The 57,671-nt window shown below is 71.6% G+C and carries 48 protein-coding genes and 1 tRNA gene (1 of these 49 running past the window's edge); 35 read left to right on the top strand and 14 right to left on the bottom strand.

Annotated elements, in window-relative coordinates:
• The 3 genes from ACFV8H_RS12510 to ACFV8H_RS12500 form a co-directional block, all read left to right on the top strand.
• Positions 1-115, top strand: the 3' end of a protein-coding gene (locus ACFV8H_RS12510; protein WP_380398963.1) for a TetR/AcrR family transcriptional regulator. Its footprint begins 449 nt before the window's first position; 115 of the gene's 564 nt are visible here — the last part of the coding sequence; its start codon lies beyond the left edge, outside the window; its stop codon occupies positions 113-115.
• Between the two features lie 90 nt (positions 116-205).
• On the top strand, positions 206-1,852 hold the full coding sequence (locus tag ACFV8H_RS12505; protein WP_380398962.1) for an MFS transporter: 1,647 nt from the start codon (positions 206-208) through the stop codon (positions 1,850-1,852).
• Positions 1,853-1,915: 63 nt separating this feature from the next.
• Positions 1,916-2,959, top strand: a complete 1,044-nt coding sequence (locus ACFV8H_RS12500) for a UDP-N-acetylmuramate dehydrogenase (RefSeq protein ID WP_380398960.1) — start codon at positions 1,916-1,918, stop codon at positions 2,957-2,959.
• Between the two features lie 179 nt (positions 2,960-3,138).
• Here the strand turns inward: ACFV8H_RS12500 and ACFV8H_RS12495 are convergent, their stop codons facing one another.
• Positions 3,139-4,182 (bottom strand): adenosine deaminase, encoded by a 1,044-nt coding sequence (locus ACFV8H_RS12495; RefSeq protein WP_380398958.1) that lies wholly within the window; start codon positions 4,180-4,182, stop codon positions 3,139-3,141.
• Positions 4,183-4,298: 116 nt separating this feature from the next.
• The gene (locus tag ACFV8H_RS12490) at positions 4,299-5,546 is read right to left on the bottom strand and encodes a pyridoxal phosphate-dependent aminotransferase (RefSeq protein ID WP_375881979.1); all 1,248 of its coding nucleotides are present in this window, start codon (positions 5,544-5,546) and stop codon (positions 4,299-4,301) included.
• A gap of 286 nt (positions 5,547-5,832) precedes the next feature.
• Here ACFV8H_RS12490 and ACFV8H_RS12485 point away from each other — a divergent pair.
• From ACFV8H_RS12485 to ACFV8H_RS12425, 13 genes are all read left to right on the top strand, one after another.
• Positions 5,833-5,905: transfer RNA gene (locus ACFV8H_RS12485), tRNA-Trp, on the top strand.
• Between the two features lie 150 nt (positions 5,906-6,055).
• A complete protein-coding gene (gene secE, locus ACFV8H_RS12480) occupies positions 6,056-6,382 on the top strand; it encodes a preprotein translocase subunit SecE (RefSeq protein ID WP_360226154.1) in 327 nt (108 codons plus the stop codon).
• A gap of 207 nt (positions 6,383-6,589) precedes the next feature.
• The gene (gene nusG / locus ACFV8H_RS12475) at positions 6,590-7,507 is read left to right on the top strand and encodes a transcription termination/antitermination protein NusG (RefSeq protein WP_380398955.1); all 918 of its coding nucleotides are present in this window, start codon (positions 6,590-6,592) and stop codon (positions 7,505-7,507) included.
• A 167-nt stretch (positions 7,508-7,674) separates the two neighbouring features.
• On the top strand, positions 7,675-8,109 hold the full coding sequence (gene rplK / locus ACFV8H_RS12470; protein ID WP_375881984.1) for a 50S ribosomal protein L11: 435 nt from the start codon (positions 7,675-7,677) through the stop codon (positions 8,107-8,109).
• Between the two features lie 106 nt (positions 8,110-8,215).
• Positions 8,216-8,938: a 50S ribosomal protein L1 gene (gene rplA / locus ACFV8H_RS12465; RefSeq protein WP_375881987.1), complete on the top strand. Its 723-nt coding sequence runs from the start codon at positions 8,216-8,218 to the stop codon at positions 8,936-8,938.
• 205 nt (positions 8,939-9,143) lie between these two features.
• Entirely contained in the window at positions 9,144-9,926 is a 783-nt protein-coding gene (locus ACFV8H_RS12460) for a hypothetical protein (RefSeq protein WP_380398953.1), read from the top strand.
• Between the two features lie 104 nt (positions 9,927-10,030).
• Positions 10,031-10,885 (top strand): hypothetical protein, encoded by an 855-nt coding sequence (locus ACFV8H_RS12455; RefSeq protein ID WP_380398951.1) that lies wholly within the window; start codon positions 10,031-10,033, stop codon positions 10,883-10,885.
• Positions 10,886-10,977: 92 nt separating this feature from the next.
• Positions 10,978-11,895, top strand: a complete 918-nt coding sequence (locus ACFV8H_RS12450) for a hypothetical protein (RefSeq protein WP_380398949.1) — start codon at positions 10,978-10,980, stop codon at positions 11,893-11,895.
• Between the two features lie 102 nt (positions 11,896-11,997).
• Positions 11,998-12,873, top strand: a complete 876-nt coding sequence (locus ACFV8H_RS12445; RefSeq protein ID WP_380398948.1) for a hypothetical protein — start codon at positions 11,998-12,000, stop codon at positions 12,871-12,873.
• Between the two features lie 359 nt (positions 12,874-13,232).
• The gene (rplJ, locus tag ACFV8H_RS12440) at positions 13,233-13,796 is read left to right on the top strand and encodes a 50S ribosomal protein L10 (RefSeq protein ID WP_350503606.1); all 564 of its coding nucleotides are present in this window, start codon (positions 13,233-13,235) and stop codon (positions 13,794-13,796) included.
• 87 nt (positions 13,797-13,883) lie between these two features.
• The gene (gene rplL, locus ACFV8H_RS12435; RefSeq protein WP_375881995.1) at positions 13,884-14,267 is read left to right on the top strand and encodes a 50S ribosomal protein L7/L12; all 384 of its coding nucleotides are present in this window, start codon (positions 13,884-13,886) and stop codon (positions 14,265-14,267) included.
• Between the two features lie 685 nt (positions 14,268-14,952).
• Positions 14,953-18,429 carry a DNA-directed RNA polymerase subunit beta gene (gene rpoB / locus ACFV8H_RS12430; RefSeq protein ID WP_375881997.1) on the top strand — a complete coding sequence of 1,159 codons (3,477 nt, stop codon included), beginning with the start codon at positions 14,953-14,955 and terminating at the stop codon, positions 18,427-18,429.
• 116 nt (positions 18,430-18,545) lie between these two features.
• Entirely contained in the window at positions 18,546-22,439 is a 3,894-nt protein-coding gene (locus ACFV8H_RS12425) for a DNA-directed RNA polymerase subunit beta' (RefSeq protein WP_375882000.1), read from the top strand.
• A gap of 118 nt (positions 22,440-22,557) precedes the next feature.
• Here ACFV8H_RS12425 and ACFV8H_RS12420 read toward each other — a convergent pair whose 3' ends face one another.
• The 6 genes from ACFV8H_RS12420 to ACFV8H_RS12395 form a co-directional block, all read right to left on the bottom strand.
• Positions 22,558-23,835 carry a M48 family metalloprotease gene (locus ACFV8H_RS12420; RefSeq protein WP_380398944.1) on the bottom strand — a complete coding sequence of 426 codons (1,278 nt, stop codon included), beginning with the start codon at positions 23,833-23,835 and terminating at the stop codon, positions 22,558-22,560.
• Between the two features lie 127 nt (positions 23,836-23,962).
• Entirely contained in the window at positions 23,963-24,478 is a 516-nt protein-coding gene (locus ACFV8H_RS12415) for a Pycsar system effector family protein (RefSeq protein ID WP_380398942.1), read from the bottom strand.
• 17 nt (positions 24,479-24,495) lie between these two features.
• Positions 24,496-25,446 (bottom strand): hypothetical protein, encoded by a 951-nt coding sequence (locus tag ACFV8H_RS12410; RefSeq protein WP_380398940.1) that lies wholly within the window; start codon positions 25,444-25,446, stop codon positions 24,496-24,498.
• 49 nt (positions 25,447-25,495) lie between these two features.
• A complete protein-coding gene (locus tag ACFV8H_RS12405; protein ID WP_380398938.1) occupies positions 25,496-27,778 on the bottom strand; it encodes a hypothetical protein in 2,283 nt (760 codons plus the stop codon).
• The gene (locus ACFV8H_RS12400) at positions 27,775-28,590 is read right to left on the bottom strand and encodes a hypothetical protein (protein WP_380398936.1); all 816 of its coding nucleotides are present in this window, start codon (positions 28,588-28,590) and stop codon (positions 27,775-27,777) included. The genes ACFV8H_RS12405 and ACFV8H_RS12400 overlap by 4 nt, the downstream gene beginning before the upstream one ends.
• Before the next feature lie 110 nt (positions 28,591-28,700).
• Complete coding sequence (locus ACFV8H_RS12395) at positions 28,701-29,420, bottom strand: Crp/Fnr family transcriptional regulator (RefSeq protein ID WP_380398934.1); 720 nt, start codon at positions 29,418-29,420, stop codon at positions 28,701-28,703.
• Between the two features lie 233 nt (positions 29,421-29,653).
• On the opposite strand from ACFV8H_RS12395, the gene ACFV8H_RS12390 reads away from it, so the two are divergent.
• The 4 genes from ACFV8H_RS12390 to ACFV8H_RS12375 all read left to right on the top strand — a co-directional run bounded on the left by ACFV8H_RS12390 (position 29,654) and on the right by ACFV8H_RS12375 (position 33,086).
• On the top strand, positions 29,654-30,328 hold the full coding sequence (locus ACFV8H_RS12390; protein WP_380398932.1) for a DUF4097 family beta strand repeat-containing protein: 675 nt from the start codon (positions 29,654-29,656) through the stop codon (positions 30,326-30,328).
• A 160-nt stretch (positions 30,329-30,488) separates the two neighbouring features.
• A complete protein-coding gene (locus ACFV8H_RS12385; protein WP_380398930.1) occupies positions 30,489-31,676 on the top strand; it encodes a sensor histidine kinase in 1,188 nt (395 codons plus the stop codon).
• On the top strand, positions 31,673-32,353 hold the full coding sequence (locus ACFV8H_RS12380) for a response regulator (RefSeq protein ID WP_380398928.1): 681 nt from the start codon (positions 31,673-31,675) through the stop codon (positions 32,351-32,353). Before ACFV8H_RS12385 ends, ACFV8H_RS12380 begins: the two co-directional genes overlap by 4 nt.
• A 121-nt stretch (positions 32,354-32,474) precedes the next feature.
• Positions 32,475-33,086 carry a hypothetical protein gene (locus ACFV8H_RS12375; protein ID WP_380398926.1) on the top strand — a complete coding sequence of 204 codons (612 nt, stop codon included), beginning with the start codon at positions 32,475-32,477 and terminating at the stop codon, positions 33,084-33,086.
• A 31-nt stretch (positions 33,087-33,117) separates the two neighbouring features.
• On the opposite strand, the gene ACFV8H_RS12370 is transcribed toward ACFV8H_RS12375, so the two are convergent.
• Both ACFV8H_RS12370 and ACFV8H_RS12365 read right to left on the bottom strand, forming a co-directional pair.
• The gene (locus tag ACFV8H_RS12370) at positions 33,118-34,914 is read right to left on the bottom strand and encodes a hypothetical protein (protein ID WP_380398924.1); all 1,797 of its coding nucleotides are present in this window, start codon (positions 34,912-34,914) and stop codon (positions 33,118-33,120) included.
• Positions 34,911-35,975, bottom strand: a complete 1,065-nt coding sequence (locus ACFV8H_RS12365) for an ATP-binding protein (RefSeq protein ID WP_375882031.1) — start codon at positions 35,973-35,975, stop codon at positions 34,911-34,913. Before ACFV8H_RS12365 ends, ACFV8H_RS12370 begins: the two co-directional genes overlap by 4 nt.
• Positions 35,976-36,087: 112 nt before the next feature.
• Between ACFV8H_RS12365 and ACFV8H_RS12360 the strand changes: the two genes are divergently transcribed.
• The 4 genes from ACFV8H_RS12360 (at position 36,088) to ACFV8H_RS12345 (ending at position 40,506) form a co-directional block, all read left to right on the top strand.
• Entirely contained in the window at positions 36,088-36,828 is a 741-nt protein-coding gene (locus ACFV8H_RS12360; RefSeq protein ID WP_380398922.1) for an NAD-dependent deacetylase, read from the top strand.
• A 74-nt stretch (positions 36,829-36,902) separates the two neighbouring features.
• Positions 36,903-38,117, top strand: a complete 1,215-nt coding sequence (locus tag ACFV8H_RS12355) for a cytochrome P450 (RefSeq protein ID WP_380398920.1) — start codon at positions 36,903-36,905, stop codon at positions 38,115-38,117.
• Between the two features lie 21 nt (positions 38,118-38,138).
• Complete coding sequence (locus ACFV8H_RS12350) at positions 38,139-39,137, top strand: ADP-ribosylglycohydrolase family protein (RefSeq protein ID WP_380398918.1); 999 nt, start codon at positions 38,139-38,141, stop codon at positions 39,135-39,137.
• Positions 39,138-39,174: 37 nt separating this feature from the next.
• Positions 39,175-40,506, top strand: coding sequence for a serpin family protein (locus tag ACFV8H_RS12345; RefSeq protein ID WP_380398916.1), 1,332 nt, complete (start codon positions 39,175-39,177; stop codon positions 40,504-40,506).
• An 11-nt stretch (positions 40,507-40,517) separates the two neighbouring features.
• Here the strand turns inward: ACFV8H_RS12345 and ACFV8H_RS12340 are convergent, their stop codons facing one another.
• From ACFV8H_RS12340 to ACFV8H_RS12325, 4 genes are all read right to left on the bottom strand, one after another.
• Positions 40,518-41,633: an ADP-ribosylglycohydrolase family protein gene (locus tag ACFV8H_RS12340; protein WP_380398914.1), complete on the bottom strand. Its 1,116-nt coding sequence runs from the start codon at positions 41,631-41,633 to the stop codon at positions 40,518-40,520.
• 36 nt (positions 41,634-41,669) lie between these two features.
• On the bottom strand, positions 41,670-42,971 hold the full coding sequence (locus tag ACFV8H_RS12335) for a DUF2786 domain-containing protein (RefSeq protein ID WP_380398912.1): 1,302 nt from the start codon (positions 42,969-42,971) through the stop codon (positions 41,670-41,672).
• A 71-nt stretch (positions 42,972-43,042) separates the two neighbouring features.
• Positions 43,043-44,674 (bottom strand): transporter, encoded by a 1,632-nt coding sequence (locus tag ACFV8H_RS12330; protein WP_380398910.1) that lies wholly within the window; start codon positions 44,672-44,674, stop codon positions 43,043-43,045.
• Positions 44,671-45,507, bottom strand: a complete 837-nt coding sequence (locus ACFV8H_RS12325) for an ABC transporter ATP-binding protein (protein ID WP_380398908.1) — start codon at positions 45,505-45,507, stop codon at positions 44,671-44,673. The genes ACFV8H_RS12330 and ACFV8H_RS12325 overlap by 4 nt, the downstream gene beginning before the upstream one ends.
• 256 nt (positions 45,508-45,763) lie before the next feature.
• Between ACFV8H_RS12325 and ACFV8H_RS12320 the strand changes: the two genes are divergently transcribed.
• From ACFV8H_RS12320 to ACFV8H_RS12270, 11 genes are all read left to right on the top strand, one after another.
• Positions 45,764-46,315, top strand: coding sequence for a DUF1707 and DUF4190 domain-containing protein (locus ACFV8H_RS12320; RefSeq protein ID WP_380398907.1), 552 nt, complete (start codon positions 45,764-45,766; stop codon positions 46,313-46,315).
• 428 nt (positions 46,316-46,743) lie between these two features.
• Positions 46,744-47,115: a 30S ribosomal protein S12 gene (gene rpsL / locus ACFV8H_RS12315; RefSeq protein ID WP_014144289.1), complete on the top strand. Its 372-nt coding sequence runs from the start codon at positions 46,744-46,746 to the stop codon at positions 47,113-47,115.
• A 2-nt stretch (positions 47,116-47,117) separates the two neighbouring features.
• Positions 47,118-47,588, top strand: coding sequence for a 30S ribosomal protein S7 (gene rpsG, locus ACFV8H_RS12310; protein WP_148644378.1), 471 nt, complete (start codon positions 47,118-47,120; stop codon positions 47,586-47,588).
• A gap of 39 nt (positions 47,589-47,627) precedes the next feature.
• Positions 47,628-49,733, top strand: a complete 2,106-nt coding sequence (gene fusA, locus ACFV8H_RS12305) for an elongation factor G (protein ID WP_375882056.1) — start codon at positions 47,628-47,630, stop codon at positions 49,731-49,733.
• Between the two features lie 195 nt (positions 49,734-49,928).
• Positions 49,929-51,122, top strand: a complete 1,194-nt coding sequence (gene tuf / locus ACFV8H_RS12300; RefSeq protein ID WP_380398905.1) for an elongation factor Tu — start codon at positions 49,929-49,931, stop codon at positions 51,120-51,122.
• Positions 51,123-51,311: 189 nt separating this feature from the next.
• Positions 51,312-52,274, top strand: coding sequence for a glycosyltransferase family 2 protein (locus ACFV8H_RS12295; RefSeq protein WP_375882061.1), 963 nt, complete (start codon positions 51,312-51,314; stop codon positions 52,272-52,274).
• Positions 52,271-52,726 carry a GtrA family protein gene (locus ACFV8H_RS12290; RefSeq protein ID WP_380398903.1) on the top strand — a complete coding sequence of 152 codons (456 nt, stop codon included), beginning with the start codon at positions 52,271-52,273 and terminating at the stop codon, positions 52,724-52,726. The genes ACFV8H_RS12295 and ACFV8H_RS12290 overlap by 4 nt, the downstream gene beginning before the upstream one ends.
• A 291-nt stretch (positions 52,727-53,017) precedes the next feature.
• Positions 53,018-54,982 (top strand): hypothetical protein, encoded by a 1,965-nt coding sequence (locus ACFV8H_RS12285; RefSeq protein WP_380398901.1) that lies wholly within the window; start codon positions 53,018-53,020, stop codon positions 54,980-54,982.
• A 135-nt stretch (positions 54,983-55,117) separates the two neighbouring features.
• Entirely contained in the window at positions 55,118-56,440 is a 1,323-nt protein-coding gene (locus ACFV8H_RS12280; RefSeq protein ID WP_380398899.1) for a hypothetical protein, read from the top strand.
• An 84-nt stretch (positions 56,441-56,524) separates the two neighbouring features.
• Positions 56,525-57,214: a glycosyltransferase family 2 protein gene (locus tag ACFV8H_RS12275; RefSeq protein WP_380398897.1), complete on the top strand. Its 690-nt coding sequence runs from the start codon at positions 56,525-56,527 to the stop codon at positions 57,212-57,214.
• Positions 57,211-57,588, top strand: coding sequence for a DUF2304 domain-containing protein (locus ACFV8H_RS12270; RefSeq protein ID WP_380398895.1), 378 nt, complete (start codon positions 57,211-57,213; stop codon positions 57,586-57,588). The genes ACFV8H_RS12275 and ACFV8H_RS12270 overlap by 4 nt, the downstream gene beginning before the upstream one ends.
• Positions 57,589-57,671 lie beyond the last annotated feature (83 nt).

The following is a 57,671-nucleotide window of genomic DNA, read 5'->3' as shown; positions in this document are numbered from 1 at the left end:
GGGCACCACCGAGTTCTTCGCGTACGGGATGCTGATCAACGCCCTGGTGGCGCTGGGCTTCCCCCGGGAGCACCGGATCTGGGACGGCTTCGGCGAGCGCGAGGAGGCCGGGTAGCGGGTCGCGCGGCGCAGTCCGGGCGGCCCTCTTTTCGGCCCTCGAAAGTTAGTGATCAATAACTATCCGGGAAATCCTGGGGGGACGTTCATGACGGAGCACGCAGCAGGAAGCGCGACCGGGGCCGAGGTGGCGGAGGCGGCCGAGGCGGCCGAGGTGGCGAAGGCGGCCGGGGCCGAGGTGGCGGCCACGGAGCGGCCGGGCCTCGGCCGCACCGGCGTCTGGACCTTGGTGATCACCGCCCTCGCGGGCTTCATGGCCGCGCTGGACAACCTGGTCGTCACCACCGCGCTGCCCTCCATCCGGGAGGAGCTCGGCGGCGGGCTGTCCGACCTGGAGTGGACGGTCAGCGCCTACACCCTCTCCTTCGCCGTGCTGCTGATGTTCGGCGCGGCGCTCGGCGACCGCTTCGGCCGCCGCCGGATGTTCGTGATCGGGCTCACGCTCTTCACCGTCGGCTCGGCCGCGGCCGCGCTCTCGCCCGGCATCGGCGAGCTGATCGCCGCCCGTGCCCTCCAGGGCGTCGGGGCCGCGGTGGCGATGCCGCTCACCCTCACCCTGCTGACCGCCGCCGTCCCGGCGGCCAAGCGCGGGATGGCCTTCGGCATCTGGGCCGGCGTCAACGGCCTCGCCATCGCCACCGGACCGCTGGTCGGCGGCACCCTGACGGAGAACTTCTCCTGGCAGTGGATCTTCTGGGTGAACGTCCCGGTCGGCGTGGTCCTGGTGCCGCTGGCCGCCCTCAAGCTGCGCGAGAGCCGGGGCGCCAACCCGGCCCTGGACGCGGTCGGCACGGTGCTGGTGAGCCTCGGCCTGTTCGGCGTCGTGCTCGGTCTGATCCGCGGCAACCCGGACGGCTGGACCAGCCCGCTGGTGCTGGGCGCACTGGCCGGCGGGGTGCTGCTGCTGATCGCCTTCGTCCGGTACGAGCAGCGCGGCGCGAAGCACCCGATGCTCCCGATGCGGCTGTTCCGCAACCGGACCTTCACCGCCGTCAACGCCTCCGGCCTGCTGATGTCGCTCGGGATGTTCGGCTCGATCTTCCTGATCAGCCAGCACCTGCAGACCGTCGGCGGCTACACCCCGGAGGAGGCCGGCGTCCGGATGCTCCCGTGGACCGGGGTGGGGCTGATCGTCGCCCCGCTCGCCGGGATCCTGGCCGACCGGCTCGGCGGCCGCCCGATCGTGGTGCTCGGGCTGGTGCTGCAGGGCGTCGGCCTGGCGCTGTACGCGGCGATCAGCGCCGGACTCGGGCACTACGCGTACGGCCCGGTGGTGCCCGCCGTGGTGATGTGCGGGGTCGGCATGTCGATGTACTTCGCGCCGACCGCCGCCATGGTGATGGACAGCGTCCGGCCCGAGGAGCAGGGCATCGCCTCCGGCGCCAACAATGCGCTGCGCGAGGTCGGCGGCGCGCTCGGGGTGGCCGTGCTGGCGGCGGTCTTCTCGGAGCAGGGCGGGGACGGCTCGGCCGGGACCTTCGTCCACGCGATGGGGCCCGCGCTGTACGTCGGTGCCGCGGTGGTGCTGGCGGCCGGGGCCTGTGCGCTGCTGCTGCCGGGCCGGGCGGCGCAGGCCGGGGCGGTGGCCGCCGAGCAGTCCGCCGCGATCGAGCGGGCGGCGGACGCCGAGGGCATCCAGGGCGTCGAGGGCGTCGAGGGCATCCAGGACGCCGAGGGCGTCCAGGGCATCCAGGGCGTCGAGGAGGCCGTTCCGGCCGAGGCCTCGAAGGCCTGAACGGTGGGGTGCGGGTCACGGGGGCGGCCGAGCGGCCGCCCCCGTCCCCGTACGCTGGTGGGCGTGCTGGTAGAAAACGACGCCCCCCTCGCCCCGCTCACCACGCTCCGGCTCGGCGGCCCGGCCCGTCGGCTGGTCACCGCCCACACCGACGACGAGGTGATCGCCGCCGTCCGCGAGGCCGACGCGGCCGGTGAGCCGCTGCTGGTCCTCGGCGGCGGTTCCAACCTGGTGATCGGCGACGCCGGCTTCCCCGGGACGGTGCTGCGGATCGCCACCACCGGGTTCGCCCTGGACGGCACCGTGCTGGAGCTGGCGGCCGGCGAGGTGTGGTCGGAGGCGGTCACCCGCGCGGTGCGCGAGCACGGCCTGGCCGGCATCGAGTTCCTGGCCGGCATCCCCGGCTCGGCCGGCGCCACCCCGGTGCAGAACGTCGGCGCGTACGGCCAGGAGGTGGCCCAGACCGTCACCGAGGTGGTCGCGTACGACCGCACGGCGGGCGAGGTGGTCACCCTCTCGAACGACGAGTGCGGGTTCTCCTACCGGCACAGCCGCTTCAAGGCCCGGCCGGACCGCTACGTGGTGCTGCGGGTGCGGTTCGCCCTGGCGGACCACGCGGGGCTCTCCACCCCGGTCAAGTACGCCGAGGTGGCCCGGCACTTCGGTGTCGAGCAGGGCGAGCGGGTGCCGCTGGGCGAGGCGTACGACGCGGTGCTGGGGCTGCGCGCCGGCAAGGGCATGGTGCTGGACCCGGCGGACCACGACACCTGGTCGGCCGGCTCCTTCTTCACCAACCCGGTGCTCACGGCGGCGCAGTACGAGTCCTTCCGCACCCGCCCGGGTGCCGAGAACGCCCCCGCCTACCCGGCCCCGGAGGGCTGCACCAAGACCTCGGCGGCCTGGCTGATCGACCGGGCGGGCTTCGCCAAGGGCTACGGCGACGGCCCGGCCACGCTCTCCACCAAGCACACCCTGGCGCTGACCAACCGCGGCGCGGCCACCGCCGAGGACCTGCTGGCCCTGGCCCGGGAGATCCGGGACGGGGTCCGCGAGGCCTTCGGGGTGGAGCTGGTGAACGAGCCCGTGATGGTGGGCGTCAAGCTCTGAGGCGTGTCCAGGGGCTCTAGGGCGTGTCTGACAATTCCCGCCGGGCGCGCGACGCCGGGGCACGCACCTCGCCGCGTTGTCGTCGGTCACCAATGCGCTGCATTGGGCTCCCTCCTCCGCCTTGCGATGCACGCACCCCAACGCCGCGCGCTGATCCGACGCGAATTGTCAGACACGCCCTAGCGGGCGGGGTGCCCGTCGACCAGCCAGGCGTCGATGTCCGCCAGCAGCTCCTTGCGGACGGCCTCCGGGGCGCACGAGCCGCGGACCGACTGCCGTGCCAGCTCGGCGAGTTCGGCGTCGGTGAAGCCCAGGGCGTCGCGGGCCAGGTCGTACTGGGCGGCCAGCCGGCTGCCGAACAGCAGCGGGTCGTCCGCGCCGAGCGCCAGCGGCACCCCGGCGTCGAACAGCCGGCGCAGCGGTACCTCTTCCGGGTGTTCGTAGACGCCGAGCGAGACGTTGGAGGACGGGCAGACCTCGCAGGTGATCTGGCGGTCCGCCAGCCGGGCCATCAGCCGCGGGTCCTCGGCGGCCCGCACGCCGTGGCCGATCCGGCCGGCGCCCAGGTCGTCCAGGCAGTCCCGGACGGACTCCGGCCCGGCCAGCTCGCCGCCGTGCGGGGCCGCCAGCAGCCCGCCCTTGCGGGCGATCTCGAAGGCCCGGTCGAAGTCCCGGGCCAGGCCGCGGCGCTCGTCGTTGGAGAGGCCGAAGCCGACCACGCCGTGGTCGGTGTAGCGGACGGCGAGCCGGGCCAGCGTCCGGGCGTCCATCGGGGACTTCATCCGGTTCGCCGCGACCAGCACCCGGATGCCCACCCCGGTGGCCGCGGCGGCCTGCTCGACCGCGTCCAGGATCAGCTCCAGGGCGGGGATCAGCCCGCCCAGCCGGGGCGCGTAGGAGGTGGGGTCGACCTGGATCTCCAGCCAGCGGGAGCCCTCCCGCCGTTCGTCCTCGGCGGTCTCCAGGACCAGCCGGCGGATGTCCGACTCGTCCCGGAGCACCGAGCGGGCGGTGTCGTAGAGGCGCTGGAAGCGGAACCAGCCGCGCTCGTCGGTGGCGCGGAGCTTGGGCGGCTCGCCGGAGCTGAGCGCCTCCGGCAGGCGGACGCCGTGCTTGTCGGCCAGCTCCAGCAGGGTGGCGGGCCGCATCGAGCCGGTGAAGTGCAGGTGCAGGTGGGCCTTCGGGAGGCCCCTGACGTCTCGCGGGTTCAACAGGCGTTCCATTTTCCGATACTGCCGTATGAGGCCCCCAAACGGGAACCGCCCTCTTTCCGTCCCCCGAAGGGGTGAAAGAGGGCGGTGCGGCGGGTGAATCCGCCGTGTCCGGTTGACGTCGGACGTCAGTCGCGGGCCTCGCCGAGCAGCTTCTGGAGCCGGCTGATGCCCTCGACCAGGTCCTCGTCGCCGAGCGCGTAGGAGAACCGCAGGTAGCCGGGGGTGCCGAAGGCCTCGCCCGGGACGGCGGCGACCTCGACCTCGTCCAGGATCAGGCTCGCGAGCTCGGCGGAGGTCTGCGGGCGCTGACCGCGGATCTCCTTGCCCAGCAGGCCCTTGACCGAGGGGTAGGCGTAGAAGGCGCCCTCGGGCTCGGGGCAGAGGACGCCGTCGATCTCGTTGAGCATCCGCACGATGGTCCGGCGGCGGCGGTCGAAGGCGGTGCGCATCTCGTGCACGGCGGACAGGTCGCCCGCGACGGCGGCGATCGCGGCGCGCTGGGCGACGTTGGAGACGTTGGAGGTGGCGTGCGACTGCAGGTTGGTCGCGGCCTTGATCACGTCCTTGGGGCCGATCACCCAGCCCACCCGCCAGCCGGTCATCGCGTAGGTCTTGGCCACGCCGTTGACCACGATGCACTTGTCGGCCAGCTCGGGCAGCAGGGCCGGCAGCGAGGTGAAGGTCGCGTCGCCGTAGACCAGGTGCTCGTAGATCTCGTCGGTGAGCACCCACAGGCCGTGCTCCAGCGCCCAGCGGCCGATCGCCTCGGCCTCGTCGCGGGTGTACACCGCGCCGGTCGGGTTGGAGGGCGAGACGAACAGCACCACCTTGGTGTTCTCGGTGCGGGCGGCCTCCAGCTGCTCGACCGAGACCTTGTAGCCGGTGGTCTCGTCGGCGACGACCTCCACCGGGACACCGCCGGCCAGCTGGATCGACTCCGGGTAGGTGGTCCAGTACGGGGCCGGGACGATGACCTCGTCGCCCGGGTCCAGGATCGCGGCGAAGGCCTCGTAGATGGCCTGCTTGCCGCCGTTGGTGACCAGCACCTGGGAGGCGTCCACCTGGTAGCCGGAGTCGCGCAGCGTCTTGGCGGCGATCGCGGCCTTGAGCTCGGGCAGTCCACCCGCCGGGGTGTAGCGGTGGTTCTTCGGGTCGCGGCAGGCCTCGACGGCCGCCTCGACGATGTAGTCCGGCGTCGGGAAGTCGGGCTCACCGGCACCGAAGCCGATCACCGGGCGGCCGGCGGCCTTGAGGGCCTTGGCCTTGGCGTCCACGGCGAGGGTCGCGGACTCGGCGATCGCACCGATCCGGGCGGAGACCCGGCGGTCGGCGGGGCGGAGGGACTGGTCGGGCTGCGGGGTGGAAGCGCTCATGCCTGCATCGTCGCAGAACCGGGACGGACCGGGCGGGGCGGTTCCAGTATCCGTACGGCCCCGTCCGCATCGCGGCCCCCGGCGATCCGCCGGTGTCCGCCCCGCCGGGCCGGACATCCGCCGGGCGGACGGTGGCCCCGGAAGAAGAGGTTCGACCAAACACCCCTCGACCACGTACACTCGCTGCTCGACGGCCCGCCGAAAAAGACCGGAGCTTTCACCGCCTGTACAGACAGCGGGGGGAGATGCGGTAGGTTGGTCGCCACCAGGGGCCGCGAGGTTCCGTAGGGCAATAGCTCAATTGGTAGAGCACCGGTCTCCAAAACCGGCGGTTGGGGGTTCGAGTCCCTCTTGCCCTGCTGCTTGATCCGCATTCAGCCCGTTCGCTCCACAGAGCGAGCGGGCTTGATGCGGAGAGGGCTCCGATCAGCACCGCTTAAGCCGACCGCTCGTGCCTGAAACGGGTACGCAGGTGATGTTCGGCCGGACCCGGATTCAGGTGAGGACGAGTGACGGAGACCACGGGCTCCACCGCAACGCCTGAGAGCGGCAACCCCGAGGGGACCGACGGCGCTGCCGAGACCGCTGCTGTCGAGGGCGACAAGACCTCCGGCAAGCAGAAGAAGTCCGGCAAGCGGGCCAAGAAGGGCCTGTTCGCGCGGATGGGCCTGTTCTACCGCCAGATCATCGCGGAGCTCCGCAAGGTCGTCTGGCCCACCCGGAGCGAGCTCACCAACTACACGGCGGTCGTGGTGACCTTCGTCGTGGTCGTGATGGGCTTCGTCTACGGCCTCGACTACGGCTTCGCCAAGCTGAGCCTCTTGGTCTTCGGCTGATCGAGCCCCCACCTCCGAACCACCTCCCGACCCGGGCCGAATCATCGGTCCGGGTCGAGCTGTCGGCGGCGGACGTACGCGCGCGTACCGTGGACTCGGTACTGTTGAAGTCTCCGAGACCTCTCCTGGCGCCCGCGCGAGCGGCTGCGCGCCGGGCCGGTTCCGGAGCGCGCCACCTTCACCATCTCCAGGAAAGAAGCAGCCACCGTGTCTGAGTCCCCCCTGTACGACGCCGACGAGACCGTCCGCGAGGCGGATGTCGCCGCCGAGCTGGACGCGGCCGAGCTGGCTGTCGACGCAGAGTCCGCCGAGCAGGTCGTCGACGCCGTGGACAGCGACGAGGACGAGGTCGAGGCGTACGACGAGGCCGAGGCCGGCGAGCCCGCCGAGGAGGCCGCGCTGCACGTGGAGGTCGACGAGGAGCTCGCCGCCGAGGAGTCGGTGGACGAGGAGCCGGCCGAGGACGAGGACGCCGAGGCCGTCGAGGCGGAGGACGCCGAGGAGGAGGCCGAGGTCGAGGTCGACCCGGTCGCCAAGTTCCGCGAGGACCTGCGCTTCATGCCGGGCGAGTGGTACGTGATCCACACCTACGCGGGCTACGAGAACCGGGTCAAGCAGAACCTGGAGCAGCGCGCCGTCTCGCTGAACGTCGAGGAGTACATCTTCCAGGCCGAGGTGCCGCAGGAGGAGGTCGTCCAGATCAAGAACGGCGACCGCAAGACCATCCGGCAGAACAAGCTCCCCGGCTACGTCCTGGTCCGCATGGACCTCACCCCGGAGTCCTGGGGCGTCGTGCGCAACACCCCCGGTGTCACCGGCTTCGTGGGCAACGCCTACGACCCGTACCCGCTGACCCTGGACGAGGTCGTCAAGATGCTCGCCCCGGACGTCGAGCGCCAGGCGGCCAAGGAGGCCGGCAAGCCCTCCCCGGTCAAGCCGAGCGAGATCCAGGTCCTGGACTTCGAGGTCGGCGACTCGGTCACCGTCACCGACGGTCCGTTCGCGACCCTCCAGGCGACCATCAACGAGATCAACCCCGACTCGAAGAAGGTCAAGGGCCTGGTCGAGATCTTCGGCCGGGAGACCCCGGTCGAGCTCTCCTTCGACCAGATCCAGAAGAACTAGTCACACGGTCTTCGGATTCGGGGCGGGGGCCGACGGCCTCCGCCCCGAATCCGTTTTGGTCCAGCGGCGCGGACGCGTTAGCCTGGCCTGATGTGTGTGCTGGCGACCGGGTGTCGCCCCGCGTCCGCACGCACCAGCAATCACCTCTCGGAAGGACCCGGAGAGACATGCCTCCCAAGAAGAAGAAGATCACGGGGCTTATCAAGCTCCAGATCAACGCCGGTGCGGCCAACCCGGCGCCGCCGGTCGGCCCCGCGCTGGGCCAGCACGGCGTCAACATCATGGAGTTCTGCAAGGCCTACAACGCTGCGACCGAGTCGCAGCGCGGCATGATCGTGCCGGTGGAGATCACGGTCTACGACGACCGTTCCTTCACCTTCATCACGAAGACGCCGCCGGCCGCGCGCCTCATCCTGAAGGCCGCCGGTATCGACAAGGGCTCCAGCGAGCCGCACAAGACCAAGGTCGCCAAGCTCACCAGCGCCCAGGTCCGCGACATCGCCACCACCAAGATGCCCGACCTGAACGCCAACGACCTGGACGCGGCGGAGAAGATCATCGCCGGCACCGCCCGGTCGATGGGCATCACCGTCGAGGGCTGATCAAGCCCCCCGTCCCGTCAGGGGCAAACCGGCTCAGCCGTCCCTGTGGTAGGGCCTGCGCAGGCCCGTCGAATACCACAACTCCAATCACCATTCAGGAGCAGCAGTGAAGCGCAGCAAGGCTCTGAAGGCCGCGGACGCCCAGGTCGACCGCGACCGCCTCTACGCCCCCCTCGAGGCCGTCCGCCTCGCCAAGGCGACCAGCACCACCAAGTTCGACGGCACCGTCGAGGTCGCCATGCGTCTGGGCGTCGACCCGCGCAAGGCCGACCAGATGGTCCGCAGCACCGTGATCCTCCCGCACGGCACCGGTAAGACCGCTCGGGTCCTGGTCTTCGCGACCGGCGAGCGTGCCGAGGCCGCGCGTGCTGCGGGTGCCGACATCGTCGGCTCCGACGAGCTCATCGACGAGGTTGCCAAGGGCCGCCTCGACTTCGACGCCGTCGTCGCCACCCCGGACCTCATGGGCAAGGTCGGCCGCCTGGGCCGCGTGCTCGGTCCCCGTGGCCTGATGCCGAACCCGAAGACCGGCACCGTGACCCCGGACACCGCCAAGGCAGTGAACGAGATCAAGGGCGGCAAGATCGAGTTCCGCGTCGACAAGCACTCGAACCTGCACTTCATCATCGGTAAGGCCTCCTTCACCGACGAGCAGCTGGTCGAGAACTACGCCGCCGCGCTGGACGAGGTGCTCCGCGCCAAGCCGTCCGCCGCCAAGGGCCGCTACATCAAGAAGACCGCGTTCTCGACCACCATGGGCCCCGGCATCCTGGTGGACCCGAACCGCACCCGTAACCTCCTCGTCGAGGAGGACCCGGCCGCGGTCTGAGCCCCAGTGCTCTAGAGCTGTCCGTACGACGGGCCCGCACCCCCTTCACCGGGGGTGCGGGCCCGTCGTCGTTCCTGCGGCGTGGCCGGGCGGTGGCGGAAACGGTTGCGGGATCGGGACACGGGTGAATGGGAACGGTTGATCGAGTCGTCGTACGCTCTGCCGGTCAGATCATGTGGAGAACCTGTGACCGCCGGAGTGTGCCGTGCCGCCCGCCCTTCGCCCCGCCGTGCTCGCGGCGGCCCTGCTGCTGCTCGGCACCACCACCGCCTGCAGCGTGCTGGCCGCCCCGGGCACCCGCGTCCCCGGTGAGCCGGCGCCGATCCCGCCCAAGCAGGTGGTGCTCGCGGCCGCCCAGGCCCTGGACGACGCCGGCGGCGCCCGGGTCGACCTGCTGCGGGAGGGCCCGGACGGCCGGCGCAGCGCGAGCGGCAGCCTGGTCTGGGGCGACCGGGACGAGGTCGCGCTGGCCGTCACCGACGAGCTGGGCACCGGGCAGCTGTCCCTCCGGGACGGCGTGCTCGACGTCACGTACCAGGGCGGCGCGGCCAGGCACGCCGAGCGCGCCACCGCGGAGTCGATCGACCCGGCGGCCGGCAACGGCTCCGCCGGCTACGCGGGCGGCTGGATGACCGCGCTGGTCACCAACCCGGGCAGCCGGGCGTACGCGATCGCCCAGACCGACCGGCTCGGCTCGCTCGGCGCCGAGCAGCTCGCCGGGACGACCGTCGTGCACTACCGGGGCTCCGCCCCGGTGGCCGACTACTTCGGCGCGGACCGGGAGTTGGACCCGCAGCAGCTCGCCGCGGTGGTCGGCTGGTACCGCCAGCGCGGGGTCGGCGAGATCGGGTACGACGTCTGGGTCGGGCCCGGCCCGCGGTTGGTGAAGCTCCGTGAGACGGCCCGGGGGAACGCCGGGACCACCGTGACCACGACGGACGTCACCGCGCCCGGGGCGGGGGAGACGACCCCGGCCGCGGCCGGCTGACGGGAGGGGATATCCGGTGCGGGCCGGTGCCGGCGATCCGTTAGAGTCCGGCTGAGAAGAAGCCGATGATCGGCTCTTCCGAGGAACTTACGGGGGGTACTTCCATGCGCGCTGTCCGTCTCGCGGCCACCGTCGCGACCGCCGCCGTCCTGCTGGCCGGCGCCACCGCCTGCGGCAGCAAGGGCGGCGACACCAAGAGCGCCGCCGACAGCAAGGGCGCCACCGGCGGCAAGGACGCCGCCGCGGCCGCGGCCGGACTCGCCGCCGACCCGAAGGCCGCGCTCGCCGCCTCCGCCCTGGTGATGCAGAAGGCCGGCAACGGCAAGGTCGCCATGACCTCCCCGGACGCCTCCAGCCCGGGCGGCAGCGGCAGCGCCGACTGGAAGGACCCGGGCAAGGTCTCCGTGGACGTGTCCAGCGACATGGACGGCAAGAAGCTCAGGATCCGGGCGATCGGGGCCGACACCTACATCGGCGGCGACGACACCACGGCCACCGCCCTCCAGGGGAAGCACTGGGTCAAGGTGCCCGCCACCGAGGAGATGGGCAGCGCCTTCGTGGTGATGGGCCAGATGGTCAACCCGGTCTCCCAGCTCACCATCGCGGCCGCGAGCGGCAAGCTCAGCAAGGTCGGCCAGGAGGCCGTGGACGGCGTCCAGACCACCCACCTGCGGGCCGTCGAGGACACCGCCACCCTGGTGGCCGGGATGACCTCGCTCACCGCGGAGCAGCGCCAGTCCGTCCAGAAGACGCTGGAGCAGGACGGCAAGACCCTCACCATCGACTTCTGGCTGAACGACAAGCAGGAGCTGGTGAAGTACCAGGAGTACGGCGACACCAACGGCGAGTCCAAGGCCGTCACCGTCAAGTACTCCGACCTCGGCAAGGGCGACAAGATCGAGGCGCCCGCCGCCGGCGACCTCGGCTCCCAGGCCGACCTGCTCAAGCTGTTCGGCTGATCCGGCCGGACACCCGAGCCGGACACCGCACCAACCACCGGCTACCACCCCGGGCGCGTCGCGCGCCCGGGGGTTCTCGAGGGGGGAACACCATGGCTGGAACCCGGAAGGCCGCCGTCGCCGTCGTCCTCGCCGCTCTGGCGCTGACCGCGACCGCCTGCAACGACAACGGCTCCGACGGCGGGAACGCCGCCCCGGCCGCCCCGACCACGGCCGCCGCCGCGACGACCGCCGCCACCCAGGCCGCCCCGCCGGTCAAGGTGAGCCCGGCGGTCTTCCTGGAGCAGGTCACCAAGAAGACCGGCGCGGCCAAGTCGGCCAAGGTCACCGAGGAGATCTCGGTCGGCCAGGTCACCATGAAGGGGCAGGGGGCGCTGGGCTGGTCCGACGGCCTGGAGGCCGACCTGACCATGGACCTCACCGGCTCCCCGATGGCCAAGGCCCTGGAGCCGATCACCGGCGGGCCGAAGGTGCACTACCTGTACACCGCGGACGCGATGTACATGGGCCTGGGCGGCCAGATGGTCCAGAGCGGCGGCCCGCGCTGGCTGCGCTACAGCAAGGAGGAGATGTCCAAGCTCTCCGGGGGCTCGACCGACCAGCTCCAGAGCGCGGACCCGGTCCAGGGCGTCCGGACGCTGATCGCCACCGGCAAGGTCACCGAGGTCGGCCAGGAGACGGTGAACGGCAAGGCCGCCACCCACTACTCCGGGGAGCTCGCCGCCGCCGACCTGATCAAGGCGACCGGCCGGGGCGTGACCCAGGAGCAGGCCGACCGGCTCAAGCAGAACCTGGACAAGGCCGGTGTCGCCAGTGAGCAGGTCGACGTCTGGGTCGACGCCGACCAGCTGGTGGTCAAGCGGACCGAGCGGGCCGACACCAAGAACGGACCGGTGAACATCGCCGTGACCTACTCGGACTACGGCACGCCGGTCATCGCCGCCACCCCGGGGGACTTCATCACCCTCGCCGACCTGGCGAAGGCCGGCGGCACTCCCGCCGGCAGCTGACGCCGGCCCCCGACCCGGCCGATCAGGTGGACCGGGCGGGGGCTGCCACCGGCCGGACCCGGTCCGGGTGGCAAGGTGGGCCCGGTGAGAGAGGAACGGACGATGGCGCGACGGCAGCGACTGGCGGCGGTGGCCGTCGTCGCCGTGCTCGCGGGCGGCCTGACCGGCTGCGGCGGCGGGGACGCGCCCGCCCCGCCCTCGGCCGGCGCCAGCGCGAGCACCGCCTCCGCGACCGCCGCCACCCCGACCGGGCCGGCCAAGCCGACCGACCGCTCCCCGCACGGCGTGCTGCTCTCCGCCCAGCTGGCCATGCAGACCGCCCGCCGGGCCAAGGTCAGTTACCGGCTGGGCGCGGACGCGGGCTCCGGCTCGCTGTTCTGGGCGCCCAAGACGGCGGCCCAGCTCAAGCGCTCCACCCCGGGTGACGCCGAGCAGCTGATCGTCGTGGACACCGTCGGCTACCAGGGCGGCGACGCCGCCACCGCGGCCAGGAACGGCGGCAGGCACTGGGAGCGCTTCTCCGTCCCGCCCGACCCGGACGGGCACAAGGCGGTCCCGTACGCGGGGCTGCTGGACCTGCTGAACCCGGTCGAGGCGCTGGCCGCGGCCAACGCCGACGGGGTGGAGCCGGCCTTCGTCGGCGAGGAGAAGTTCGAGGACTCCACCGTCGAGCACTACCGGGTGACCACCACCGCCGAGAAGTACGCGGCGGCCCAGACCCAGCTGCCGCAGGCCCGCCGGGACGGCCTGCGGGCCGCACTGGCCCCCGGCGGCTCGCTCGAGCTCACCCTGGACCTCTGGCTGAACGACAAGGACCAGTTGGTCCGGCTGCAGCGCACCGGGAACGGGGACAGCGGCCGGGCGGACGACTCGGTGATCTACTCCGACCCGGCCGGCGCGCTGCTCTCGGCCCAGGCCCCGGCCGAGACGGACACCGTGGACACCGGCGTCCGGACGGTCTCCCCGCTGGCCCGCTGAGCCCGCCGGGGCCCGTTCCGGTTCACCCGTCCGAGGGCGATTTGCTTCGTCCGGACGAGTCCGGTTACTGTTGCCGAAGCCAAAGACCGCTGGTTGTCGCCGCCCCCGTCAGGGAGTCGGTGGCCGAAGGATCTGCGCTTCGTCGCAGGCAGCCCGCGCAGGTGTGTCTGGAGCTTCGACTTCCGGGTCCCGCGTTCGCGCTGGTGCCCGTCGAGGTCGCTACGAGCCCCGTGCGCCTGCGCACCGGGGCTCATTGCATTTTCTGCAAGGGCTTTCCTTCCGTCCGGCCGGTTCGAGGTGTGAATGGTCGACTTTCGCGGTCGGCCGGACTTCGACATCACGGAAGGAGGCGTAAGCCTATGGCCAGGCCCGACAAGGCTGCCGCCGTCGCCGAGATCACGGACAAGTTCCGTGGCTCCTCCGCGGCGCTGCTGACCGAGTACCGCGGTCTCTCGGTGAAGCAGGTCAAGACCCTGCGTCGCTCGCTCGGCGACAACGCCGAGTACGCCGTGGTGAAGAACACGCTGACCAAGATCGCGGCCAATGAGGCCGGGATCTCCGAGCTCGACGACCTGTTCAACGGTCCGACGGCTGTTGCCTTCGTCACCGGTGACCCGGTGGAGTCGGCGAAGGCTCTGCGTGACTTCGCCAAGGAGAACCCCGCTCTCATCATCAAGGGCGGTGTCCTTGACGGTAAGGCGCTGTCCGCCGATGAGATCAAGAAGCTCGCGGACCTCGAGTCCCGCGAGGTGCTGCTCGCCAAGCTGGCGGGTGCCCTGAAGGCCAAGCAGTCCCAGGCTGCCGCGCTCTTCCAGGCCCTGCCGTCGAAGCTCGTCCGCACTGTGGACGCGCTGCGCGACAAGGTCGAGCAGGGCGGTGCCGGTACGCCGGCTCCCGCCGCCGAGGACGCCGCCGCCGAGTAATCGGCAGGCTCACGCCTCGCTGCGGGCCCGTGCCCGCCCAACCCGTACATCCGGCACCACCTGCCGATTTAGTGGAAGGACGCCATCATGGCGAAGCTGTCCCAGGACGAGCTGCTCGCGCAGTTCGAGGAGCTCACCCTCATCGAGCTCGCCGCCTTCGTGAAGGCCTTCGAGGACAAGTTCGACGTCACCGCCGCCGCTCCGGTCGCCGTTGCCGGCATCGCCGGCCCGGGTGCCGTGGCCGAGGCCGTTGAGGAGCAGGACGAGTTCGACGTCATCCTCGACGGCGCCGGTGACAAGAAGATCCAGGTCATCAAGGAGGTGCGCACCCTGACCTCCCTCGGCCTGAAGGAGGCCAAGGACCTCGTTGACACCGCTGGTGCCAAGGTCCTGGAGAAGGTTGCCAAGGACGTTGCCGAGAAGGCCAAGGCCGCCCTCGAGGGTGCCGGCGCCAAGGTCACCGTCAAGTGACTTCTCGCCCCCTCTGAGGGGGCCTGAGGCCGGGCCGATCACCCTTGCGGGTGGTCGGCCCGGCCTTTTGTGTTTCCGGGCCCGCCCGCCCTCCCCGCCGCCCGCGGCCGGCCGACCACCGGTGTGGCCGATCGCGCACTCGGTACTGTCGGCGACGAGGAGTATGGTGATCACCGTCATCGACGGTGGCCCCGACCACGGCTTCTGTAACGCCGGAGGGGTTCGGACCGATGAACGGGTCGAGGCCCGCCCCGCCGGCGGGCCCTTGACGAACCTGGCGAGGCGCGCGATTCTCAAGGCGCGAGTCCGCCCGGTTGGTTCGCCGCTGGATGCATAACCAGCGGCTCGGGCGGGAAATGACTCCACGTGAGTTAGAGCAGTACCCGGTGGGCGCCCGCGCCCCCGGCTACCGGGAGGAGTCTCCGATTCGGTTTCCGAATCAGAGCTGGACAGCAGTGTGGCCTTTGGCTACACTGTCCCTTTGCGCTGCCTGTTAGCTGCTCCGTGACTCGTCGCCCGGAGTTTGCGTTGCCCTGAAGGGGTCTGGCACCGCCTCCGCAAAGCGGCTCTGACCTGGGGTTTCGACCCCGGCGGAGGCCAGCTGCGAGGGAGACGGAATCCAGGCTCAAGCAGGCCCGGCTGGTACGCGCGTAGTGAGCTCCGAGCCCTCGGAAGGACCCCCCTCTTGGCCGCGCCGCGCAACGCCTCGAACAATTCCGCCGCATCCACCGCCCCGCTCCGCGTCTCGTTCGCGAAGATCAAGGAGCCCCTCGAGGTCCCGAACCTCCTGGCCCTGCAGACCGAGAGCTTTGACTGGCTGCTCGGCAACGCGGCCTGGAAGTCCCGGGTCGAGCAGGCGTTGGAGTCTGGTCAGGACGTCCCCACCAAGTCCGGTCTGGAGGAGATCTTCGAGGAGATCTCGCCGATCGAGGACTTCAGCGGGTCGATGTCCCTGACCTTCCGCGACCACCGTTTCGAGCCGCCGAAGAACTCCATTGACGAGTGCAAGGACCGCGACTTCACGTACGCGGCCCCGCTCTTCGTCACGGCCGAGTTCACCAACAACGAGACCGGTGAGATCAAGTCTCAGACGGTCTTCATGGGCGATTTCCCGCTCATGACCCACAAGGGCACGTTCGTGATCAACGGCACCGAGCGTGTCGTCGTGTCGCAGCTCGTCCGCTCCCCGGGCGTGTACTTCGACTCCACCCTGGACAAGGTGTCCGACAAGGACATCTACTCCTGCAAGGTCATCCCCTCGCGTGGTGCCTGGCTCGAGATGGAGATCGACAAGCGCGACATGGTCGGCGTCCGCATCGACCGCAAGCGCAAGCAGTCCGTCACCGTGCTGCTCAAGGCTCTCGGCTGGACCAACGAGATGATTCTCGAGGAGTTCGGCGAGTACGAGTCGATGCGCAACACCCTGGAGAAGGACCACACCCAGGGCCAGGACGACGCGCTGCTGGACATCTACCGCAAGCTGCGTCCGGGCGAGCCGCCGACGCGCGAGGCCGCGCAGACGCTTCTGGAGAACCTGTACTTCAACCCGAAGCGCTACGACCTGGCCAAGGTCGGCCGGTACAAGCTGAACCGGAAGCTGGGCAACGCCGAGTCGCTGGACTCCGGTGTGCTCACCGAGCCCGACATCATCGGTGCGATCAAGTACCTGGTGAAGCTGCACGCGGGCGAGACCGAGTGGCGTGACGAGACCGGCCGCGACATCGTGGTCGAGGTCGACGACATCGACCACTTCGGCAACCGCCGCCTGCGCAACGTCGGCGAGCTCATCCAGAACCAGGTCCGTACGGGTCTCGCCCGTATGGAGCGCGTCGTGCGCGAGCGCATGACCACCCAGGACGTCGAGGCGATCACGCCGCAGACCCTGATCAACATCCGGCCGGTCGTCGCCTCCATCAAGGAGTTCTTCGGCACCAGCCAGCTGTCGCAGTTCATGGACCAGACGAACCCGCTGTCGGGCCTGACCCACAAGCGTCGTCTGTCCGCCCTCGGTCCCGGTGGTCTCTCCCGTGAGCGCGCCGGCTTCGAGGTCCGTGACGTGCACCCCTCGCACTACGGCCGCATGTGTCCGATCGAGACCCCGGAAGGCCCGAACATCGGTCTGATCGGGTCGCTGGCCTCGTACGGCCGGGTCAACGCCTTCGGCTTCATCGAGACCCCGTACCGCAAGGTCGTCGACGGTGTCGTCACCGAGAAGGTGGACTACCTCACCGCCGACGAGGAGGACCGCTACGTCATCGCCCAGGCGAACGCCCCGCTGACCGCGGACCTGCACTTCGCCGAGCCCCGTGTCCTGGTCCGTCGCCGCGGCGGCGAGATCGACTACATCCCGGGCTCCGAGATCGACTACATGGACGTCTCGCCGCGCCAGATGGTGTCGGTCGCGACCGCCATGATCCCGTTCCTCGAGCACGACGACGCCAACCGCGCGCTCATGGGCTCGAACATGATGCGCCAGGCGGTGCCGCTGCTGAAGAGCGAGGCCCCGCTGGTCGGCACCGGCATGGAGTACCGCTGCGCCGTCGACGCCGCCGACGTCATCACCGCCGAGAAGTCCGGCGTGGTGCAGGAGGTCTCGGCCGACTACGTCACCGTGGCGAACGACGACGGCACGTACACCACGTACCGCGCCGCCAAGTTCACCCGCTCCAACCAGGGCACCGCCTTCAACCAGAAGGTGCTCGTGGACGAGGGCGCCCGGGTCGAGGTCAACCAGGTGCTGGCCGACGGCCCGTGCACCGACGAGGGCGAGATGGCCCTCGGCAAGAACCTGCTCGTGGCGTTCATGTCGTGGGAGGGTCACAACTACGAGGACGCGATCATCCTGTCGCAGCGCCTCGTGCAGGACGACGTCCTCTCCTCGATCCACATCGAGGAGCACGAGGTCGACGCCCGTGACACCAAGCTCGGCCCCGAGGAGATCACCCGGGACATCCCGAACGTCTCCGAGGAGGTCCTCGCGGACCTGGACGAGCGCGGGATCATCCGGATCGGCGCCGACGTCGTCACCGGTGACATCCTCGTCGGCAAGGTCACCCCGAAGGGTGAGACCGAGCTGACCCCCGAGGAGCGCCTGCTCCGCGCGATCTTCGGCGAGAAGGCCCGTGAGGTCCGCGACACCTCGCTCAAGGTCCCGCACGGTGAGTCCGGCAAGGTCATCGGCGTCCGCGTCTTCGACCGCGAAGAGGGCGACGAGCTGCCCCCGGGCGTCAACCAGCTGGTCCGCGTCTACGTGGCCCAGAAGCGCAAGATCACCAACGGTGACAAGCTCGCCGGCCGTCACGGCAACAAGGGTGTCATCTCCAAGATCCTTCCGGTCGAGGACATGCCCTTCCTCGAGGACGGCACCCCGGTCGACATCATCCTCAACCCGCTGGGTGTCCCGTCCCGAATGAACCCGGGACAGGTCCTGGAGATCCACCTCGGGTGGCTCGCCAAGCAGGGCTGGGACGTCTCCGGCCTCGCCGACGAGTGGGCCCAGCGCCTCCAGGCGATCGGCGCCGACCAGGTCAGCGGTGGCACCAACCTCGCCACCCCGGTCTTCGACGGTGCCCGCGAGGACGAGATCACCGGCCTGCTGGACAACACCACCCTCACCCGTGACGGTGAGCGCCTGGTGAACTCCACCGGCAAGGCCCGCCTGTTCGACGGCCGCTCCGGCGAGCCGTTCCCGATGCCGGTCTCGGTCGGCTACATGTACATCCTCAAGCTGCACCACCTGGTCGACGACAAGCTGCACGCCCGTTCGACCGGTCCGTACTCGATGATCACCCAGCAGCCGCTCGGTGGTAAGGCGCAGTTCGGTGGTCAGCGCTTCGGTGAGATGGAGGTGTGGGCCCTCGAGGCGTACGGCGCCGCGTACGCCCTGCAGGAGCTGCTCACCATCAAGTCCGACGACGTGCTCGGCCGCGTGAAGGTCTACGAGGCCATCGTCAAGGGCGAGAACATCCCCGAGCCCGGCATTCCCGAGTCCTTCAAGGTTCTCATCAAGGAAATGCAGTCGCTCTGCCTCAACGTGGAGGTGCTGTCCTCGGACGGCCAGTCCATCGAGATGCGGGACTCCGACGAGGACGTCTTCCGCGCCGCCGAAGAGCTCGGCATCGACCTGTCCCGGCGCGAGCCGAGCAGCGTCGAAGAGGTCTGACGGAGGTCGGGCCGGCTCGCGCTTCTGAATCAAGCAGAGCGCGCAGCCGGCCCGCCCCCAGGCCCCCCTCAGACCACAGACAAACTCTCGAATCACGAAAGAGGGCTTGACGACCAGTGCTTGACGTCAACTTCTTCGACGAGCTCCGCATCGGCCTGGCCACCGCCGACGACATCCGCCAGTGGTCGCACGGCGAGGTCAAGAAGCCGGAGACCATCAACTACCGCACCCTGAAGCCCGAAAAGGACGGCCTCTTCTGCGAGAAGATCTTCGGCCCGACCCGGGACTGGGAGTGCTACTGCGGTAAGTACAAGCGCGTCCGCTTCAAGGGCATCATCTGTGAGCGCTGCGGCGTCGAGGTGACCCGCGCCAAGGTGCGCCGCGAGCGGATGGGCCACATCGAGCTGGCCGCCCCGGTCACCCACATCTGGTACTTCAAGGGCGTGCCGTCCCGCCTCGGCTACCTGCTCGACCTGGCGCCGAAGGACCTCGAGAAGGTCATCTACTTCGCCGCCTACATGATCACCTGGGTCGACGACGAGCGCCGCCAGCGCGACCTGCCGTCCCTGGAGGCGCACGTCTCGGTCGAGCGCCAGCAGATCGAGAACCGCCGCGACTCCGACCTCGAAGGCCGCGCCAAGAAGGCCGAGTCCGACCTCGCCGAGCTGGAGGCCGAGGGCGCCAAGGCCGACGTGCGCCGCAAGGTGCGCGAGGGCGCCGAGCGCGAGATGAAGCAGCTGCGCGACCGCGCGCAGCGCGAGCTCGACCGCCTCGACGAGGTGTGGGCCCGCTTCAAGAACCTCAAGGTCCAGGACCTGGAGGGCGACGAGCTGCTCTACCGCGAGCTGCGCGACCGCTTCGGCACCTACTTCTCCGGCTCGATGGGCGCCGCGGCCCTCAAGGACCGCCTGGAGACCTTCGACCTGGCGGAGGAGGCCGAGCGCCTCCGCGAGATCATCCGCACCGGCAAGGGCCAGAAGAAGACCCGTGCGCTCAAGCGCCTCAAGGTCGTCTCCGCGTTCCTGCAGACCAGCAACAAGCCCAACGGCATGGTGCTGGACTGCGTCCCGGTCATCCCGCCGGACCTGCGTCCGATGGTGCAGCTGGACGGTGGCCGCTTCGCGACCTCCGACCTGAACGACCTGTACCGCCGCGTGATCAACCGCAACAACCGCCTGAAGCGCCTGCTCGACCTCGGTGCCCCCGAGATCATCGTGAACAACGAGAAGCGCATGCTCCAGGAGGCCGTCGACGCGCTGTTCGACAACGGCCGCCGCGGCCGTCCGGTCACCGGCCCGGGCAACCGCCCGCTCAAGTCCCTGAGCGACATGCTCAAGGGCAAGCAGGGTCGTTTCCGTCAGAACCTGCTCGGCAAGCGAGTCGACTACTCGGCCCGTTCGGTCATCGTCGTCGGCCCGCAGCTCAAGCTGCACCAGTGCGGTCTGCCGAAGGCCATGGCGCTGGAGCTCTTCAAGCCGTTCGTGATGAAGCGCCTGGTCGACCTGAACCACGCGCAGAACATCAAGTCGGCCAAGCGCATGGTCGAGCGCGCCCGCCCGGTCGTGTGGGACGTGCTCGAAGAGGTCATCGCCGAGCACCCCGTCCTGCTGAACCGTGCGCCCACCCTGCACCGCCTCGGCATCCAGGCCTTCGAGCCGCAGCTGGTCGAGGGCAAGGCCATCCAGATCCACCCGCTCGTCTGCACCGCGTTCAACGCGGACTTCGACGGTGACCAGATGGCCGTCCACCTGCCGCTCTCCGCGGAGGCGCAGGCCGAGGCCCGCATCCTGATGCTGTCCTCGAACAACATCCTCAAGCCGGCCGACGGTCGCCCCGTCACCATGCCGACCCAGGACATGGTGCTCGGCCTGTTCTTCCTGACCTCGGACCGCGACAACGTGAAGGGCGCCGGCCGCACCTTCTCGTCGACCGCCGAGGCGATCATGGCCTTCGACGCCCGCGAGCTGGACGTCCAGGCCCCGATCGAGCTGCGCCTGGCCGCCGGCACCGTCCCGCCCCGTGGCTGGACCCCGCCGGTGGACGAGGAGGGCCAGTCGACCTGGTTCGACGGCGAGCCCTTCCGCCTCAGCACCACCCTGGGCCGCGCGCTCTTCAACGAGCTGCTGCCCGAGGACTACCCGTTCGTCGACTACGAGGTGGGCAAGAAGCAGCTCTCCGCGATCGTCAACGACCTGGCGGAGCGCTACCCCAAGGTCGTCGTCGCGGCGACCCTGGACAACCTCAAGGCGTCCGGTTTCCACTGGTCGACCCGCTCGGGCGTCACCGTCTCGATCTCCGACGTCGTCGTCCCGCCGAACAAGCCCCAGATCCTCGAGGGCTACGAGGCGAAGGCGGAGAAGGTCCAGCGTCAGTACGAGCGCGGCCTGATCACCAACGACGAGCGCAAGCAGGAGCTCATCGGCATCTGGACCCAGGCGACCAACGAGGTCGCCGAGGCCATGAACGAGAACTTCCCGAAGACGAACCCCATCTTCATGATGGTCGACTCGGGTGCTCGTGGAAACATGATGCAGATGCGCCAGATCGCCGGTATGCGTGGTCTGGTGTCCAACGCCAAGAACGAGACCATCCCGCGACCCATCAAGGCGTCGTTCCGTGAGGGTCTCACCGTGCTGGAGTACTTCATCTCCACCCACGGTGCCCGTAAGGGTCTGGCGGACACCGCCCTCCGTACCGCCGACTCCGGCTACCTCACCCGTCGTCTGGTCGACGTCTCCCAGGACGTCATCATTCGCGAGGAGGACTGCGGCACCGAGCGCGGCCTCAAGCTGTCGATCGGCTCCGTGGGCGCCGACGGCGTGCTGCGCAAGGCCGACGACGTCGAGACCAGCGTGTACGCCCGCATGCTCGCCGAGGACATCACCGTCGACGGCAAGCTGCTCGCCACCGCCAACACCGACCTCGGTGACGTGCTGATGGACGAGCTGATCCGCCACGGCGTGTCCGAGGTCAAGGTCCGCTCGATCCTCACCTGTGAGTCGGCCGTCGGCACCTGTGCCTTCTGCTACGGCCGTTCGCTGGCCACCGGCAAGCTGGTCGACATCGGTGAGGCGGTCGGCATCATCGCCGCCCAGTCCATCGGTGAGCCCGGCACCCAGCTGACCATGCGTACCTTCCACACCGGTGGTGTGGCCGGTGACGACATCACCCAGGGTCTGCCGCGTGTCGTCGAGCTCTTCGAGGCCCGCACCCCCAAGGGTGTGGCCCCGATCTCCGAGGCCACCGGCCGCGCGCGGATCGAGGACACCGAGAAGACCCGCAAGATCGTCATCACGCCGGACGACGGCACCGACGAGATCGCCTACCCGGTCTCGAAGCGTGTCAAGCTGCTGGTCAGCGAGGGCGAGGCGGTCGAGGTCGGCCAGAAGCTGACCATGGGTGCCACCAACCCGCACGACGTCCTGCGCATCATGGGCCAGCGCGCCGTCCAGATCCACCTGGTCGCCGAAGTCCAGAAGGTCTACAACTCGCAGGGCGTGTCGATCCACGACAAGCACATCGAGATCATCATCCGGCAGATGCTCCGCCGCGTGACGATCATCGAGTCGGGCGACGCCGAGCTGCTCCCGGGCGAGCTCGTCGAGCGCGGCCGCTTCGAGACCGAGAACCGTCGCGTGGTCTCCGAGGGCGGTCACCCCGCCTCCGGCCGTCCGCAGCTGATGGGTATCACCAAGGCCTCGCTGGCCACCGAGTCCTGGCTGTCGGCCGCCTCCTTCCAGGAGACGACCCGGGTCCTCACCGACGCGGCGATCCACGCCAAGTCGGACCCGCTGCTGGGCCTCAAGGAGAACGTCATCCTCGGTAAGCTCATCCCGGCCGGTACGGGTCTGCCCCGCTACCGCAACATCCGGGTCGAGCCGACCGAGGAGGCCAAGGCCGCCATGTACTCGGCCGTCGGCTACGACGACTACGACCTGTCGCCCTTCGGCGCCGGCTCCGGCCAGGCGGTTCCGCTGGACGACTACGACTACGGCCCGTACACCGGCTGAGTCGAGCGTCACTGATCGCAGGGCGGTCACCCCTCACGGGGTGGCCGCCCTGCGGCGTTTCCGGCCCGCGCTCCCGGCCGGTGCTTCCGGCCGGTGTTCTCGGCGGGTGTTCCGGGCGCTACCGGGCCGGGGTGGCCGCGGCCGCGCGCCAGTCCTCCAGCCGGCGGATCCGGGTGTGGGTGTCCGGGTGGCTGGACAGCAGCCGTTGGCCCAGGCCCGGGCGGACGGCCCGGCCCCCGTTCTCCCGCGCGGCGGCCGCCAGGGCCTCCTCCTCGTCCCGCAGGAAGCCGTGGAAGACCTCGATCATGGCGTCGGCGAAACCGAGTTCGGCGGCCTGGACGTCCGCCCTCAGCTCGGAGCGGCGGCCGACCGCGGCCAGCAGGTACGGCGTGACCAGGACCAGCAGCAGCGGCGGGAAGGAGAGCGCCACGGCCACCACCAGGACCACCGAGACCAGCCCGACCACCAGGGCGCCGAGCAGCGAGAACACCGAGGCGATCCGGAACGCCACGACCGCCGCGATCCGGAAGACCGCCCAGGCGATCCGGGCCGGCATCGAGTACCAGTAGCCGAGCAGGGTCGCCCAGGCGTGGCCGCCGCGGTGGTGGCCGAGCTCGTGGGCGAGCACGGCGGCCAGCTGGGCGTCGGGGAGGGTCTCCAGCGCGTACCGGGTGACCCCGACGATGTGGCCGGCGGCCGCGGTGGCGTTGACGGCCTTGTGGTCCTCGATCCACAGGTCGTACGTCTCCGGGTTCACCCCCGCCTTGGCGGTCACCTGGTGCCAGATCGGCTCCAGCCTGGTCAGCTCGGAGTGCAGCGCCGGACGCATCCGGAACAGGTAGCGGGCGAGCACCTTCTCGGTCGGGCGGTGGAACACCAGCGCGCCGGAGGCGATCCAGAGGCCGATCAGCACCAGGTTGAGCGGCTCGGGGAGGAACAGCGAGACCAGCGTGACGACCAGCAGGCTGCACAGGAAGTGCGGCAGCTGGAGCAGCAGTTGGCCGACCGCGGTGGCGTCGGCGCCGCGCTGGCGGGCGGCCAGGTGGACCCGGCCGGTGTGCGGGTCGATGTCGACGGTGGGGTCGAGGACCGGCGGCCGGGGCGGGGCGGGCGGCGGGGCGAAGCCCTGGGCGGGGATGCGCGGGGGGTGCTGGGGGTGCTGGGGCTGCTGCTGGGGCTGGGGCGGGGGAGCGTACTGCGGCGGGGCGGGGGGCTGCGAGGCCGGCGCGGGGTACGGGGGCGGCGGCGGGGGAGCGGCGGTCGGGTACGCGGGCGGCTGCGCCGTCGGGTACTGCGGGGCGGCCGTGGGGTACTGCGGCGGGACGGTCGGGTACTGCGGCGGGGCGGCCGTCGGGTACGGCGGCGGTGTGGCGTCCGGGTAGGTCGGTTCGGTCATGGCGGGGTCCTCGGGGACGGGACGCGCGCACGGCGGCGTCCGTACGGTGACGGGTTGGGCAGGACGGTGCTTCGCGGTTCTGAGCGGTTCTGAGCGGTTCTGAGCGGTTCTGGGCGGGGCAGGCCGGTCAGCCCAGGAACAGGGCGGTGACCAGCGGGAACAGGCCGGCACCGAAGGCGAGGATGCCGACCCGGACCCAGGAGTGCTTCCGCGCGGCGATCAGGCTGTTCTCCGTGAGCGCGGCCCGGACGGCCTCCGCGGCCAGCCGCTCGGTGTCGGCCAGGGCATCGGTGAGCAGCCCCCGTTCGGCGGCCAGCCGGATGTCCCCGAAGTAGCCGAGCGGGCGGCCCGGGCGCCAGGTGCTGCGTCGGAAGCGGGGCAGCACCGCGAGCAGCAGCGAGACCAGGGAGACGGCGATGCCCAGGCCGCCGAGGGCCAGCAACGCCTTCGCCGCGCCGGAGAGCTGCTGCGGCGCCCAGCCGGTGCTGGTGAGCAGGCCGCCGAGGACTCCGACGATCACGCCGAGGGCGGCCACCAGGACGGCCGCCTTGCTGTCCGCGCGGGCGATCTCGGTGCGCAGCTCGGCGAGCAGGGCGGTACCCGGCGGCGGGGGCACCGGGGCGGTACCGGCGGGGGCGGACACGGCGGGACTCCTCGGGTTCACTGCGGCAACGGCGGGTTCGGGCCCTTGTCGAGCCGGGGCGTGCCCGGGCCCGCGGGCCGGTGGCGCAGGATCGCTTCGAGCGCGGCCTTCGCCTCCTGGCGCGGGCCCTCCAGCTCGAACTCCTCCAGGCCGTTCTGGTCGAGCAGCCGCTGGATCACCTGGAGCTGGCCCTGGACCAGCTCCTGCTGCTCGTCCTTCAAGTACGTGAGGGCCGCTTTCAGGTCCTCGGGGTGAGCGGCCACCTGGAGGGCCCAGGCGGTCACCCCGCCCTGCTCCAGGTGGTACTGGTAGAACGTCGCCTTCGCGGCGAGGATCTCGTTGGACTCCTGGACCTGCCGGAGGGCATGCGGGTGGGCCTGGGTGTCGAAGTGGTAGCCGCGCAGCCGCTCCTTCTGCTCGCGGGCGGCCTGGTCGATGTCCAACTGGACGGTGCAGCGCACCCGCAGGCCCTCGGCCTCGGCGACCGGGAAGCCGTCCAGCTCCTCCTGGACGGCGGACTCGGCCTCGCCGCTCCGGTCGGTGGAGAGGTGGCGGGTGACCGCCCGCATCCGCTGCCGGATCCGCGGGACCAGCAGCGCGGGGACGTCGCGGATCCGGCTCGCCACGACCAGCTCCGCGGCCGACACCTGCCAGTCGATCTCCACCACGGCCTCGAAGGCCCCGACGTCGTCCCGGCCGGGCAGCCGCTCCTCGGCCCGCAGGTGGTGCAGGCCGAGGTCGACCTCGTACGCGGCCTGGTAGTTGCGGCCCACCAGGTCGCTGAACCCCGGGCGGTGCGGGGGAAGGTAGACCTGGTGCTCCCCGGAGGGGGTGGTCAGGACGAGGGCGGAGTCGGCCCGGGCGGCCGGGCGCTTGGGCAGGCCGAGCGCGCGGCCCAGCGGGTGGACCGTCAGGACCGGGTCGGTCAGGTCTCCGGTGGGGAGGTCGGGGCGGTGTCGTGCCGACATGCGCGGGTGCTCCAGGATCGGGACGGATCGGTTTGCGGCGGACGGGTCGTCAGTCGCTGGACGTGGGCGACGGTCGCCGACTGTCGTGAACGGTGCGAATGAGGTGATCAAGCCGTTCTCGATCTCTGGCGGTGACGGCCAGATCGGCGAAGAGCTCGGTGAGTTCGGCTTCGGTCTCCGGTTGTTCGACGGAGACGAGCAGCCAGTCGCGCATGACGCTCAAGGCCGAGTTCCCGTAGCCACGGTCCGCGAGAGCGCTGCGCCACATCGCGACCAGCAGGGCGCGGACACACGGCGGTTGTTCCGGTGCCGGTAGGGCGGTGATCGTGATCGGGCCGTTGGGATCGGGACGCGGGCTCTGGGTGTACCAGGCCAGCATCAGAGGCCGGCTGGTGGCGACGGCAGTGTCCTCGGTGCGTTGGGCCGCGGCGAGAAAGGTGGTCAGGGCGAGATGCCGCAATTGGGCGGATTCGGAGACCCACCTGACCATGGCGCCCAGCACCTGCGGGCCTTCGGCGGACAGGAGCAGGAGCTCGGCGGCCTCCACCAGGCCAAGTGCCTGGTAGCGGTCGGGATGCTCGTCGTCGCCGGTGTCGTCGCCGGGACCGACCGCGCCGAGGGGACCGTCGAACTCGTCCTCAGTGAGTCGCCCGGCAGCCATGGCGATGGCTTCCAGGGCTTGGCCTGGCAGCAGGTGACCGAGCAGGGCGTAACCGCGGATGGCGGTCCAGCGGCGGCGGTCGTTGTCGTCCTCGCACCAGTCCCGCAGGATGCGGGGGACGGCAGCCGTGCCGGCGTAGTAGGCGAGAACGAGGCTGTTGGCTGCTTGGAGGCAGAGCCGGAAGTCCTTCGACTCGGACCAGGGACCGAGTAGCCGGCTCATCGCTGACGTCAGGTCGACGGATGCGAGCAGAGCCACCGTGGATGCCACCCGGGTGCGGACCAGGGCACGGGCGTCGGTGGCCAGGGCGTGGAGCCAGGCCAGGATTGCAGGTCGGGCGGAGGGGTGGCTGGTCCATGTCTCGCGAAGCAGGGTGTGAGACGTGCGGGGATCGCTGAAGGACGCCATGCGTTGCGGAACCGGGCCCCAGGGGGTTTGCTCGTTCTCCTCGGTCAATTCGGCCCGGGCCAGAGCCAGGCGGCCCTCGATCGAGTTCCCGAAGGGAGGAATTCCCTCCTTCTGGTAGGGGGTGGCGATCGTTTCCAATCGTCGGAAGAGCTGGTCGGAGAGCTCTGCGGTGAGGGCGTACGGAGCATGATCGAAGACGGCGAGTGACAGCAGGAAGGCCTTCTCCCGAAGGGGAATCTCAGCGTCGCCGAACCAGCGCCCTACCTGCTCCTGGACGACCCCTCGGCCGAAATCCGTGAGAGCCGGGTGCTCGGCCTCTTGGGGCGAGCACCCGGACAGCGGAACAGCGAACTCGGCCAGCTCCCGAATCGGTCGGGTTCTGGCGAGGAAACCCTCGACCGGGTCCAGGGCGAGCAGTCTGTCCACGTGCGCGGCCGATTGCTCGGAGAGCAGCACGTTCAGATGAGCGGTGAGTACGTCGCGTGGCGGGGGTGGCTGCCAGTCGACGACTGGTAGGTCGCGAAAGGTGCTGGAGCGAACGGCAGTGATGACCAGGTAGCCGTCCTGTTTGCCGAGCGATTCACGGAGCCGGTCTAGGTCGGGCCGGCGGAGAGGGCGGGCACGAGAGGTCATGTAGTCCGCGAGCAGGTAGCCGTCGGCTCGTTCGACCCCGGTGAGCATCGCGGCGGGCGAGATATCGGGATCGAGGTTGCGGATTCGGCGGGCACCCAGCCGGTACAGCAGCATCAGTCCAGCCGATCGGCGGCCGCTGTCGGCGTGCCCGGTGAGAATCAGCACCCGGTGCTCTCGCAGGACGTCGAGGGCCTGGTCGAAGACCGGTCCGTCCTGGAAGACCTTCGCCAGAGCGGTGAGTTCGATAGCGGGGATCTCACCGGAACTGTGCAGGGGAGTGCCGAAGGCCGAACCCAGCTGGTAGTCGATCTGGTAAATCGTGGTCTTGTGGCCGGTGACGACGTCGCCGTGAACTTCGCCGCCGGAGACTGTGTGCTGGTCGCCGCCGACCAGGTCGCGGCCGAAGCGAGGGCTGCCGCCGGCGAAGAGGTAGCCCTGGCTGGCGAATGACTCAGGAACGTGCTCCAGCAGTTCCTGAGCGGCCTCCCAGGCGTTCTGGGGATGCTCGGGCGGGGCTTCCTGCGGCTCGGTGGCTTCCTCCACTGCCTCGTTCGGCTTCTGGTCGGCGCCGGGTTGCTGAGGTGCAGCCGGCGTCTGTGCCGTGGCCTCCGGCTCGGCGGTGGTGGTCATCGGTCGCCGCCGACGGTGTTGCCGGTGTTGACGTCGCCGTGGACCTGGCCGCCGGAGACGACGTGCTGGTCGCCGCCGATCAGGTTGCCGCCGAAGGTGGGGGTGCCGCCGAGGAACTGGAAGGTGGCGGCGCCCTGGGCGGCCGCCGGTGCCGGTGCCGGGGGCGGGGCCGCTGCCAGGGCCCGGGTGATGGTCGGGGCGCTCGCCGGGGCGGGTTCCGGGGCGTCGGGGGCGGGTGCGCCGTGCAGCCAGGCCGGGAAGTCGCCCTCCTTGCCCTGGACGGTGACCGGGTGGAACGCCTCCGGCGCCAGGCCGCCGTGGCCGTGCCGGACGATGCCCTGGTAGAGCGCGTCGGACACGGCGAGGGCGCAGGGCCCCTCGCGGTGCCGGAGGGCCTCCCGGAGCGGGGTCGAGTCGAGCAGCCGGAAGGCCTGGTTGAGGTCCCAGCCGACGGCGCCGCCGAGGGCCCCGCCGAGTTCCTGGACGGCGACCTCGCCGGAGGCGAGCACGATCCGCAGCCGTACCCGGGCGCCGGCGGCCGCGAGGCGGTTGTTGGCGTGCAGCAGGGTGGGGGTCTCGTTGATCAGCGCGTGCAGCAGCCGGGCCTTGGGGACGGTGGCGCTGATCAGGGCCATCACCGAGTCGCCACGGTCCTCCAGGCGCTGTTCGGCGGGTTCGACCCCGGCGCTGCGCAGCGTCTCGTGCAGGACGGAGTAGAGCATGCGGCGCATGAAGGCCTGCTCGACGTCGTCCCGCCGGCCGAACTGTTCGATGTCCAGCAGCAGGATGGTGTGGTTCACCGGATCGGTCATGGTCGCCTCTCGATTCGTCGTCGGCCTCAGCCTGCCCGTGCCGGGCAGGTCGGCGTGAGCGCCGTTGAGGTACTCGCTCTGTGACGGTGTGCACAGAACTGCTGTGCGGATCAGCGGAGTTGGCCGGGCCTCCGGAGCAGGTCGGGGCGCGCGACGACCAGGGAGCGGCGGCTGGTGACGACGATGCCGCGGTCCCGCAGGGACTTGAGCAGGCGGGCGACGGCCTCGCGGGAGGCGCCGACGGAGCCGGCGAGTTCCTGTTGGCTGAGCGGGACGGAGACGACGATGCCCTCGGCGGTGCGGCGGCCGTGGGTGCGGGCGAGTTCCAGCAGGAGGTCGGCGAGGCGTTCGCTGACGCTGAGCGAGGCGAACTTGAGCCGGTGCTGGTCGGCGGCGCGCAGCCGGTCGGTGGAGAGTGCCAGGAGCTGCATCGCGGCGGCGGGGGTGTTCTGCAGGTAGGTGGTGAAGGCGGCCCGGTCGACGGCGGTGGCCGAGACCTGCTCCAGCGCGGTGACGGTGGCGGCCCGGGGCCGGCCGCTGAGGGCGGCCGACTCGCCGACGATGTCGCCCGGTCCGCGCAGGGCGAGCAGGGCCTCGTAGCCGTTCTCGGCGAGGGCGGTCACCTTGAGCCAGCCGTGCAGGACCAGCAGGACGTGGTCGGAGGGTTCGCCCTCGCGCAGTGCCGTGGAGCGGGCGGGGTAGTCGAGCCGGTGGCCGAGGGCGAGCAGGGCGGTGCGGTCGGCGTGGTCGAGCCGGGCCAGGAAGGGCACGCGGTCGTCCAGGCCGTGCCCGGTCGCGGGACCCGGTCCGCCGGGCGGGGTGTTGGCCATTGCCTGATCAGCCCTCGTCGTCAGTGCCTGGGCGTGGTGCGGCTCCGGGAGGTTGAGCGCGGGCAAACAAGCTACCGGCGAAGTGGCGGCCGCGCCGGTGAATCCGTGAATTGCCCGCCATCCCCCGCACGGGGGAGGGGCGGGAACCGCTCCGGGGAGGGAGGTGCCGAGGGGGCCGGTCGCGGGAGGGTTCTCGGTGTCGGGACGGCGGGGCTTTGCGAAGGGGGCCGGACATGAAGCGGGTGCTGGGCGCGGTGGCGATCACGGCGGCGGTGGTGCTGGGGATGCAGGGGTGCCTGCCGTTCCTGGAGTCGGACGAGCACCGGACGGTGACGTACGGGGTGGCCGAGCCGGTCGGGGAGCTGGTGGTCGAGGGAGAGAACGGCGGGGTCGTGGTGACCGGCACCGGTGACTCGGTGCACGTCGTCGAGAAGCAGAGCTACCGGGGGTCCGCGCCGAAGAGCACCCACGAGGTGAAGGACGGCGTGCTGCGGCTGGGGTACTCCTGCGACTCCTGCGGGGTCGGGTACGAGGTGCAGGTGCCGGCCGGCACCAAGGTGCGGATCAAGGAGGAGAACGGCGGGGTGCGGCTGACGGGGCTGTCCGCCGAGGTGGAGGCCGCAGTGGAGAACGGCGGGGTCGAGGCCACCGGGCTGACCTCCCCGACGGCGCGCCTGAGCGCGACCAACGGCGGCGTGCGGGCCGACTTCGCGGCGGCGCCGACGGCGCTGGAGGCCCGGGTCGGCAACGGCGGGGTGCGGCTGCGGGTGCCGTCCGGGGAGGCGTACGTGGTGGACGCGCAGGCGCGGTCGGGCGGGGCGGACGTCGGCGTCCCCTCGCGGCCGGGTGCGGCGCACAGCATCACGGCGCGGGCGGAGACCGGCGGTGTGACGGTCAGCGGTGTCTGACCGGGCGGTGTCCGACCGGGCGGTGTCCGGCCCGGCGGCTCCCGACCGGGCGGTGGTGTCCGACCCGGCGGGACCCGGTCGGGCGGTGCCGGTGGTTCTGCCGGTAGGGCATGATCTTCTCCGCGGGGACGGGGTCCCCGGGTACGGGGGAGGTACGACGGTGGAGCGCGCGGCGCGTTGGCGGAGCCGGACGGCCGGGCTGAGCCCGTACGTGCTGGACACCTTCCTGGCGGTCTGCTCGGCGGCGGTGTCGGTCTGGTCGGTCTACAACGACGACACCGACTGGCCCTGGTGGGTGTACCCGCTGGCGGTGTCCACCGCGCTGTTCCTGCCCTGGCGGCGCAAGGTCTCGCTGCTGGGCCTGATCGCGGGCGCCGTGCCCTCGCTGGCGCTGTCGGTGGTGGCGCACTCGGCGAACCCGCAGGTACCGCTGTACGCGGTGATCGGGATGTACACCATCGCGGAGCGCTTCCCCGACCGGCAGCGCTGGCCGGTGCTGGCGGTCGTGGTGGTCGCCAATGTGATCGGCACCCATTCGCCGAACGGCGCGCTGTTCAGCGTGCTGACCTCGGGCGGTTCCTTCGTCTTCGGCGCCCTGGTGCGCACCCAGCGGGAGCTGGCCCGGATGCAGGCCGAGCGGGCGCGGGAGGCGGGGGTGCGGGCGGCCAGCGAGGCGGCCCGGGCGGTCGCCGAGGAGCGGGCCCGGATCGCCCGGGAGATGCACGACATCCTGGCGCACGCGGTGTCGTTGATGGTCATCCAGGCCGAGGCCGGGCCGCTGGTGGTGCGTGACAACCCGGACCGGGCGATCCGCGCCTTCGACACCATCGCCGACGCGGGCCGCGACGCGATGGTGCAACTGCGGCGGGTGCTCGGCGTGTTGAAGGACCCGGAGGCGGAGCGGGAGCTGGCGCCGCAGCCCCGGCTGGCCGAACTCGCCGACGTGGCCGAGCGGGTGCGCGGGACGGGCCTGCGGGTGGACCTCGAACTCGCGGACGGGCTGGGCGGGTTGCCCGCCGACGTGGAGGCGGCCGCGTACCGGATCGTGCAGGAGGCGCTGACCAACACGGTCAAGCACTCCGGGGCGGACCGGGTGGCGATCCGGGTGGGGCGGGTCGACGGGGTGCTGGAGGTGGTGGTCTCCGACAACGGTCGCGGGATGCCGCCGGCCGCCGACCGTACGGTGGCCGGCTGGTCCGGCGGGCGCGGGCTGGTCGGCATCCGCGAGCGGGCCGCGGCCTGCGGCGGCCGGGCCGAGGCCGGTCCGGGGCCGGAGGGCAGGGGTTTCCTGGTGAGTGTCCGGCTGCCGCTGGGGCCGACGGGCGTGGTGGAGAGGGTGGGCGGATGACGCCGATACGGGTGGTGGTCGCGGACGACCAGGAGCTGGTGCGGGCCGGGTTCGGGATGATCCTGGACGCCCAGCCGGACATCGAGGTGGTCGCCGAGGCCTGCGACGGCGCCGAGGCGGTCGAGGCGGTGCGCGCGCACAACCCGGACGTGCTGCTGCTGGACGTCCGGATGCCGGTGATGGACGGCCTGGAGGCGGCCCGCCGGGTGTGCGAGGAGTTCCCGGCCACCAAGGTGATCATGCTGACCACCTTCGACATCGACGACTACGTCTTCGACGCGCTGTACGCGGGCGCAAGCGGCTTCCTGTTGAAGGACGTCCGCCGGGACGACCTGGCGCACGGGGTGCGGATGGTGGCCTCGGGCGAGGCGCTGCTCGCGCCCTCGGTGACCAAGCGGCTGATCGGCGAGTTCGCGGCCCGCCGCCCGGGCGGCCGGGAGCGGGCGGTGCGGCCGCCGTCCAAGCTGCTGGAGCAGCTGACCCTGCGCGAGCAGGAGACGCTGCGGCTGATCGCGCGCGGGCTGTCCAACGCGGAGATCGCGGCCGAGCTGGTGGTCAGCGAGCACACCGTGAAGACCCACGTCAGCAATGTGCTGAGCAAGCTCGGGCTGCGCGACCGGGTGCACGCGGTGGTGTTCGCGTACGAGGCCGGGGCGGTGGTGGCGGGGGAGTCCTGAGCGGACTCCCCCTTGCGGGGGAGGGGCCGGTTTCGCCGGTACGGGCGATCCGCGACGAGGGGGTCGGCCGGGAGGCTTTGCGGTGTCGGAACGGACCACGGACACCGCAGGAGAACGTCAGATGAACGCCATCCGGAACACCCGCCTCACCGCCTACACCGCCGTCGGCGCCCCCGCCCTGATGGCCCTGTACGGCGGCATCCGCCTGGTGCCCGGCTCCCGCGAGCCGGGCCTCGGCTGGACGCTCGGCCACACCGCGATGTTCGCCGGGCTGCTGCTGTTCGCCCCGGTCTTCCTCGCGCTGCGCCGACTGCTCGCCCCGCGCGGCACCACCGCCGGGCGGCTGGCCGCGAACGCCGCACTGGGGACGGCGTTCGCGGGCCTGGCGGCCTCGCTGGCGCAGATCGGGATCGACCTGTGCGTCGGCCTGGCCGCGGCGGACAAGGCCGAGCAGTCGCGGCTGTTCGACCGGGTGCAGTCCGTCCCCGGGGTGCTCCCCGCCGTCTACCAGGTCGGCCCGCTGCTGTTCTACGTCGGCCTGCTGGCCCTGCTGGTCGCCGCCTCGGTCGGCGCGGCCCGGACGCTGCGCTGGTGGAGCCCGGTGCTGATGCTGGTCGGCACCGTCGCCTCGGCGGCCGACCTGGCCTTCATCCCGCTGGCCGCCGCCTGCTACCTGGTGGCGCTGTCCCCGCTGGTGCGGACCGGTACCGCTCCCGCCCTGGCGCTGGCCTGACCGTCCGGTGGCAGGTCGGCTCGTCGGCTCGTCAGCTCATCCGGAAGACCGGTCCGCGCGGGGTGAACGGCAGTCCGGCTCCGCGCGGGACGAGGAAGGCGTGCTCCCGGCGCAGCCGCAGCACGTCGCACATGCCGTCGGTGATCACCAGGACCGGCGCCCCGGGCGGGAAGTCCTCGGCCCGCTCCAGCAGGTCGATGCCCGGCTGGAGGACGGTGCCGCCGCGCCCGTGCACCCGCAGCCGCCCGGCGATCTCCTCGACCGGGAGGTACCCGGCGTCGTGCGGGGCGGCGTCGCAGTGCACCACCCGGGCGGCCGGGACGTCCCGGGCGGCGGCGTAGGAGGCGATCGCGCCGAGGGCCTTGCCGAGCAGCGTCCGGTCCATCGAGCCGGAGGTGTCCAGGACCACCCCGAAGGTGCAGCGCGGCACCTCCTCCTCGGGGTGGTAGCGGCCGGCCCGGGGGATGTCCGGGGTGGCGGACTGCCGGCGGGCCGGGCGGGAGTAGCTGCGCACCGGCTCCGGGCGCGGCACGAACTCGTCGAACCAGCGCGCCAGTCGCGCGTCCCAGGGGAGCGGCGGGTGGGCGAGCGCGCGGATCTCCTCGACCAGCCCGGCCGGGAGCAGCCCGCGCTCGCGGCCGTGCAGCTCGAAGCCCTGCTGGAGGCCGCGCCGGTAGAAGTCGTCCAGGTCGACGTAGTCCCGCGACGGTCCCAGCGGCTCGCCGAGGATGTCCGGGCGGTTCTTCCCGGCGAGGGTGGCGAGCCGGCGGATCCGGCGCTGGTCGCGGGCGATCCGGTCGTACACCTCCTCGGCCGACAGGCCCTTCAGCTGCGGGTCGTGCAGCAGCCCGTCGGGCATCTCGCCGACGTTCATCTCCAGCAGCCAGCCGTTGATGACGTAGTCGGCGGCGACGTTGAACAGGAACGGGTCCCGCCCGCCGCGGCGCTCGCCGTGCCGCAGGGCGGCGTGCAGGATCTCGTGGCCGAGGATGAACCGCCACTCCTCGTCGGAGTGGTGGCGCAGCGGGTTCACGTAGATCTCGGCGGCCTCGGCGTTGACGGCGGCGACGGCGATGCCGTGCGCCCGGGCGAGTTCGGCGTCGGCGACGACGGTGAGGCCGGCCGCGATGCCGCCGAGCAGCGGGTACGAGGAGACGAACCAGTTGAGCGCCCGGTTCCAGGGCCGCTCGGGCAGGCGCTCGCCGGTCTCGGCGTCGATCCGGCCGCCGGCCCGGTCCATCGCGGCGGACATGGTGCGGGTGAGGGCGGCCGCGAAGGCCGCCGGCCAGTCCTCGCGGGCCCGGCCGTGCCCGCGCCATTCGACCAGCAGCTGGTCGCAGTCGGCGGTGCCGGCCGTCCCGGCGGTGCCGGGCAGGGGCAGGCCGTCGCGGCGCCAGCGCTCGGCCAGCTCCTCCTCGTCCCCGCCCGGGTACTCCTGCGGGAGGGTGACCGGGGCGCGGCCGACCGGGAAGGTGGCGAGGAAGCGGTTGACCACGGCGCAGCGGGCGGCGACCTGGTACGGGTCGGGCTGGGTGCGGGTGCCGCGGCCGCCCGGGAGGTGGCCGAAGCCGAGGTGCAGCAGGCCGTGCGCCAGCACCCAGGCCCACTCCTCGGGTTCGGCCCGGCGGCGCGGGTTGACGTGCAGGGTGCCGTCGGAGTCGGCCACCGCCCAGCCGTCGGGCGGGGCGGTGGTGCACTCCTCGGAGCGGCAGACGTCGGCCCGCAGGGCGGCGAGGGCGGGGTTGCCGCGCAGCAGCCGGACGCCCTCCTCGAAGGCCACGGTGCCCGGGTCGGGCTTCTTCGCGGCGGCCTTGGCCGGCCGCTTCACCGGCGGGCCTCGACCAGTCGGGGCATGTCCCGGGCGGCCTCGATCAGGAACCAGGAGGGCAGTACCGGGTTGCCGTCCGCGCCGTCCGCGATCACCGTCTGGGCGACCTCCACCGAGATCTCGGCCAGTTGCACCAGCAGCGACTTGGCCCGGAAGGCGGTCTGCCGCTGCGCCCCGGAGGCGTGCTCCTTGCTGGCGGGCAGCTCCTTGACCAGCCGGCCGCGGAAGGCGTCGGCCAGGTAGTAGAGCAGGTCGCGGTCCTCCAGCCGGTGCGGCCAGCGGGCGTCGCCCTTGAGGATCGCCTCCAGGCCGTAGGAGTTGCGGACGATCTTCGCGTAGCCGCAGAAGGCGATCGCGTGCTGCGGGGTGAGCAGCCCGTAGGTGACCACCTTGAGGGTCTCCTCGTCCAGGGTGGGGCCGAAGGAGTTCAGCGCGTCGGAGAGCATGTGCCAGGCGCGCGGGGTGGAGAACGGCTCCTCGGTCTTGGGCGGGGCGGACCACAGGTGGTCCGGCCGGTCGGTGAGGTGGTCGAGGATCCAGGGGTGGATCCCGGCGCCGGCCGCCCAGCGCAGCCAGTCCTCGGCGCTGGCCCGCAGGTGGACGTGGACCATGCGGTTGACCAGCGCGGAGGCCATCGGGCGGGCGAGCGCGCCGTCGGTGGCGCGGTTCCCGGCGCCGATCACGATGGAGCCGGGCGGCAGCTCGTAGGAGCCGATCCGGCGGTCCAGGATCAGCGAGTAGAAGGCCTTCTGGACGTCCGGCGAGGCCGCGTTGAGCTCGTCCAGGAACAGGCAGTACGGCTCGTCCCGGGCGATCTGCTCGGGCGGGCAGAACCGGGAGCGGCCCTCGGGGGTGAGCTGCGGGACACCGATCAGGTCCTCCGGGGCGAGCTGGGTGCCGACCAGGCTCACGCACTCCAGGCCGAGCGACTCGGCGAACGCCCTGACCAGGGAGGACTTCCCGATCCCGGGGGCGCCCCAGAGGAACACCGGGCGGACGGTGGCCAGGCCGAGCAACAGCTCGGGGATCTGGGCGGGCGAGACGCTGACTGCTCCCTGCACGGGGCTCCTTCACGGCAACGGTGGGTGACCGGCCCAGTGTGCGGCGGGAGTTGACGGGGCGCATCCGGATTTTCGGTGGCCGCCGTGCCCCGCCGCCCGTACCGTCCGGGGTATGAACGCGAAGCGCCCCCTGATCGCCGTGCTCACCGGCGCGGGCATCTCGACCGACTCCGGCATCCCCGACTACCGCGGCCCGCAGGGGCTGTGGCGCAAGGACCCGTCGGCCGAGGAACTGGTCACCATCGGCCCGTACCGGGACGACACGAAGGTGCGCGCGCGGGCCTGGCGGATGCGGCTGGAGACGGCCGGGCTGGCCGCCGAGCCGAACGCCGGGCACCGGGCGCTGGTCGACCTGGAGCGCTCCGGGCTGCCGCTGCGGGTGCTCACCCAGAACATCGACGGGCTGCACCAGCGGGCCGGCCTGACCGCCCGCAAGGTGCTCGAACTGCACGGCAACGCCCGGGAGACCCAGTGCCTGAGCTGCCGGGTGGTCGGGTCGATGGCGCAGGCGCTGGCCCGGGTCGAGGCGGGGGAGCCGGACCCGGCCTGCCGGGAGTGCGGCGGCATCCTCAAGCCGCGGATCGTGATGTTCGGCGAGAACCTGGACCAGGAGGTGCTCGGTCAGGCCGACTCCGTCGCCCGGGCCTGCGAGGTCTTCGTCGCGGTCGGCACCAGCCTCCAGGTGTTCCCGGTCGCCGGGCTGCCGTACAACGCGGTGCGGAGCGGCGCGAAGCTGATCATCGTGAACGCCGAGGAGACCCCGTACGACGCGGCCGCGGCCGAGGTGATCCGGGAGCCGATCTCCCGGGCGCTGCCGAAGCTGGTGCGCCGGCTGGTGCTGGAAGGGGCGTAAGGACCCTTTACGGACGTACCGGATGCATACGATGATCTTCCCGGCTTCCCCTCACGGCCTGGAGTGATCGAGCGATGACGACGACGGCGAAGTTCGACCCCTGGTCGGCGGAGTTCGTGGCCCACCCGTACGACGCGTACGCCGAACTGCGCGAGCACGCGCCGGTGACGTACCACGAGCCGACGAACCAGTGGCTGGTCTCCCGCCACGAGGACGTCAGCGCCCTGCTGCGCGACCGGCGGCTCGGCCGCACCTACACCCACCGGTTCAGCCACCAGGAGTTCGGCCGCCCCGAACCCGACCCGGCGCACGAGCCCTTCCACACCCTCAACGACCACGGGCTGCTCGACCTGGAGGCCCCCGACCACACCCGGATCCGCCGGCTGGTCTCCAAGGCCTTCACCCCGCGCATGGTCGAAGGGCTGCGGCCGACCGTCCGGCGGCTGGCCGGGGAACTCGTCGACGACCTGCTCGCGGCCGGCGGCGGAGACCTGATCTCCGCCGTCGCCGAGCCGCTGCCGGTCGCCGTGATCGCCGAGATGCTCGGCGTGCCGGAGGGCGACCGGCACCTGCTGCGCCCCTGGTCCGCCGACATCACCGGGATGTTCGAGCTCAACCCGAGCGAGGAGGCCGCCCGCCGGGCCGTCACCGCCAGCATCGAGTTCTCCGACTATCTGCGCGCCCTGATCCGCGAGCGCCGGGGGAACCCGGGCACCGACCTGATCAGCGCGCTGATCCAGGCCCAGGAGGGCTCCGACGCGCTCAGCGAGCAGGAGATGGTCTCCACCTGCGTGCTGCTGCTCAACGCCGGCCACGAGGCGACCGTCAACACCACCGGCAACGGCTGGTGGGCGCTGTTCCGCCACCCCGGCGAACTCGCCCGGCTGCGCGGCTCGGTGGACGCCCTGCTGCCCACCGCCGTCGAGGAACTGATGCGCTGGGACACCCCGCTGCAGATGTTCGAGCGCTGGGTGCTGGAGGACATCGAGGTCCGCGGGGTCACCGTGCCGCGCGGCGCCGAGATCGCCCTGCTCTTCGGCTCCGCCAACCGTGACCCGGAGCGCTTCGCCGACCCCGACCGCCTCGACCTCGGCCGCACCGACAACCCGCACGTCACCTTCGGCGCCGGAATCCATTTCTGTCTGGGCGCCCCCCTTGCCAGACTGGAGCTCACCGAGTCCTACGGCACGCTGCTGCGCCGGGCCCCGGGCCTGCGGCTGGTCCGCGAGCCCGAGTGGAACCCCGGCTACGTGATCCGCGGGCTCAAGGAGCTGTTGGTCGACGTGTGACGGGAAGCGGGGGAGAAGGCCGTGGGCAAGGCGACGGGGGCACTGCTGGGGCTGGCGATCGGCGACGCGATGGGCCGGCTGACCGAGTTCCAGGACGTCGAGCGGATCGCCGCCGACCACCCGGACTGGCGGCGACTCCCGCTGCCGGAACGCGCGTTGGTCACCGACGACACCCAGATGACGCTCGCCCTCGCCCGCGGCCTGCGCACCGCCCTGGCGCGCGGCCCGCTGACGCCGCTGCGGCTGGCGCGCCCGGTCCGCGAGGAGTTCGTCTACTGGTGGCGCTCCCCGTCGAACAACCGCGCCCCCGGCATAACCTGCCTGCGCGCCTGCGAGCGGCTCAGCCACGACAAGTACCGCTGGCAGCAGGCCAGCGACGTGGGCTCCAAGGGCTGCGGCGCCAACATGCGGGTCGCCCCGCTCGGCCTGATCCGCGACCTGGACGCCCGGCAGCTCTCCGGCGCCGCCCAACTCCAGTCCGCGCTCACCCACGGCCACCCGACCGCGCTCGCCGCCAGCGACCTCACCGCCTACGCCGTGCGCAAGCTCGCCGAGGGCGTCCCGCCCGCCGGACTGCCCGCCGTGCTGAGGGCGTACGCGCTGGCCGGCCGCGAGCGCTACGACGAGTTCTGGCTCGGCGACCTCGCCGACCGCTGGTACGGCGCCTCCCCGCAGGCCGTCATCGCCCGCGGCTGGGACGACTGCCTCACGGTCCTCGACCAGCTGGACGCCGCCCTCGCCGCCCCCGACGTGGAGGCCGACCCCTGCCTGGCCACCGGCGAGGGCTGGGTCGCCGAGGAGGCCTTCGGCACCGGCCTGCTCTGCTTCCTGCTGCTGCCCGACGACCCGGTGGCCGCCGTCCGCCGGGCCGCCTACTCCAGCGGCGACTCCGACTCGCTCGCCTGCCTGACCGGCGCCTTCGCCGGCGCCCACCACGGCGAGGCGGTCTGGCCCGAGGAGTGGGTCGAGCGGATCGAGCACCGGGACGAACTGCTGGAGTTCGGCGCGCTCTGGGACTGAGCCGGAACCGGCCGGAGGGGTGTCGCGTCGAAGGGCCATGACGAACAGCAGCAGCGGAACCCGTCGTCGCCCGCCCCGCCGCCCCGCGGCACTGCTCCTCGCCGCCGCGCTCGCCGCACCGCTGGCCAGCGGCTGCGGCAGCACCGGCCCCGGCACCGCCGCCACCGGGGAGCAGCGGGCCTCCGCGCCGGCCACCCGGCCCGCCGTCGACCAGGCCTCGGTGGCCGCCACCGCCAAGGCCACCGACGCCTTCGGCCTGGACCTCCTGCACACCCTCACCGCGAAGCCGGACACCGCCGGGCAGAACCTGGTGGTCTCGCCGTCCGGGCTGTCCACCGTGCTCGCCATGCTGCTGCCCGGCGCGCGCGGTGCCACCGCCGAGGAACTCGCCAAGGCCCTGCACACCGACCTCGACCCGAAGCAGTACGCCCTCGCCGTCGGCGCGCTCGACCGGCCCGTCCCGGCCACCGACGGACTCACCCTGCGCCGCAGCGACCAGGTCTGGGCCCAGCAGGGCTTCGCGGTGAAGCCCGACTACCTGGCCACGCTCGCCACCGCCTTCGACGCCGGGGTGCGCACCACCGACTTCGGCAAGGACCCGAACGGCTCCCGCGAGGCCGTCAACTCCGCCGTGGAGAAGGCCACCGAGGGGCAGATCAAGGACCTCTTCGCACCGAACACGATCAACGCCGACACCCGGCTGGTCCTCACCGACGCGCTCTACCTCAAGGCGAAGTGGGCCTCGGCGTTCAAGCCCGGGCAGACCGCGGACCGCCCGTTCCACAAGCTCGACGGATCCGCCCCGGCCGTCCCGTCGATGAGCCAGGCCGGCGAGTTCAAGTACGCGGACGGCTCCGGCGGGATCGTCGGCGAGCCCTGGCAGGCCGTGGAACTCCCGTACCAGGGCGGCGGTCTGGCGATGGACCTGATCGTCCCCGCGCAGGGCGGTTTCGCCGCCTTCACCAAGGGGCTGGACCAGCCCCAGCTCGACCGGATCCTCGGCGCCCTCGCCGAACGGCCGGTCGACCTCCAGCTGCCGCGCTTCCACTTCGACACCTCGAACGAGCTGAGCTCCGCGCTGCGCTCGCTCGGCGTCCACTCGGTCTTCGACCGGGCCGACCTCGGCGGCATCGCCGAGCAGCCGCCGCTCGCCGTCAGCACGGTGGTGCAGAAGGCCACCGTCCAGGTCGACGAGGAGGGTACGGTCGCGGCGGCCGGCAGCGGCGTCGGGGTCGGCGTCGCGGCGGCGCCCGCCCCGGACCGGCCCGTCCAGCTGCACATCGACCGGCCGTTCCTGTTCCTGATCCGGGACACCGCCACCGGGCGGCCGCTGTTCCTCGGCCAGGTCGCCGACCCCGGGGCGAGCTGAGGAGCGTCCGACTACCAGGCGGGGTAGCGCCCGCCGAGCGCCGGGTGGCCCGGGTCGCGGCTGCCGAACAGCACCAGCAGGTCGTCCGCGACCGTCAGCAGTTCGGCCCGCCCCTCGACCGCCCCGACCCAGTCGGCGGGCAGCGCCGAGGCGCCGTACGCGGCCCCGACCAGGTTGCCGCAGACCGCGCCGGTGGAGTCGCTGTCCCCGGAGTGGTTCACCGACAGCAGCAGCGCGGTGCGCACCGGATCGGGGTCGAGGGTGGCCGCCAGCAGCGAGTGCACCGCGATGGCCAGGCACTCCTCGGCGATCCAGCCGAGCCCGACCCGCTCCACGGTGTCCGCCGAGGGTTCGGCCTCCTGGGCCAGCCGGACCGCCCGGGCCAGCGCCTGCACGGTCTCCTTGGACTGCGGCAGCTCGCGGATCTGCTCCACCGTCTCGCCGACCGCCGCCCACGGCTCCGTCCCGGCCGCCAACCGCTCGACCAGCGCCGCGAAGGCGCCCGCGGCGAGGTAGCCGGTCGGGTGCCCGTGGGTGAGCTGGGCGCACTGCACGGCCAGCCCGAAGGACTGCTCGACCCCGAGCCGGGCCAGCCCGAACGGCGCCGCGCGCATCACCGAACCGCAGCCCTTGGAGCCGGGGTTGATCGGCCCCGGGCTCCCGATCGGGGCCGGCGCCTCGAACACCGGGTGCTCCGACACCCCGCTCAGGCAGGCGTTGCCCGGCGCCCGCCGCGCGTACAGGAACGGCCGGCCGAGCAGCCAGCCGTCGTACGGGCGCGGCTGCGGCTCGGTGTCCGGGGCGCCCTGGTACTGGGTCCGCAGCCAGCGCCGGTACGCGCCGTGCACCGCCTCCGGCACCGAGCCGCCGCCGCCGGACCAGCCGCGGACGAAGCCGCGGATCAGGCCCTCCGCGGTGAACAGCGTCATCTGGGTGTCGTCGGTGACCTCCACCGACCCGGCGCTCCCCGACGGCAGCGCGGTCACGCCCTGCGGACCGAACCGCTCGCGGATCTGGTGGAGCTGCTGGAACTCCACCGGCCAGCCCAGGGCGTCGCCGATCGCGCCGCCGAGCAGCGCGCCGCGCACCCGGTCCCGGTATCCGGACTCCGCTGTCGACTCCGTCACGTCGGATCCCCCTTCGTTCGTGGCGGGTCGTTTCTATCAGGCGGGCGGCCGGTTGTGGATCTCGCCCCGCCCGTGCAGGGCGGCGCGGTCGGCCGCGGCCCGCCCGGCCGCCCAGCCCTCGCCGTCGCTGACCCGGACCCGCTGGGAGACCAGCTTCGGGAACAGCCGGCCGACCTCGTCGTCCACCGCCGCCGAGCGGGCGGCCAGCGCGGGCAGCAGCCGCTCGTCGGGCAGCAGCTGCTCCTCGGTGCCGTCCTCGCGCAGGTGGCGGCCGGCCGCGGCGGCGCTGGTGGCCCGCTCGGTGGCGGAGGTCAGCCGCTCGCGGATCCGGGCCGCGTACGCGACCAGGAAGGACTGCCGGAACGCCTTGCTGCGCGAGTCCTTGCCGGACCCGGCCTTGTTGAGCGCGTGGGTGGCCTGCACCAGCAGCGAGGTGTAGAGCAGTTCGACGCCGTCCAGGTCCCCGTCGAAGCCGATCACGGTGCAGAAGCCGAACTCCTTGGCCCACACCACCCGGCACCGGTTGGCCGCCGCGACCGCGTCCAGCAGCATCGTCTTGGGCCCCTCGTACGGGTTGTCCACACCGATCCGCAGCGCCGCCGGGGTGTTCCGGTCGGCCCCGGCGGCGGCCAGCAGCGCGTCGTCGATGCTGTGCTGGGCCATCAGCTGCTGGGCCTTGGCGGTCAGCGCCTCGGCCTCCTCCGGGAACTCGGTGGACTCGGCCTTGGCCAGCAGGGCCCGGATCCGGGCCAGCATCCGCGGCTCCCCGGTCGACGACCCGGGATGCTGCGGCCCGGCCGGGCGCCGCACCGGCCCCTGCTGCCCGGGGGCGGGGCCGACCGGGGCGATCGGGGGCAGTCGGCCCCAGCTGCGCAGCAGCTCCAGCAGGGCGGTGGCGAGCGCGAAGCGGTCCAGCCGGTGGCGGTGGGCGAAGGCGCCGAGGTACTGCTCGTCGGCGGGCCACCAGACCTCGGCCTCCAGCTCGCGCAGCTGCTCCTGCCAGCGCCGGTCCAGGGTGGCGGCGGGGTGGCGGCGGGCCTCGGCGGCGATCAGGTCCACCGCGAGGGCCAGGTGGACGGGCTTGAGCCCGCGCCGCACGACCCGCACCAGGTCGGCCGGGCGCCAGCCGGCGGACCAGCAGCGGCCCACCGCGGTGTCCGCGTACCCGAGCACCGACCGGCTGACCGCCGGCCACTGCCCGGCCGAGGCGGCCAGCAGCGAGGCCCCGGTGTCCAGGGCGAGGTCCAGCCCCTCGTCGGGGGCGGTGAGCACCGAGCGCACCGCCTGCTCCAGCAGCGGCCCGGCGTTCCCGTCGCCCTGCTGCGCGCGCTTGCCCACGGTGTGTCCCTGCTCTCCTCGACGGCCCCGCCCCTCCGGCCCATGATGCCGGAGCGGCCGGGCCGACCTAGCTACCGTTCGATGGCCTTGGCCATGATCTCCGGCACACGCTCCAGCAGCCGGGGGGCCGCCAGCCGGATGCCGAGGGTGGCGACCAGGGCGCCGTAGGCCGGGCCGAGCAGCAGCAGCGGCCAGGTCGGCCCGTCCGAGAGCAGCGCCCAGAGCAGGTAGCCGCCGACCGGCAGGGAGAGCACCGCGACGCCGAGCATCGAGCCGAACTGGTTGAGCAGGATCAGCCCGCCCTGCCCGGGGGCGGCGTTGCGCATCGGGTTGCTGTCGGCGGGCATGGTGTACGGCGCGAGCACGCTGAACACCGAGCCGAGCGCGATGCCGCCGCCGAGCACCGCCAGCGCGAGGCCGAGGGCGGACGGCAGCCCGCTCCAGTCGCCGGTGACGGCGGCCAGCACCAGCCCGAGCACCACGGTGACCGGCACGGCGTACGACAGCACCGCGTACGCCCGGCCGCGCAGCTCGTCCCGGGCGTCGGCCGGGGTGCGCAGGGTGGCGGCGACCATCCAGAACGCCGAGCCGTCCATGCCGAACAGGTTGAGCATCTGCAGCCCGAGGAAGGTCCCGGTCATCGCCAGCAGGTAGACGCTCGACCAGCCCTGCACCACCGACAGCAGGCAGATCACCAGCGTCATCCCGACGCTGGTGAACAGCGCGGCCTTGGCCCGCGGCTCGCGCCAGGCGTACCGCAGGTGGCGCTGCATCACCGCGCCGGTGCGGCCCTCCGGCAGGAAGCGCCAGCCGCGGGCGCTCTGCACCCCGCGGGCCACCTCCAGGGTGGAGGAGTCGGCGGTGACCATCAGCTCCTGGAGGCTGCCCCGCCACCAGCGCAGCAGCAGGACGAGCAGCGCACCGGCCGCGGCGAGCTGGAGCAGCGCCGCCCCGTACTCGCCCGCGCCGACGCTGCGGGGGGCGTCCACGGCGCTGACCGGCGGGATCCAGCGCAGCACCGCGGCGATCGGCCTGAGCGGGCCGAGGTCGATGTCCTGGCCGTGCTGCCGGCCGAAGATGCTCTGCGAGCCGACGTTGGCGCCCTGGACGAGCAGGGCGAAGGCCAGCCCGCCGAAGATCGCGAAGTCCTTGCCGCGCCGGCTGGAGAGCATCCGGGCGTTCCCGGCCGCGACCGCCCGGGACAGCGTGACCAGGCAGAGCAGGGCGAGCGGCACGGCGACCACCGCGGTGGCGGCCGCGGCGCCGCCGGTGGCGCCGGACAGCACCGCGCCGGTCACCAGCACCAGGCTGATCAGCGGGCCGGGCCCGATCAGCGAGGCCAGCAGCGACCCGCGCAGCAGCGGGCCGGGCCGCAGCGGCAGCATGGTGAGCCGGGTCGGGTCGGCGCTCTCGTCGCTGGAGAACAGGAACAGCGGCAGCGCGGCCCAGCCCAGGGTGAGCACGCCGACCAGCATCACCCCGGTGTTGCCGGAGCCCTCGTAGCGTCCGTTGAGCATCGCCATGCCGAAGGCGATCAGGCCCGCGAAGCCCAGGCCGAGGACGCCGCCGACGACGTACACGGCCGCCCGGCCCCGGCTGCGGCGCAGCCCGTTGCGCAGCAGCCGCAGCTTGAGCGCGACCAGGCCGCGGACCACCGTCCGGTCGTCGGGCACGGCGGTGACGGGCGCGGTGGCGGCGGTCACCGGGCGTCCCCGGTGCGTCCGCCGCCGAGCCAGCCGAGGGCCTGGCCGTCGTCCTCGCGGACGCCGATCAGCTCCAGGAAGGCCGCGTGCAGGCTGCGTCCGCCGCGGACGGCGTCCAGCGGGCCCTGGGCGATCACCCGGCCCGCGTTGACCACGGCGACCCAGTCGCAGAGCTGCTCGACCAGCTCCATCACGTGGCTGGAGAAGACCACGGTGGAGCCGGCCGCCGCGTACCGCTTGAGCACGCCGCGGATGGTCTGGGCGGAGACCGGGTCGACGCCCTCGAAGGGCTCGTCCAGGAACAGCACGTCGGGGTTGTGCAGCAGCGCGGCGGCCAGCCCGATCTTCTTGCGCATGCCGGTGGAGTAGTCGGCGACCAGCTTGTCGGCGTCCCGGCCGAGGTCCAGGACGGCCAGCAGCTCCTCGGCGCGGCGGTCCACCTCGGCGCCGGGCAGGCCGCGCAGCCGGCCGGTGTACTGGAGCAGTTCGCGCCCGCTGAGCCGCTCGAACATCCGCAGGCCCTCGGGCAGGATGCCGATCCGGGCCTTGACCGTGACCGGGTCGGCCCAGACGTCGGTGCCGTGCACCAGCACGGTGCCCTGGTCGGGCCGGAGCAGGCCGGTGGCCATGGACAGCGTGGTGGTCTTGCCGGCGCCGTTCGGCCCGACCAGGCCGATGAACGACCCGGCCGGGAGCTCCAGGCTGAGCCCGGCGACGGCGGCCTGGGTGCCGAAGTGCTTCCACAGTCCCTGGATGCTGACGGCGGACGGGGTGCCCGGTCCGGGCCGGCCGGCGGCGGTCGGTTCGGAGGGCGACGGTTCTGACGCCTGCATGGCGGCCTTCTGTCTCTGGTCGTGGGTGGACGCGCGGTGGCGGGGCGCTCCGGAGCCAGCCTGGCACCGGCCCGACGGGCTGTCGCCCGCTTTGAGCATCCCCTGAGCCTGTCCGCCGAACGGGTGAGGCGCGCCGCCCGGTGACGGTCTCCGGGAGCTGCCGGTCCGATTCGGCAACTACTCAGTTCCCCGGTTCGTCCTGCACTATGAGGACCAGTGAGCGCGCGGGGGTGCCGCGGCGCCCGGGAGGTGGCGGATGTCCGTTCAACCGTGGGGCGAGTCCCGCCCCACCGACCGGTACGGCCGGAATGCGGCCGGCTGGCAGGCCGCGCCGACCCCCCAGTCGGTGATGCGGGCCAGCCACGCCGACCGGGACCGGACGGTGGACGTGTTGAAGGCCGGGTTCGCCGAGGGCCGGCTCTCCGTCGAGGAGTACGGGCAGCGCCACGAGGCGGCGGCCCGGGCGGTGACCTACGGCGAGCTGGCCGCGTTGGTGGCCGACCTGCCGTCCGGGCCGATGGCGGCGCCGTTGCAGGCCGCGCAGCCCGTCCCGGCGACCTTCCTGGTGCCGCCGCCGGTGCCGCAGGCCCGGCCCACCAGCGTGCTGGCGGTGGTCTCCCTGGTGTGCGGCCTGACCGGCTTCCTGGCGCTGCCGGTGGTGCCCGCGGTGATCACCGGCCACCTCGCCCGCCAGCAGATCCGCGAGCGCAACATGGACGGGGACTGGGCGGCGGTGCTGGGTCTGGTGCTCGGCTACCTGGGCGGCGCCTTCTGGCTGCTGGTGATCATGTTGGGCATCGCCTCCTAGGTCGCCCAGGCCGCCCCGGCGGCCCCGGCTGCCCCGCTGGCGGGTGCCCGCCGACTGTGGTAGAGCGGGTGGAGGGCGGCCCGACACCGGCCGGTCGCGTACGGGACACCGGGGCGACACCCGGCCGAAGGCCGCGACCTGCGGCGTTGCATTTGTTTTGACCGAGCCCCATGCGCTAGGTACGCTCTGACCTTGTGCCTGGGGTGTCCCCGGGTCCTTGTGCGTGCATGCACACCGGTCGCCGCGCCGAGCCGGAGCGCCTCAAAGCGCGCCGCGCGTAGAGCGCCGTCGCTGTACATCAGCCATGGGATTCCGTGTCGGAAAAAGCCCAACACACCCGACCGCGTGGGTCGACCACGGGGTTGTGTGCAAGGGAGACACCGCAGGTTAGTTCCACCAAGCCTTGGCACACAGAAAACGGAGAAACGGTGCCTACGATCCAGCAGCTGGTCCGAAAGGGCCGGCAGGACAAGGTCGAGAAGAACAAGACTCCCGCGCTGAAGGGCTCCCCGCAGCGCCGTGGGGTCTGCACGCGTGTGTACACGACCACCCCGAAGAAGCCGAACTCGGCGCTTCGTAAGGTCGCCCGTGTGCGCCTCACCAGCGGGATCGAGGTCACCGCTTACATCCCGGGCGAGGGCCACAACCTGCAGGAGCACTCCATCGTGCTGGTGCGCGGTGGTCGTGTGAAGGACCTTCCTGGTGTCCGCTACAAGATCATCCGCGGTTCGCTCGACACCCAGGGTGTCAAGAACCGCAAGCAGGCTCGCAGCCGCTACGGCGCCAAGAAGGAGAAGTAAGAATGCCTCGTAAGGGCCCCGCCCCGAAGCGCCCGGTCATCATCGACCCGGTCTACGGCTCCCCTGTCGTCACCCAGCTGGTCAACAAGATCCTGCTGCACGGCAAGCGCTCCACCGCCGAGCGGATCGTCTACGGCGCCCTCGAGGGCGTCCGTGAGAAGACCGGCTCGGACCCGGTCGTCGCGCTGAAGCGTGCGCTGGAGAACGTCAAGCCGGCCCTCGAGGTCAAGTCCCGCCGTGTCGGTGGCGCGACCTACCAGGTTCCGGTCGAGGTCCGTCCGGGCCGCGCCAGCACCCTGGCGCTGCGCTGGATGGTCGGTTACTCCCGCGCCCGTCGCGAGAAGACCATGACCGAGCGCCTGATGAACGAGATCCTCGACGCCAGCAACGGCCTGGGCGCTTCCGTGAAGCGTCGCGAGGACACCCACAAGATGGCCGAGTCCAACAAGGCCTTCGCGCACTACCGCTGGTAGTCCGTACCCCGTCACTAGACAGAGAGAGAACGAGCCACCATGGCTGCAACCTCCCTTGACCTCGCCAAGGTCCGCAACATCGGGATCATGGCGCACATCGACGCGGGCAAGACCACCACCACCGAGCGGATCCTGTTCTACACCGGTGTGTCGTACAAGATCGGTGAGGTCCACGATGGCGCTGCCACCATGGACTGGATGGAGCAGGAGCAGGAGCGCGGCATCACGATCACGTCGGCCGCGACGACCTGTCACTGGACCGTCGACGATGCCGACCACACCATCAACATCATCGACACCCCGGGTCACGTCGACTTCACCGTCGAGGTGGAGCGTTCGCTGCGCGTCCTCGACGGTGCCGTGACGGTGTTCGACGGTGTCGCCGGTGTCGAGCCCCAGTCCGAGACCGTGTGGCGGCAGGCTGACCGCTACGGCGTCCCGCGCATCTGCTTCATCAACAAGCTGGACCGCACGGGCGCGAACTTCTTCTTCTGCGTCGACACCATCGTGGAGCGCCTCGGCGCCACCCCGCTGGTGATGCAGCTCCCGATCGGTGCCGAGGCGGACTTCCAGGGCGTCGTCGACCTGGTCCGCATGAAGGCGCTGATCTGGTCGGCCGAGGCCGCCAAGGGCGAGATGTACGACATCGTCGACATCCCGGCCGAGCTGCAGGAGCAGGCGGACGAGTACCGCGAGACGCTGATCGACACCGTCTCCAACGTCAGCGACGAGATCATGGAGCTCGCCCTGGAGGGCGAGGAGATCCCGGTCGAGCTGCTGCAGGACGCGATCCGCAAGGGCACCCTGAACTCGGACTTCACCCCGATCTTCTGCGGTACCGCCTTCAAGAACAAGGGCGTTCAGCCCCTGCTCGACGCGGTCGTCAAGTACCTGCCGTCCCCGCTGGACATCGAGTCCGTCGAGGGCACGAAGCCGAACGACCCGGAGACCAAGATCTCCCGCAAGGCTTCGGACGACGAGCCGCTGGCCGCGCTGGCGTTCAAGATCATGTCCGACCCGCACCTGGGCAAGCTCACCTTCGTCCGGATCTACTCCGGCCGCCTGGAGTCCGGCACCTCGGTGCTGAACGCCGTCAAGGGCAAGAAGGAGCGCATCGGCAAGATCTACCGCATGCACGCGAACAAGCGTGAGGAGATCGAGTCGGTGGGCGCCGGCGACATCGTCGCCGTCATGGGCCTCAAGCAGACCACCACCGGTGAGACGCTGTCCGACGAGAAGAGCCCGGTCATCCTGGAGTCCATGGACTTCCCGGCCCCGGTCATCCGCGTCGCGATCGAGCCCAAGTCCAAGGGTGACCAGGAGAAGCTGGGTGTTGCCATCCAGCGTCTCGCCGAGGAGGACCCGTCCTTCCAGGTCAACACGGACGAGGAGACCGGCCAGACCATCATCGCGGGTATGGGCGAGCTGCACCTCGAGGTGCTGGTCGACCGTATGAAGCGTGAGTTCAAGGTCGAGGCCAACGTCGGCAAGCCGCAGGTCGCGTACCGCGAGACGATCCGTCAGGCCGTCGAGCGCATCGACTACACCCACAAGAAGCAGACCGGTGGTTCCGGTCAGTTCGCCAAGGTGCAGATCGCGATCGAGCCGCTCGAGCAGGCCGAGGGCTACGAGTTCGTCAACAAGGTCACCGGTGGCCGCGTCCCGCGCGAGTACATCCCGTCGGTCGACGCCGGTTGCCAGGAGGCCATGGAGTTCGGCATCCTCGCCGGCTACCCGCTCCAGGGTGTCCGCGTGAGCCTGCTCGACGGCCAGTCGCACGACGTCGACTCCTCCGAGCTCGCGTTCAAGATCGCCGGTTCGATGGCCTTCAAGGAAGGCGCGAGGAAGGCCAAGCCGGTCCTCCTCGAGCCGATGATGGCCGTCGAGGTCACCACGCCCGAGGACTACATGGGCGACGTGATCGGCGACATCAACTCTCGCCGTGGCCAGATCCGGTCCATGGACGAGCGTCACGGTGCCCGCGTCGTCACGGCGCTGGTGCCCCTCTCCGAGATGTTCGGCTACGTCGGTGACCTGCGCAGCAAGACCTCTGGTCGCGCGAGCTACTCGATGCAGTTCGACTCGTACGCCGAGGTCCCCAAGGCCGTGGCTGAGGAGATCATCGCCAAGTCCAAGGGCGAGTGACGTCCCGATATTCGGGATGATTCACACCCCTTAGGCTCTTAGGAGGCGACCTGGGAGGATCCGTCCGGATCCTCCCAGGGCCTCCGGCCCCCAACCACGGGGCGGCGAGAGGTGCTTCGGGCACCCAGGCCGGGCCCGTATCAAAGACCAACTGACGTCAGCACGGCGTACAGGAACTGTCCTCAGGAGGACTCAGTGGCCAAGGCGAAGTTCGAGCGGACGAAGCCCCACGTCAACATCGGCACCATCGGTCACATCGACCACGGCAAGACCACGCTGACCGCGGCCATCACCAAGGTGCTGCACGACGCGTACCCGGACATCAACCCCTTCACGCCGTTCGACCAGATCGACAAGGCCCCGGAGGAGCGTCAGCGCGGTATCACCATCTCGATCGCGCACGTCGAGTACCAGACCGAGGCGCGCCACTACGCCCACGTCGACTGCCCGGGTCACGCGGACTACATCAAGAACATGATCACCGGTGCCGCCCAGATGGACGGCGCCATCCTGGTGGTCGCCGCCACCGACGGCCCGATGCCGCAGACCAAGGAGCACGTCCTCCTGGCCCGCCAGGTCGGCGTTCCGTACATCGTCGTCGCCCTGAACAAGGCCGACATGGTGGACGACGAGGAGATCCTGGAGCTCGTCGAGCTCGAGGTCCGCGAGCTGCTCTCCGAGTACGAGTTCCCGGGCGACGACCTGCCGGTCGTCCGCGTCTCCGCGCTGAAGGCCCTCGAGGGCGACGCCGAGTGGGGCCAGAAGCTCCTCGGCCTCATGCACGCGGTCGACGAGAGCATCCCGACCCCGGCCCGCGCCGTGGACCAGCCGTTCCTGATGCCGATCGAGGACGTCTTCACGATCACCGGTCGTGGCACCGTCGTCACCGGTCGTATCGAGCGTGGCATCCTCAAGGTCAACGAGACTGTCGACATCATCGGCATCAAGGAGACCAAGACCACCACCACGGTCACCGGCATCGAGATGTTCCGCAAGCTGCTCGACGAGGGCCAGGCCGGTGAGAACGTCGGTCTGCTGCTCCGTGGCATCAAGCGCGAGGACGTCGAGCGCGGCCAGGTCATCATCAAGCCGGGTTCGGTCACGCCGCACACCGACTTCGAGGCCCAGTCCTACATCCTGTCGAAGGACGAGGGTGGCCGCCACACCCCGTTCTTCAACAACTACCGCCCGCAGTTCTACTTCCGTACCACGGACGTGACCGGCGTCGTGACCCTCCCCGAGGGCACCGAGATGGTCATGCCGGGCGACAACACCGCCATGACCGTCGCGCTGATCCAGCCGATCGCCATGGAGGAGGGCCTCAAGTTCGCCATCCGTGAGGGTGGCCGTACCGTCGGCGCCGGCCAGGTCACCAAGATCATCAAGTAATTGATGCTCTGACCTGCCTGCCCCGTCAGGCTCGTCCGAAGGGCCCCACGCACCCCCCGGGGCGGGGGGCCCATAGGCGTGCAAATACGCGCACACCTGGGCGCACTTCCTCTCACGGGCAGCTCATGGCCGACTGTTATGGTCGGCTCACCATCCAGTCCCGCCGTCGCGGAAAGTGGGATCCATCGCATGTCTACGGCACCGCTGTTGTCCGTCGTGATGCCGATCTACAACGAGCAGGAGGCGCTCCCGCTCACCGTCGAGCGACTGCGCCCGATCCTGGACGGGCTGGGGGTCGACTACGAGGTCGTCGGCGTGGACGACGGCAGCCGGGACGCCACCCCCGTGCTGATGCAGAAGATCCGGCAGGACTGGCCGGAGTTCCGCATCGTCCGCTTCGCCCGCAACTCCGGGCACCAGGCCGCGCTCACCGCGGGCATCCACCGGGCGATCGGCGACTACGTGGTCAGCATCGACGCCGACCTCCAGGACCCGCCGGAGAAGATCCCGGAGATGCTCGACCTGGCCCGCGAACAGGGCCTCGACGTGGTCTACGGCGTGCGCGGGGACCGCGGCACCGACACCGCCTTCAAGCGCCGCAGCGCGGGCGCGTACTACTGGCTGATGCGCCGGCTGGTCGGCAAGCGGATGCCCAACCAGGCCGGCGACTTCCGGCTGCTCAGCCGGGCCGCCGTGGACGCCCTCAAGCAGCTGCCCGAGCACCAGCCGGTCTACCGGCTGCTGGTGCCGTGGCTCGGCTTCCCCAGCGGCGAGGTCGTCTACGTCCGCGAGGAGCGGGTCGCCGGCGGCACCCACTACCCGCTGTCCAAGATGGTGCGGCTCGCGCTGGACAGCATCACCAACTTCTCCGCCGCCCCGCTGCGGCTGGCCACCTACCTCGGCCTGGTCAGCTTCGTGGTCTGCATCGCGCTGGGGATCCACGCCACCGTCTCGTACGCGCTCGGCTCGACGGTGCCCGGCTGGTCCTCGCTGTTCATCGGGATGCTCTTCCTCGGCGGGGTGCAGCTGATCTGCGTCGGGCTGCTGGGGGAGTACGTGGGCCGGATCTACTCGGCGGTGCAGAACCGCCCGACCTACTTCGTCGGCTACGACTCGGCCGAGGACGACGACGAGCGGGGCCGGGGCCGGTGACGCTCACCGAGGAGCCGGTCGGGCCCGCCGCCGGGGCCCGCCGCCAGCTGCCGTCCTTCCTGGTCATCGGCGTCCTCAGCACCGTCTTCTACCTGGGGCTGTTCGTCGTCGCCCGGTGGTTCACCGACCCGCAGGCGGCCAACCTGATCGCCCTGGCGGTCAGCGCGGTGGCGAACACGGCCGCCAACCGGCGCTTCACCTTCGGGGTGGTCGGCTCGCAGGGGATGGTCCGCCACCAGTTGCAGGGCGCCGTCGCCTTCCTGATCGGGCTCGGCCTCAGCTCCGGGGTGCTCGCCCTGCTCGACCGGGTGGTGCCGGACGCCTCCCGGCCGGTGGAGGTCGGCGGGCTGGTCGTCGCCAACGGGCTGGCCACCGTCGCCCGGTTCGTCCTGTTGAAGGTCTGGGTCTTCCGGGGCGGATCCGCCGGGCCTTCCGCACCGTCCGGCTCCTGATCCGCCGACGGCCGCCCGGGACGGTCCGCAGGTGGTCCGCGGGCGGTCCGGGCGCCCCCTGAGCCGACCGGCGTTCCGGCGCCCTCGGTATGCTGGGCCCTCGTAGCCTGCCGCAGACGGTAGATGAAGTCCGGACCCGGTAGGGGGAGACGGGCGGCAGGGACTTGACCGGAGGGGCACGGCACCGTGTCGACCGTACACAGCTCGCCCGACAGCGGGCTCCAAAGTCTGACCGCGCCGCCGGGGCCGCCGGACCCATCCGCCGACGCACGGCCGCGGCGTAACCCGCTGGTGCTGGCCGGCGCGCTCGCCCTGTCCTGGCTGGTGCCGGCCGGTCTGGTCGCGCTGCACCTGGGCGTGGTGCTGCTGCCGCTGCTGCTGCTCGCGGTCGCGGCCGTGATCAGGGTCGGCGGTGTGCTGCTCGACCGGCTCTTCGTCGCCGGACTCGTGCTGGCCGGCTCGGTGCTGACCTTCGGCCTGCTCTTCTCGCTGTGGCCCTGGGGCCTGTCGCCGGTCGCCACCAGCGGCCTGATGTTCACCGTGCTGACGACGGTCGCCTGGGTCGCCAGGCGCGCCCCCCGCCTGCCGCTGCGCTTCCGCTGGTCCGACCTGCTGGTGGTGGGCACCTTCGGCGGGTTCTGGCACTACCTGTACCACCCGATCGCCGGGACGTCGGCGGCGGAGCGGGTCGCCTACCTCGCGACCGCCGAGGACCGGCTCGCTCACTTCTCCTTCTTCTCCGGCATCCAGGGCGTGGGCGGCTACAACTTCTTCCACCAGGAAGCGGCCAGGGCGTACCTGATCCCGCCGTCCGAGGTGACCTACCCGCAGGGCTCGCACTTCCTGCTGGCCTGGACCGACACGCTGGTCCACTCCGCCGCCGGCCCCGGCGACATGCTCCAGACCATGAACCGCTACCTCCTCTACCTGCTGGTCGCGTACGCGCTGTTCTGCACCGCGCTGGTCTGGGCGGCCCGGTGGGTCGGCGGGCCCCGGCTGCGTGGCTGGCGGGCGGCGGCGGTGTGCGCCACGGTCGGCTCGATCATGTTCGCGAGCAACTACTTCGACCTGCTGGTCCACGGCTTCGACTCGACCTTCATCGGTCTGCTGCTGATCGCGCTCTCGCTGGCGGTGCTGATCCGGCCGGCGACGGGCCGCACCGAGTTCGTCCTGGCCGCCTCGGCCGGGCTGATCTCCGTCACCTACACCTACAACATCTACGGCGCGTTCGTGGGCGTGGCGCTGCTGGGCGCGCTGGTGGTGCACCGACGCAGGTTCGCCGGCCGGTGGTGGTGGACCCTCGGCGCGCTGGCGTGCGCGCTGGGCGTGGCCGCGCTGCCGAGCGTCCTGTCCGTCCTGGGCAACCTGAACGTCGCCGACGCCTCGAACATGAGCGGCCCGAGCGTTGCCGCGGACCGCTCGATCCTGATCGGCGGCGGGCTGCTCGGCCTGCTGGTGGCGGCCATGCCGCGCAACCGCCGGACCGCCACCGGCCAGGCGCACCTCGCGGTGCTGCTCGGCACCGGCGGCCTGCTCACCGTCTTCGCCGCGTACCAGCTGCACAGCATCGGGCGGTACTCGTACTACTTCCACAAGATGACGGCCGTGGGCGTCGTGGTCGCCCTGATCTCGATCGGCGCCGTCGGGACCGTCCTGCGGACGTCGTCCCGGGGGAGCGGGCGCACCCTGGCCCGGCGCCTGAACGAGCTGGTGCTCTCCGGGCTGGCCGTCGCCGCCGCGCTCAGCCTCTTCGCCAACGTGCAGTGGGGCTTCCTGGCCACCAAGGACAACCCGTCCGCCTGGTCCGGCAACCCGCTGGTGGCCTGGGGGCGCGGCGAGTACGAGAGCGACATGGGCCCCAAGGGGATCGACGGCCTGGCCCCGCTGCGCGACACCGGCGGCCCGGTGATCGCCCTCGTCTCCAACGACGACTACAAGAACCTCAAGGCGACCTGGCTGGCCTCCCTGCTCAACCGGCGGGGCGGCGACATGAAGGCGCTGTACGACATCCACTGGGTGGACATCGGCGGGCCGGAGGTGAAGGAGGCGGACTACCAGCGGTCCTTCGGCCGGCTCAAGGGCGCGATCGAGCAGCTCCCCGCGCCGCACCCGCCGGTGACCATCCTGACCGCCGACCAGTCCGTGGGCGACCGGATCAAGCGGGACCTGGCCAAGCAGGGCCTGACCGTCAAGGTCCTGAGCGATCCGGGACTGCTCTGGACCCAGCCGTGGGGCCGCACCTTCCCCGGGGTCTGAGGCGTCCTCGGAGATGGGGTCCGTGCGCAGAAAGCGTTCACGGCCACCCGCTACTATTCACAGCAATCGCACGGCCCGGCCGGCCTCGTGCGGAGACGTGTGGCAAGGCCGGCCGGTGAGTTCGGTGGTCATGTGATGAAGAACCCGATCGCCAGGCTGCTCGGGGTACTTCCCCCGGGCGCCCGGCTCGTGGTCGGTGGCACGGTGGTGCTCGGGGCTTCCGCGTACGTCTACATGGCGCTCGTGGGCTACAGCCTGAGCGCCGTGGGCAAGGCCAACGTGTCGATGCTCTGGGTCATCGTGATGTCCGTGGGGTGGGGCCTCTTCCAGCCCGTCGAGCTCGAACTGACCCGCCTGGTGGCCGCCCGGAAGGTCGCCGGACACGGAGCGCTGCCCGCGGTACGGCGGATGCTGCTGCTCGCCCTGGCGATCCTGGTCGCGGCCTGTGCGGTGCTGGCGGTCGCCGCCCGCCCGATCGCCGACCTGCTGTTCAGCGGGGACAAGGCCCTGGTGGTCGCCCTGGCCGGCGGCCTGGCCGGCCTCGCGGTGAGTTCGGTCGCCCGCGGTGCCCTGGCCGGCCTCGGTCTGTTCGGCCCGTACGGCAGCCAGCTGGCCGTCGACGGCGGGTTGCGCATCGGCCTGGCCGCGGTGGCCGCAGCGGCCGGCCTGCACTCGGCGCTGGTCTTCGGTCTGATCCTCTTCGTCTCCCCGCTGGCCGCCTCGCTGATCGGTCTGCGCGGCATCCTCGCCGAGCGCACTCCGGGCCCGGAGGTGTCCTGGAAGCAGCTGACCAGCGGCCTCGGCCTGCTGATCGCCTCGGTGATGCTCAGCCAGCTGGTCGTCAACGCGACGGTCATCTGTGTCCGTCTGCTCTCGCCGAAGCACTCCGAGGCGTCCGACGCGCTGGTCTTCGCGGTCTCCCAGGCCGTGGTGATGGCCCGTGCCCCGTTGTTCGCCTACAGCGCCCTGCAGGCCTCGATGGTCTCCGCGCTCTCCGGCGCTGCCACGGCCGGCGACCACGCCGAGTTCCGCAAGGTGCTGACCCGCACCACCGCGATCGTCGCCGCGATGTGCATCGGCGGCGGACTGCCGGTGATCGTGCTCGGGTCCATGCTCAACCCGCTGCTCTTCAACGCCAAGGACGTGCTCGGCCCGCTGGACTTCACCTGGCTGGTGTTCGGAACGCTCTGCTACGTCCTCGCGACGGTCTTCGGCCAGGCGTTGATGTCGAGCTCCCAGCACCGCCGCCAGCTGGTCGGTTGGACCGCCGGTTCCGTAGCATTGGTGGCTGTCGCGCTCGCTCCGGGCGCCGTCGGCCTCCGCGCGGAGCTCGCGTACCTGGCCGGCTCACTGGTCAGCGCCGTACTGATGCTGTGGTCGCTGTACCACGCGTTCCCCTCCCGCCCCGTCGCCGCCCCGGCCGACCGGTCCGCAGCAGAGCCGCTGCGGACCTTCTGAGGGTGCGGGGCCCGATGCGATCCACCACCGATAGACAGACCCGAGGCACGGGCCGCCGTGCCGTTCGCCAAGCATGGAGCACCTGTGTCCGAGTATGACAACGTCTGGCTGGTGATCCCGGCCTACAACGAAGGCCAGGTGATCGCCGAGGTCGTGGAGGGGGCGCGCAAGACCTTCCCGAACATCGTGGTGATCGACGACGGCTGCACCGACGACACCGCCCAGCACGTCATGACGACCGGCGCGCACCTGGTGCGGCACCCGGTCAACCTGGGGCAGGGCGCCGCGCTCCAGACCGGCCTGAAGTACGCCCTGGAGCAGGAGGGCGCCGAGTACTTCGCGACCTTCGACGCGGACGGCCAGCACCAGACCGCCGACGTCGAGAAGATGGTGGCGCTGCTGCGCGAGGGCGAGGCCGACATCGTCCTCGGCTCCCGCTTCATCGAGCAGACCGGCCAGGTGCCGTGGATCAAGCGGGTGGTGCTCCGCACCGCCGCCGCGGTCAGCCCGACCGCCCGCAAGCTCAAGCTGACCGACGCGCACAACGGCCTGCGGGTGATGAACCGCGAGGCGGCCAGCCGGATCAAGATCACCATGAACGGCATGGCGCACGCCTCGGAGATCGTCTCCTTCCTCGCCGGCTCGGACCTGCGGGTCGCCGAGCTGCCGGTGGACATCCTCTACACCGACTACTCGCGCGCCAAGGGCCAGTCCCTGATCAACGGCGTGAACATCCTCTTCGACATCTCGCTGCGGGAGCGTAACGGCCGATGAACCACCTCTGGATCCAGCTCATCCTCGTCCTGGCCGCCGTGGCCATGGCGCTCGTGTTCGTCTGGCGCTGGGACAAGGCCAACACCCGGGCGTGGAAGCGCATCGCCTTCACGCTGTTCGTGATCGTCAACGTCGTCGCGATCCTGTGGCCGACCGGCGTGACCAAGCTGGCCACCGCCCTGGGCGTCGGCCGCGGTACCGACCTGGTGCTCTACCTGATGGTCATCGCCATGGGCTTCCTGACCCTCAACACCTACCTGCGCTTCCGTTCGCTGGAGAAGAAGCTCACCGACCTGGCCCGCACCGTGGCCATCACCGAGGGCGTGCGGCACAACAACGACCGGCTCAACGCCCCGGTCGGCTCCGACCACTGAGACGCACCTCGCGAACGGCCGAGGGCCGGCACCCCGACGGGGGTGCGGGCCACGGGCGGTTGCACCGGGCGCGGGGTCACCCC

It is taken from the genome of Kitasatospora sp. NPDC059827, from assembly GCF_042731675.1.
GTDB lineage: Bacteria > Actinomycetota > Actinomycetes > Streptomycetales > Streptomycetaceae > Kitasatospora.
Note: the sequence above shows the minus strand (reverse complement) of the source record. Positions and strands in the feature narration are given on the sequence as shown.

Excerpts from the sequence above, each read along its gene's own strand:
- ACFV8H_RS12505 (WP_380398962.1), top strand. The coding sequence starts at position 206 with ATGACGGAGCACGCAGCAGGAAGCGCGACCGGGGCCGAGGTGGCGGAG.
- ACFV8H_RS12495 (WP_380398958.1), bottom strand. The coding sequence starts at position 4,182 with ATGGAACGCCTGTTGAACCCGCGAGACGTCAGGGGCCTCCCGAAGGCC.
- ACFV8H_RS12490 (WP_375881979.1), bottom strand. The coding sequence starts at position 5,546 with ATGAGCGCTTCCACCCCGCAGCCCGACCAGTCCCTCCGCCCCGCCGAC.
- rplK (WP_375881984.1), top strand. The coding sequence starts at position 7,675 with ATGCCTCCCAAGAAGAAGAAGATCACGGGGCTTATCAAGCTCCAGATC.
- ACFV8H_RS12455 (WP_380398951.1), top strand. The coding sequence starts at position 10,031 with ATGCGCGCTGTCCGTCTCGCGGCCACCGTCGCGACCGCCGCCGTCCTG.
- ACFV8H_RS12450 (WP_380398949.1), top strand. The coding sequence starts at position 10,978 with ATGGCTGGAACCCGGAAGGCCGCCGTCGCCGTCGTCCTCGCCGCTCTG.
- ACFV8H_RS12445 (WP_380398948.1), top strand. The coding sequence starts at position 11,998 with ATGGCGCGACGGCAGCGACTGGCGGCGGTGGCCGTCGTCGCCGTGCTC.
- rplJ (WP_350503606.1), top strand. The coding sequence starts at position 13,233 with ATGGCCAGGCCCGACAAGGCTGCCGCCGTCGCCGAGATCACGGACAAG.
- rplL (WP_375881995.1), top strand. The coding sequence starts at position 13,884 with ATGGCGAAGCTGTCCCAGGACGAGCTGCTCGCGCAGTTCGAGGAGCTC.
- ACFV8H_RS12420 (WP_380398944.1), bottom strand. The coding sequence starts at position 23,835 with ATGACCGAACCGACCTACCCGGACGCCACACCGCCGCCGTACCCGACG.
- ACFV8H_RS12410 (WP_380398940.1), bottom strand. The coding sequence starts at position 25,446 with ATGTCGGCACGACACCGCCCCGACCTCCCCACCGGAGACCTGACCGAC.
- ACFV8H_RS12405 (WP_380398938.1), bottom strand. The coding sequence starts at position 27,778 with ATGACCACCACCGCCGAGCCGGAGGCCACGGCACAGACGCCGGCTGCA.
- ACFV8H_RS12400 (WP_380398936.1), bottom strand. The coding sequence starts at position 28,590 with ATGACCGATCCGGTGAACCACACCATCCTGCTGCTGGACATCGAACAG.
- ACFV8H_RS12395 (WP_380398934.1), bottom strand. The coding sequence starts at position 29,420 with ATGGCCAACACCCCGCCCGGCGGACCGGGTCCCGCGACCGGGCACGGC.
- ACFV8H_RS12390 (WP_380398932.1), top strand. The coding sequence starts at position 29,654 with ATGAAGCGGGTGCTGGGCGCGGTGGCGATCACGGCGGCGGTGGTGCTG.
- ACFV8H_RS12380 (WP_380398928.1), top strand. The coding sequence starts at position 31,673 with ATGACGCCGATACGGGTGGTGGTCGCGGACGACCAGGAGCTGGTGCGG.
- ACFV8H_RS12375 (WP_380398926.1), top strand. The coding sequence starts at position 32,475 with ATGAACGCCATCCGGAACACCCGCCTCACCGCCTACACCGCCGTCGGC.
- ACFV8H_RS12360 (WP_380398922.1), top strand. The coding sequence starts at position 36,088 with ATGAACGCGAAGCGCCCCCTGATCGCCGTGCTCACCGGCGCGGGCATC.
- ACFV8H_RS12355 (WP_380398920.1), top strand. The coding sequence starts at position 36,903 with ATGACGACGACGGCGAAGTTCGACCCCTGGTCGGCGGAGTTCGTGGCC.
- ACFV8H_RS12345 (WP_380398916.1), top strand. The coding sequence starts at position 39,175 with ATGACGAACAGCAGCAGCGGAACCCGTCGTCGCCCGCCCCGCCGCCCC.
- ACFV8H_RS12325 (WP_380398908.1), bottom strand. The coding sequence starts at position 45,507 with ATGCAGGCGTCAGAACCGTCGCCCTCCGAACCGACCGCCGCCGGCCGG.
- ACFV8H_RS12320 (WP_380398907.1), top strand. The coding sequence starts at position 45,764 with ATGTCCGTTCAACCGTGGGGCGAGTCCCGCCCCACCGACCGGTACGGC.
- rpsG (WP_148644378.1), top strand. The coding sequence starts at position 47,118 with ATGCCTCGTAAGGGCCCCGCCCCGAAGCGCCCGGTCATCATCGACCCG.
- fusA (WP_375882056.1), top strand. The coding sequence starts at position 47,628 with ATGGCTGCAACCTCCCTTGACCTCGCCAAGGTCCGCAACATCGGGATC.
- ACFV8H_RS12295 (WP_375882061.1), top strand. The coding sequence starts at position 51,312 with ATGTCTACGGCACCGCTGTTGTCCGTCGTGATGCCGATCTACAACGAG.
- ACFV8H_RS12280 (WP_380398899.1), top strand. The coding sequence starts at position 55,118 with ATGAAGAACCCGATCGCCAGGCTGCTCGGGGTACTTCCCCCGGGCGCC.
- ACFV8H_RS12270 (WP_380398895.1), top strand. The coding sequence starts at position 57,211 with ATGAACCACCTCTGGATCCAGCTCATCCTCGTCCTGGCCGCCGTGGCC.